Here is a 56,275-nt window from a genome sequence, read left to right as displayed (position 1 = left end):
CACGGCGTCGAAGCCGATCTCGTCGACCTTGGCCGTCGCGCAGATATCGCCGGGGCCGGCCTGCGTGACCTCCACGTGCTCCTTGCCTTGCAGCAGCATCAGATGGGCGACCTTGAACGGCTGGCGTCCATCGCCGATATAGAGTTGGCTGTCGCGCCTGACCGTGCCCTGATGGATGCGAAACACGGCCATCTTGCCGATGTAGGGGTCCATCACGATCTTGAAGGCGTGCGCCAGGACGTGCTTGTCGGCGACCGGTTCCGCGCGCACGACTTGCCGGCGTTCACCGGCGTCGCGGTAGAAGAGCGGCGGGTTGCCTTCCAGCGGATTGGGCAGCAGCCGGACGAACAGGTCGAGCAATTCCGCGACGCCCGCGCCGTTGGCCGCCGACGTGAAGCAGATCGGCACCAGATGTCCTTCGCGCAGCGCCCGCTCGAAGGGCTCGTGCAACTGTTCGGGGCTGATCGCCTCGCCTTGTTCGAGGTAAAGCTCCATCAGGGCGGGGTCGATCTCGATCACCTGATCGATCAGCGCATTGTGCGCGGCCGCAACCGACAGAAAATCGGCGTCGCCGGCCGGGTTGAAAAAGCAGTCCACCACCTGGCGACCGTTCTGCGCTGGCAGGTTGATGGGCAGGCAACCCGTGCCGAACGTCTGCTGGATTTGCGCGAGGAGCGCCGGAAGATCGACCTTTTCTCCGTCGATGCCGTTCACGATGAGCATCCGGCACAGCTTGCGTTCCTGCGCCCACGCCATCATGCGCAGGGTGGTCATTTCAATGCCGGTCTGCGCATTGACGACGACGGCGGCCGTTTCCACGGCGGGCAGCGCGCTGATCGACAGACCGCAGAAATCCGGATAGCCGGGGGTGTCCAGCAGATAGACGCGCGTATCGCGGTAGTCGAGGTGGACGACGGCGGAGTTCAGCGAGTGCTGATATTTGCGTTCGAGCGGGTCGAAATCGCAGACCGTGGTGCCGCGCTCCACGCTGCCGGGCGCATGGATCGCGCCGCCCTGGTGGAGCAGGGCTTCGACAAGCGAGGTCTTGCCGCATCCGGCATGCCCGACCAGGGCGATCGTGCGAATGGCGTCGGGGCTGTAACGCATGGCCGCCCTCGTCCGGTAGTGGATGTCGGGCCATTATTGGCGAAAACCGGCCCGCATGCCATACGGGATAATCGCGCACGATCGTTTCCGTCCGCATGTTTTTCACATGCGCGCGAAAGCGACCTATCCTTTAGAAGTCTCGCGCAATCATCTTCCGTTCCCTTCGTTTTCAAAGGAGGTGCGTCATGTCCATGTCCGCGACTCTCCAGGACTGTCTGCGCAACAAGGGTTCCCGGTACGAAATCGTGCACCATCCATACAGCCATTCCAGCGTTGAAACCGCGGCGGCGGCGCATATTCCCGGCGACCGTCTCGTCAAGACCGTGCTGCTCGAAGACGAGCACGGCTATGTGGCGGCGGTGCTGCCATCGACCTACGCCGTGCGGCTCTCCGAACTGTGGGCGCAGACCGGACGCCGTCTCGTGTTGGCGAAAGAGGTCGATCTGCGGGAGCTATTCAAGGATTGCGACGCGGGTGCGCTCCCGCCGGTATGCGCGGCCTATGGCATGCCGACCTTTCTCGACGAGAGCCTCGCGCGGCAGCCGGACGTCTATTTCGAAGCCGGCGATCATGAAGAGCTGATTCACATGGACACGGATCAGTTTCTGGATTTGATGGATCAGGCCGAACGGGCGCGTTTCGCGCGTCGCATGCAAGGCATGCCGATGTGACTAGTGAGTGGGTGCCGGATGCCGAGAGACTTACACAGTGCAGGCTTTGCGCTAGGTGCGCTACGTGCGTTGGCGGGGTGGAACTGCGCGCCAGCTCAGCAGCACTGCCAGCGCGAACACCACGTATAGGAGCGTCAGCATCCAGACCGGCACGTCGTAGTAGAGCAGGCGGCTCACCCAGCGCTGGATGAAGCCTTGCGTGTCAACCGAGCCGCCGCGCAGCCAGTCTTCCAGCGCGGTCAACGGACAGACCACACCGACTAGCGACAAGATCGCCACCAGGCCGATCGCGAACAGATGCGCGAGCCGGAACAGCCGGTGGCGCACCCATTCCCAATCGAGGAGCGAACCGACCCAGATCGCCGCGAGTCCGCCCACGATAAAAAGCGCAATTAGCGCATGCATCACGAGTACCGCATCGGCGAGCCAGATCATGATGTCCTCGCATCATCCACGGCCAACTGTAGACTGAAATTCGCACTGTATCGACGTTGCCGCATCGACCCGGCCGAGTTCGATGCACGGTGGCATCCCCCTTCCCACAAGCGCCTGCGCCGCACCTTCCGGCGACCCGGCGACGAGTCCATTGCGTCCCGCGCTATCGCTCCTGCCCCGTCTCGACCGGCGCGAAGTACCTGTGCCGGACATTGAGCCGATCCCACGAGCTTGCCTCTGGTTGCGAACTCACGCATGAGTTGCCGCTGCGCGTAAACCCCCAGCCCATTCACCTTGCATGTGTATTTTGGCAAACGTATATTTCTATACACCATCAACTATCTCTATGAGATAACAAATGAACGAAGACATTCTTGTTTCGAGCCACGGGCGCGTCGCCGTCATCACGTTGAACCGTCCCGCCAGCCTCAATGCCTGGACTACCGCGATGCGCGAAATGATCATCGACGCGTTGCAGCGCTTCGACGCGGACAGCGACGTGGCCGCGATCGTCATGACCGGCGCCGGCGACCGCGCGTTTTCGGCGGGACAGGATCTGTCGGAGGCGCACGACTTCGACGGCGAGCGCGCGGTGGTGTGGGTCAAGGAGTGGGAGCGCTACTACGCGGTGCTGCGCGGCTTGAAGAAGCCGCTCGTCATGGCGTTGAACGGTACGGCCGCCGGCTCGGCCTTCCAGGTTGCGTTGCTCGGCGATATTCGCGTCGGCCATCCGGGCGTGCGCATGGGGCAGCCCGAGATCAACGCGGGCATTGCGAGCACTACCGGGCCGTGGATCATGAGCGAAATGCTCGGCATGTCGCGCACGATCGAATTGACGCTGACGGGCCGCCTGATGGATGCCGACGAATGTCACCGCATCGGGCTGATTCATCACATCGTGCCGGCAGACCAGGTGTTCGCGAAGGCGCTTGAAATCGCCACTGAGCTCGCCGCGAAGCCGCCCGTCGCAATGCGTCTGGACAAGCAGCGTTTTCGCGAGATGACCGAGCCGGGCTTTCGCGACGCCATCGCAGCCGGCGCACGCATCCAGCGTGAAGCCTACGACTCCGGCGAGCCGGCGCGAATGATGGAAGCGTTCTTTCGCGAACGCGCGAAGTAGCCACGCAGCGGCCGTTCCTTTTCATCCTGTGCGGGAGACCCGAGCATGACGCAAGACCTCAACCTGAACCGGCGCCGCTTTCTGCAGGGCGTCGGCGGCGCAGCACTCGCGGGCGCCATGCCGGTGCTGGCCGGCGCGCAGTCCAAACAGATCGTCGTATCGGATCCCGGCGGTCCCTACACCACCGCCTATCGCGACGCGTTTTACGCTCCGTTCGAAAAAGCCACCGGCATCAAGGTGGTGAGTGTCGCGCGCGAATCGCAACCCGTCGCGCAACTCGCGGCGATGGTGCAGACGAAGAACTTCGTCTGGGACGTCACCACGCTCACGCTTTCCGCCGATATCCCGTACCTCGAATCAAAAGGCTTTCTCGAACCGATCGGTCTGAAGGCGAGCGATTTTCCCGATCTGATGACCGATGCCGTGACGCCGAACTGGCTCGGCGTCGATGTCTACGCCACCGTGCTCGCGTACCGCCAGGACAAGTTCGGCCAGAACGGTCCCAAGTCGTGGGCGGACTTCTGGGACGTCAAGCGCTTTCCGGGCCGCCGCTGCCTGCGCCGCAGTCCGCTGGACACGCTCGAACAGGCGCTGCTCGCCGACGGCGTGCCGCTCGACAAGCTGTATCCGCTCGACGTCGATCGCGCGTTCCGCAGTCTCGACCGGATCAAGCCGCACGTGAACATCTGGTGGACGTCCGGCGCGCAAGCCATGCAGGCGATCCAGAGCGGCGACGTCGACATGATCTCGACGTGGAACGGCCGTGCTCAGGCCGCCCGCGACGGCGGTGCGCCGGTCACGATCGTGTGGAATCAGGGCCTCTATTCAATCGAGGGATGGGGTATTCCGAAAGGCACGCCGCGTGCCGAATTCGCGAGGCAGTTCGTGCGCTTTTGCGCCGATGCGAAACGCCAGGCGACGCTGACGGCCACGCTTGCCTACGGTCCGACCAATCGCAAATCGTTCGAATCGATCCCGGCCGCCCGCGCGGCGATTCTGCCCACCGCGCCGGACAATCTGCGCGAAATGCGCCTGCCGAGTCCGCAATGGTGGGCGGACAACCGTCAGAAGGTGACCGAGCGCTTCAATACCTGGATCATTTCCTGAAGAGGTCGCGATGAGTGCCAAACTCGAAACCATCGGCATCGCTAAAAGCTACGGTGAAACGGTTGCGTTGCAGCCCACCGATCTGACCGTGCAGGCCGGCGAATTTCTCACGCTGCTCGGCCCGTCCGGCTCGGGCAAGACCACGCTGTTGCAGATGATTTCCGGACTGGTCGCGCCGAGCGCGGGGCGCATCGAAATCGCCGGCCGCGACGTCACGCATGTGGAACCCGGCAAGCGCGGCATCGGCATGGTGTTCCAGAGCTATGCGCTGTTTCCGCACATGAGCGTGTGGGACAACGTGGCGTACGGTTTGCGCATGCGCCGCCAGTCGCGCGAGGAAGTCAAACGCGCGGTGGACGATGCGCTGACGATGGTGCGCATGAACGACTACGCGAAGCGTTATCCGCGGGAACTGTCGGGCGGCCAGCAGCAGCGCATCGCGCTGGCGCGCTGCTTCGCTTACCGGCCTTCGGTGATTCTGCTCGACGAACCGCTCGGTGCGCTCGACAAGAAATTGCGCGAGCACATGCAGTCGGAGATTCGCCGCTTGCATAAGGAGCTCGGCGCGACCTTCGTGTACGTGACGCACGACCAGGACGAAGCGCTAACGCTGTCGGATCGCATCTGCCTGATGAATCAGGCGCGCATCGAACAGGTGGGCACGCCGGTCGATCTGTATGACCGGCCGGCCACGCGCTTCGCGGCGGGTTTCATCGGTCATTCGAATCTGCTCGAAGGCGCTGTCGATCACGAGCGCGGCCCGGCGGGCGAACCGATCCTGCTGACCGCGGGTGGCCGCGTCCCGCTGCCGCAACGTGGCGCCGCCATGCCCGGCTCGCCAGGCGCGAGGCACTGCCTGCTGCTGCGCCCTGAAGCGCCGCGTCTCGTCGAGCCGAAGAGCGGCTTCCTCGACGGCACGATCTCCGACATCGTGTTCTTCGGCAGCGATACGCGTGTTCAACTCACCCTGTCCGACGGCAGTCACCTGAGCGTGCGGTGCGAGCGCGGCCTGTCGCCGTGCATCGGCGATACGGTCGGGCTGGTGTGGGATCCGCATCGCACTACGCTGCTCTCCGCATGACGAGCGCCAAGGAACGACCATGACCATTGCCCTCCAGGCTCAGCCTCCACGCGACGCCGCGCGTGCGCGCCGTTTCCGCTGGGTTGCGCACTCGATGCGTCTGCTGCCGATCGTCCCGGCGCTGCTGTTCCTGCTGCTGTTTTTCATCGTGCCGGTCGGCGAGATTCTGCAGGGCGGTCTCTTCAGCGCGGACGGCACGTTCGGGCTCGCGCAATTCGAGCGGATCGCGCGCACGCCGGTCTACGCCAAAGTGCTGTGGATTACGTTTTCCATCTCGTTCCTGACCGCCGCGATTTCCGTGCTGCTCGGCTATCCCGTGGCGTATTTGCTGAGCCGTCTGTCGCCGCGCTCGCGCGAGCGGTGGCTGCTGTGGATCATGCTGCCGTTCTGGACCAGCTACCTCGTGAAAACCTATGCGTGGATGCTGCTGCTGTCGAAGACCGGAGTACTTTCGACGGTCGCGCTCGCCCTCGGTCTCGTTAGCCGGACCAACGGCACGATTCCGTCGCTGACGGGTGTGCTGATCGGCATGGTGCACGCGATGCTGCCGCTCGCCGTCATGACGATGTTGCCGGTCATGCGCGGCATCGACGATCGTCTCGCGCAGGCCGCCGAGACGCTGGGCGCCGAGCGCGGCACGAGTTTCTTCACGGTGTTTCTGCCGCTCTCCTCGCCCGGCGTCGCGGCGGCCGGCCTGCTCGTGTTCATTTCGAGCCTCGGTTTCTTCATCGTGCCCGCGCTGCTCGGTTCGCCGAAGGAAACGATGATCGCGCAACTGGTGATCTCATCGGTGCTCGAATTGTTCGATATGCGCTTCGCCGGTGCGTTGTCCACGGTCTTGCTGGTGTGCTCGATCGTGATCTTTCTCGTCTACGACCGGTTCGTGGGCCTCTCGTCGTTGACGGGCGAAGTGCGGGACAAGCGCCGCGGCTCGCGCGCGCACGGCGTGAAGCTGGCCTTGCTGATAGCGGCGGGCCGCTTGACGGCGCCGCTCGTCAAACGCCGCATGACGGGCGCGGCGCCTGCCGAGCGAGGCTTCGGGCCGCTGCGTCTCTACACGTTCGCGGTCCTTGCGGTGCTGGTGGCGCCGGTGTTGTCGGTCATTCCTTATGCCTTCACGCGCAGCGACTTCATTGCATTTCCGCCCAAGCTGTTCAGCTTCAAATGGTTCGGCACGTTTTTGCAATCGCCGGTATGGCAGAGCGCATTGATTCGCTCCTTTGAAGTCGGGCTTGGCACCGCGGTGCTGTCGCTGGCACTCGGTCTCGGCGCGACGCTTGCGCTGACCCGCATGTCGCAGCGCGCGAGCAAGCCGCTCTTCGCGTTGCTCGTCGCGCCGCTGATCGTGCCGCGCATCGTGATCGCGGTCGGCCTGCTGTATCTGTTCGCGCGCTTTGGGCTGACCGGCACCAACGCCGGCCTCGTGATCGGCCACACCGTGCTGGCGATTCCCTATGTGGTGGTCACGCTCGCGGCCGGCTTTCGCCAGTTCGACTGGCGCCTCGACGACGCGGCGCGGGTGATGGGCGCGTCGCCCGTCCGACGCATTGCGACGATCGTGCTGCCGTTGTTGATGGCGAGCGTCACCGCGGCTTTCCTGTTCGCCTTCATCGTTTCGTTCGACGATCTGACGATCGCGATCTTCGTGAGCGGCGGCATCAACACCACGCTGCCCAAGCAGATGTGGGACGACATCCAGCTTGCCGTTACGCCGACGCTCGCCGCGGTCTCGACGACGCTCGTCGTTCTGATCGCACTGGTCGTTTTCATTTCCTCACGGCTTCGGCGCACGACGCGCTAACGTACCGTTTCCACGCTATCGACCCATGCACAGCTATTCCCAGTATTTCGCCCAACGTCACCCGCAAGACGCGCTGGACTGCGCGCCGCTGATCGTCGCCGGACTGCGCGATGGTGCGTCGAACGCCGTACTGCATTTCGACGGGCACGCGGTCCCGCGTGCCGAATCCGCGCAACGCATCGCGCAATTGCAACGCTGGTTCGCGCAGCAGAAGCTGACGGCGGGCGACCGCGTCGCGGTAATGCTCGGCAACAGCGCCGAGCATATCCATCTCATCCATGCGCTGATCGTCAGTGGTCTCGTGTGGGTGCCGGTGAATACGAAGCTGCGCCGTGCCGGGCTCGAATATCTGCTCGAGCATGCGGAGCCGAAGCTCTTCGTCTCCGAGCCGATGTTCGACGAAGCGATCGACGGTGTGGCGTGCGGGCCGACCCGCATCGTTCGAATGCCGGCGTTCGACGCGGGCGATAGCGGCGCCGCGCTGTCCGCGCCGCGCATCGATCCGTTCGATCCGCTGTGCGTGATCTATACGTCGGGCACGACGGGCGCGCCCAAGGGCGTGGTGTTCACGCACCGGATGATGCGAATCGCGAGCGAGGCGGCGTTGCAGGTGGCGGACGTGCGCGCCGGCGACAGGCTGTTTCTTTGGGAGCCGCTTTGCCACATCGGCGGCGCGCAGATGCTGTTGCTGCCCTTTCTCGAAGCGGTCGAGTTGCACGTCGTGCCGCGCTTTTCGGCCACGCAGTTCTGGGCGCAGATTGCCCGCTCAAGGGCGACGCAACTGCATTACCTGGGCGGCGTGCTCGATATCCTGATGCAGCTTCCCGCCGACGCGCAACCGCACGCGCACACGCTTCGCGTCGCGTGGGGCGCGGGTGTGAGCGCGTCCGCGTGGGCGGCCATCGAGTCGCGTTTGCGGGTTCGACTGCGCGAGTGCTATGGCATGACCGAGTGTTCGAGCTTCGCGACACTGAATGCGAGCGGCAAGCCCGGTTCGATCGGCAAGGCGTTGCCGTGGATCGACGTCGAATTGCTCGACGAGAACGGCGAGCCGGTCGCGGACGGGGAGGCGGGCGAAATCGTCCTGTCGAGCCGCGTGGAAGGCACGTTCTTGCCGGCCTATCTGAACAATGACGACGCGACGCGGGCGGCGCTTCGCAATGGCAAACTGCACACCGGCGATAGCGCGCGCCGGGACGCCGATGGCGACCTGTACTTCGTCGGCAGGCGCACCGACAGCATGCGTGTGCGCGGCGAGAACGTCTCGGCGTGGGAGATCGAGCGCGTGTTCGCGCAGCATCCGGCGATCAGGGCGAGCGCCGCGATCGGGGTGGCCTCGGCGATCGGCGAGCAGGACATTCTGCTGAACGTGCAGTTCAAGGACGCCGCGCTCGACTGGGAATCGGTGCATGCGTGGGCGGCGGAGCGTCTCGCGAGCTTCCAGTTGCCGCGTTACTATCGCGCGGTGACACACTTCGAACTGACGCCCAGCGAGCGCATTAAAAAGCACCTGCTGGCACGCGATGTCAGCGATGCATGGGACCGATTGAACAGCGTGGCGGCGTGAGATGCTCTATCGCATATAGATAGTCAATATCTGTATGCGATAATTCAGGCTTGTTAGCACAACGGGTTTCCATCGTGACCACTGCGCCGCCCAAAACTCCGCGTAAGAAAAAGAGCGACCCCACTGCGCTTGTGGAAGCCGCGGCCGATCCAACGGCGTCTTCGTTGTACGTCCAATCGGTTGAGAAAGCGATGACCGTGCTCACCGCTTTTGACGGCAGCAAGCGGCAGTTGTCGCTCTCGGAGATCGCCGCGCTCACCGGCTTCGACATGAGTTCGACGCAGCGCTTCACGTTCACGCTTGCGGCACTCGGCTATCTGTTCAAAGATCCCGAAAGCCGCAAATATGAACTGTCGCCCAAGCTGCTCGATTTCACTTACCACTATCTGACCTCGAACGACCTGGTGAGCCGCGCCACGCCGTATTTGCAGCAACTCGGTTCGGAGACCGAGGAGGCCACGAATCTCACGGTTCTGGACGGCACGGACATTATCTTCGTGCTGCGCGTGGTGAGCCGCAACGTCTTCAATGCGCACGTGATCACGGGCTCGCGCCTGCCGGCCTATTGCACGGCGCCGGGGCTGGCGATTCTCGCGACTTTCGACGACGGTGAGATCGACGACATTCTTCAGCGCACGAATCTTGTCGCGTACACGTCGGCCACGGTCTATCAGCCTCGCAAGATCAAGGAGCGCATTGCGCAGATTCGCAAGCAGGGCTACGCGCACACGGAAGACGAGTACTTCGTCAGCGATATTTCCACGGCCGCGGCTGTGACGAATTCGCGCGGGCGCGGCATTGGCGCGGTCAATATCGCTGTTGCGCGGCCGCGCTGGCAAGCGGATCGCGACGAGCGTCGCTTTGCCGATCTGGTCATATCGACGGCGTCGGCGATTTCATCGCGGCGGCGGGCCGACTGAGCAGCGTAGGGCGATGGGCTCGCGGGTCAAGCCGTTGCGGCGGTCCGCGCCACTGTCTGAAAGCGCTTCAACGCCTCGCCGTTTTCGCGGAACAGGTGCACGTGACGAAGCCCGAAACCGGCCTCGATGGATTGGCCGTCGGTGGTGGTGGATTCGCCCGAGCCCTTTACCTGAATCAGTACGTCGCCTTCCAGATTGACGTGCAACAAGGTCTCGCCGCCGAGATGCTCGACGACGATGACCTTGCCGGACAGCTTGCCCTCCATGCCGCTCGCGGCGCTCTCCGTCAGATGCTCGGGACGAATGCCGAAGGTCAGGACGTCGCCCGCTTTTACGTCCTCCGCGATAAACGGCAGCGTGACCGGCGTGTCGCCGGGCAGCCCGACCGTCACGCCCGCTGCATCCGCGCGTAGTACCTTCACCGGCAGGAAATTCATCTTCGGCGAGCCGATAAACCCCGCGACAAAGCGGTTCACGGGCGTTCTGTACAGGTCGAGCGGCGAGCCGACCTGTTCGACCTTGCCATGATTCAACACGACGATACGGTCAGCCATGGTCATGGCTTCGGTTTGATCGTGCGTGACGTAGATCATCGTTGCCTCGAGCTGCTTGTGCAGCTTGATCAACTCGAGCCGCATCTGCACGCGCAATGCGGCGTCCAGATTCGACAAAGGTTCGTCGAACAGAAACACCTTGGGTTCGCGCACGATCGAGCGCCCAATGGCGACGCGCTGACGTTGCCCGCCCGAAAGCGCACGAGGTTTGCGCTCCAGCAATTGCTCGATCTGCAGGATCTGTGCCGCGCGCTGCACGCGTTGCCTGATTTGCGCTTCGGGGAGCTTGATCATCCGCAGCCCGAACGCAATGTTCTCGTAGACCGACATATGCGGATAGAGCGCATACGATTGGAACACCATCGCCACGCCGCGTTGCGACGGCTCCAGTTCAGTCACGTCTTCTCCGCCGATCAGAACCTGCCCCGAGTCGCAGCGCTCCAGTCCGGCAATCGTGCGAAGCAACGTGGATTTACCGCAGCCGGAAGGGCCGACAAACACCATGAACTCACGATCTGCGACGGCGATGTCGACGCTCTTCAACACTTCCGTTCCCGCAAACGTCTTGCGGATCTGATGCAATTGAACTGCGCTCATGCGTGTCTCCTGCTGATGCGCTCGCCGTGAATCGGCGTGCGCAAGGTAACGGACTCGTGCGCGCCTGTGCCGTGCAACGCAGCATGAACCCCTTATCGAATTTGTTCTTGACAACCGGATCGCGTCCAAATATACAATTGTAAAACTGAAATTACAAGTGAAACGAAGTCGGTGGGAACCTGTGAGACATGCTTCGAACGGCTCAGCCGGCCTTGACCGCTTTGGGCCCTTTTAAAAAGAACTACCCAGGAGACAGGCATGAAAAAGCACAGCACGCAGGCCGCGGCGTTCGCGCTCGCGGGCGTTACCGCATCCTTGCTGTCGGTATCCAACGCGTCCGCCTGGACGCTGAAGGAGGCAGCCGAGCCCTATTCGGGCACCACCATCAAAGCCATATTTCTCGACCGGCCGGGTTACAAGGCCGCGTCGAAACTGATTCCGCAGTTTGAGAAGGAAACCGGCATCAAGGTTCGTACCGAAGTGGTCCCTTATGAGAGCACCCGCGAAAAAGAGGTGCTCAACTTCGTGGGCGGCGGCGATCAGGACGTGGTGCTGGTGGACGTGGTGTGGATCGGCGAGTTCGCGAGCAACAAGTGGCTGGTTCCCATCAAGACGTTCACCGACAATCCCAAACTGGCCGACCCCAAACTCAATCTGCCGGGCTTCTTTCCGATCCTGCTCGACTCGTTCGGCACATGGGACAAGACCACCTACGGTCTGCCGTTCGATAATTACTCGGGCCTGATGTTCTACAACAAATGCATGTTGAAGGACGCGGGTTTCAACGAGCCGCCGAAAACCTGGGACGAGCTACTCAACGTCTATGCGCCCAAGCTCACGAAGCCCGAGAAAAACCAGTTTGCGTTCGCACTGCAATCGCGCCGTGGCGAAACACAATCGGCCGATAGCTTCATGCGCGTGCTGTGGCCGAACGGCGGCTCATTGCTCGATGCGAAGTTCAAATCGAATCTCATGTCGCCGCAATCGCAGGCGGGACTCGATTATCGGCAGAAGCTGATGAAATACATGCCGCCGGGCATTGTCGATTTCGACCATGCGGAAGCGGTGAACGCGCTCGCGCAAGGGCAGGTCGCCATGATCACCGAGTGGTCCGCGTTTTATCCGACGCTAACGGATCCGAGCAAGTCGAAGATCGGCAACTGTCTCGCGATCACGGCTGAGCCGAAGGGAGCCGCCGGACTCAAACCCGCGCTCGGCGGTTTCTCGCTCGCGGTGAATGCCAAGTCGAATGCAAAGAAACAGGCGGCGTCGTGGCTCTTCATTCAGTGGATCACCTCCGAGGAAATGGCGAAACCGTATCTCGATGCGGGCGGCGTCAGCGGCCGCACGGCGGTCTATAAAGACCCGGCGGTGCAAAGCAAGTATCCGTTCGTCAAACCGATGGTGGAGTCGTGGCAGGGCGGCGTGCCCGACTATCGGCCGCGCTTCCCGGAATGGCCGGCGGTGTCCGAGGTGATCGGCGAGTGGGGCAGCAAGATCATGCTCGGGCAGGTTTCGGTCAAGGACGGTGCGCAGACCATCGGCGCCAAGACGGAAGAAATCCTGAAGAAAGCGGGTTATTACGACGGCAAGAAGGCCTTGTTGAAGTAACACCGCGGCGAGCGAGGCCGCGTGTGCAATGCCTCGCTCGCTGACGCAAGCCAACTTGCGGAGACGATTCATGCTGAAGTCCACGGTTCCACCAGCGAGCGGCGCAGCGCGAGCGCCGCGGCGTGCGCGCTTTCGCTTCATGCCGCGCTCGCCTGCGTTCTGGTTTCTGTTCCCCGCGGTGGCGGCGCTGGCGATCATCGGCATCTATCCGCTACTGCTCGCGCTTTACAACTCGTTTCATCGGTACAAGCTCGCGGATCTCGCCGGGGGCACGCCCTTCGTCGGACTCGACAACTACACGGCCACGTTGGCCGATCCATCGTTCTGGGGCGCGCTCGGCCGTACCGTGCTGTTTCTCTGCATGACCTTGCCGATCGAGATCGCGCTCGGTCTGTTCGCGGCGTTGATGCTGCACCGCACGGCGTTGCCGTGGTTGCGCGTGGCGGCCCGCGTGGGCCTCGTGATTCCGATGGCAACCACGTATGCGGTAGTCGGACTGATCGGCCGGCTGATCTTCAATCGCCAGTTCGGCGTGGTCAATTATTTGCTGAGCTTCTTCGGTATTCCGCCGCTCGACTGGCTCGCCGATCCCACGCTCGCGGTGATCTCCGTGATGATCATGGACATCTGGCAATGGACGCCGTTTTGCGCACTGATCCTGCTAGCGGGCCTTGCAATGGTCCCGAAGGAAGCGGAAGAAGCGGCGCGGCTCGAAACCCCGAAGTGGAGCAAGATTTTGTGGCACCTGCAGCGTCCCTATCTGTTGCCGGGGCTCACCGCGATCCTGATTCTGCGCTCCGCCGACATGCTCAAGATGTTCGACGCCGTGTTCACCATGACGCGCGGCGGGCCGGGCACGGCCACCGAATTCATCAGCATCTACATTCAGCGCGTTGCGTTCCGGCTGTTCGATCAGGGCATGGCGTCGGCCCAGGCAATCTTGCTGTTGATCCTCACGATCATGCTATCGCGGCTTTATATTCGCTTTGTTTATCGGGAGGCTGTGTGAGCACATCGACGGATACCAGCACCAGTGCGTTGCCGTTGTCGCTGCGCGCCCGCCGCGCGAGAAATGCGCGTCGCCGTGCGACGCTCTGGCATGCGATCGGCTTGCTGATCGTATTCCTCTCGTCGGTATTCCCGTTCTACTGGATGGTCACGACCAGCTTGAAGAGCCAGGCCGATGCGCTCGCGGTGCCGCCCGTCTGGTTCTTCACGCCGACAATCGCGCACTACACCGACGCGCTCTTTGAACACGACGTGGCCCAGAGCCTGTTGAACTCGCTGATCGTGGCGAGCAGCGCGACGTTTCTCTCCATCCTGCTCGGCACGCCGGCAGCCTACGCGCTCGCCCGCTTCGAGTTTCGCGGCAAGGAAGATCTGTGGTTCTGGTTTATCTCGAACCGGATGGTGAGCCCCGTGGTGCTCGCGGTGCCGTTTTTCCTGATCGCGACCAAGCTCGACCTCGTCGATACGCACATCGTTCTGATCCTGCTGTACCTGACGTTCTCGCTGCCTATCGTCGTATGGATCTGCACCGACCAGTTCCGCAACATACCGGTCGAACTCGATGAAGCCGCGCGGCTGGACGGTGCGTCGCCGTGGCGTGTGTTCTGGCGCATCAACCTGCCTCTCGCGATGCCGGGCATCGTCGTGTCCGCGATTTTCGCGTTCATCTTTTCGTGGAACGACCTGCTCTATGCACTGGTGCTGACACGCACCGACGCGATCACGTCACCGGTTGCCGCCACCAGTTACATGAGCGGCTACGAGTTGCCGTGGGGCGAAATCATGGCGACAGGTACGCTGATTGTGTTGCCGATGGTCGTCTTTGCGCTGGCGGTATCGGGCCGGCTGGTGCAGGGGCTCACGATGGGCGCGGTGAAATGAACGCTGACGCGGTCGACGGTGAATTACCATCGCGCTATTTACATCGAAAGCATCGAAAGCGAACCTATCCATGACCAGATCCGCGCCATCCGCTGTTGCGTCGCTGCCCGAATTCCCTGTCGACACCGAGGAGGAATTGCAGGCGCGCGTCGCATGGCATTACTACGTGGGCAACCTCACGCAACAGGAGATTGCACACCTGATCGGCAGCAATCGCGTGCGCGTGAACCGGTTGCTCGCCGCGAGCCGCGAATCGGGAATGGTGCAGATCACCATCAACAGCCGGCTCGCTCCGTGCGTGGCGCTGGAAGAGTCGCTTGCCAAACGCTTCGGCCTGGAGGCCGCGGTGGTGGTGCCCAGCGGCGGCGATTCGGAAGGCAACATGGCCGCGATCGGCATTGGCGCGGCCAACTACCTCGCGCGGCAGATCGAGGCGGGGCAGACCATCGGGCTCGGTTGGGGCCGCACGATCCGCGCCGTATTGCGGGCGCTGCCGCATCGGGCTTATGGACCGTTATCCGCCGTGTCGTTGCAGGGTGGGTTGTCGCATTGTCCGAGCATCAATACGTTCGACATCGTGTCCGACTTCGCCGACTTATGTCAGGCCGATGGTTTCCTGTTCCCGGCGCCGATCTACGTGAGCAGCCAGGCGGTGCGTGACATGCTGCTGCGGGAAGATGCGGTTCGCGAGACCTATGAACGTGCCCGGAAATCGGATCTCGCGCTGCTGACATGCGGCGACCTGGCGGAGTCGCTGGTGGTGACATATGGCATCACCGATCCCGAGCAGGTTCGGGCACTGAAGAAAGCGGGTGCGGTGGGCGACATGCTCGGCCACTTCATGGACGCCGACGGCGAGGCCATCGACCATCCGCTGAATCGTCGCACGGTTGCCGTCACGCTCGACGATCTGCGCAAGATTCGCCGCGTGATTCTGGTGAGCGGCGGCGCGAAAAAGTTTGCCGTGACGCGGGCCGCGTTGCGCGGACGATATCCGTCGGTGCTGGTGACCGATGAAGACACGGCTCGCCGTCTCTGCGATGAACCTTGAAGCAATGATGAACCGGTCTTGATGCATTCAGCGCATGGATCGAATGCAAGAGAGCACGGCCTTCGACGCGGTTCTATTTCCTTTATCCCTTAGTAGAGGGCTTTAGCCATGGAAGCACTGGTTCTCGAAGAAGCGCATCGCATCAGCCTGCGCCCGTTCACGCTGCCGCAAGTCGTGGGTCCGCGCGACGTGCGCATCCGTATCAATACGGTGGGTATTTGCGGCAGCGACATTCATTACTATCAGCACGGGCGCATCGGACCGTTTGTCGTCAACGAACCCATGGTGCTCGGCCACGAAGCGGCCGGCACCGTGGTGCAGATCGGCGACGAGGTCACGCATCTAAAGGTGGGCGACCGCGTCTGCATGGAGCCCGGCGTGCCTGACATGGAATCGCGCGCGGCGCGCGAAGGCATGTATAACCTCGATCCGAGCGTGCGCTTCTGGGCGACACCGCCGGTGCATGGCTGCCTCACGCCCTTCGTCGTGCATCCCGCCGCATTCACGTTCAAGCTGCCGGACAACGTCAGCTTTGCCGAAGGCGCGATTGTCGAACCGTTGGCGATCGGCATGCAGGCGGCGACGAAGGCGAAGATAAAACCGGGGGACGTGGCCGTTATTCTGGGCGCGGGCACCATCGGCATCATGTGCGCGCTGGCCGCGCTCGCCGGGGGTTGCAGCCGCGCGATCGTGTGCGATCTGGTGCCCGAGAAACTCGAACTGATCGGCAAGGTCCAGGGCGTGACGGCGGTCGACATCCGCGACCGGAAGCCGAAGGATGTCGTCGCGGAACTCACCGATGGGTGGGGCGCGAACGTCGTTTTTGAAGCCAGCGGCAACGAAAGAGCATTTGATGGCATTGCCGATTTGCTGTGTCCCGGCGGTTGCCTCGTGCTCGTCGGAATGCCTCAGCGCGCGGTGGCCGTGGACATCGTGGCGGTGCAGGTCAAGGAATTGCGCATCGAATCGGTGTTCCGCTACGCCAATATGTTCCCGCGCGCGATCCAGTTGATCGCTTCTGGCCGGCTCGACGTCAAACCGTTCGTTTCGCGTTCGTTCGCTTTTGCGGATGGCGTGAAGGCATTCGAGGAAGCGGCAAGCGGCAACCCCAGCGACGTCAAGGTGCAGATCGTTCTGGAGTGAGCGGGTGAAAGGCGCGTTTCTCGGCGAAGTACTCCGTCGCCATCAGTTTGAAGGCGGTGACGGCGGGGTTGTCCTGATCGGAGCGCCAGGCCATGCTCATTTCGGCCTGAGTGGAGTTGTTGGCAATGGACCTGAATTCGACGTTGTCGTAGTGGAATCGTTGCGCGGAGGCTGGAAGAATTCCCACCCCCAGCCCCGCGCGAACCAGCGACAAGATCGTCGGCGTCTGATCAATGTACTGGGTAATGTTGAGTTGCACGTCCTCGGTGGCGAGCATGCTCATGATCCGGTCATGAAAGTACTTGCCGTGGAGGGGTGAGTGCATGATGAATGGCTGATTGTGCAATTGTTTGAGTTCAATCCGCTTATGCCGGCAGAGTGCGTGCCCTTTCGGTAAAGCGACAATCAGCGGTTCTTCCTCCACCAGCAGATACTCCAGTTTCTGCCGCGAAGTGATGGGCCGGAGAAATCCCAGATCGATGGTATTCGCGGAGAAGGCTTCGATCTGCGCGACGGAGATCAGTTCGAGCAGCACCACGTCGATGTCGGGCAAGACATTCTTTGCGGCGACCAATAACCCCGGTATCAATTCGTAGCCGGCCGCGCCGGTGAAGCCGATCCGCACGCGGCCCGTTTTTCCCTTGCTCGCGCGCCGGACCGTGCTCTCAGCTTGCTCGGAGAGGTTCAGCAGCCGTGTCGCATCCGCGAGGAACACGCGCCCTTCCGTGGTCAGCTTGACCGTGCGGCCAACCCGCTCAAACAGCTTGACGCCCAGATTGTCTTCCAGCAAGTGAATCTGCCTGCTTAACGGCGGCTGTGTCATGTTCAGCAGTGCCGCGGCGCGTCTGAAATTCAATTCAGTCGCCGCGGTGACGAAGCAACGTACCTGTGCGAGATCGAGCATTCTGTGTCGACGTGAAGGGATAAGTCGACGGTCATTATAGGTGCGGACGTTGGAATACGTGACGTGGCCTTCACCGGCGCGACGCGCTAGCCTGATCGGCGGTTACGTGGTCAGGCTGCCTTCGGGTCGTTGCCCGGCGAGCGCTTGCGATAAACTCGCCAGCACCATTTCGCCCATCGCCGTGCGCGATTCGACGGTTGCGCTCGCGCGGTGCGCCTGAAGCACCACGCGATCCATGCCGAAGAGCGCGGCAGGCACATTCGGTTCGTCGACGAACACGTCCAGGCCCGCGCCGGCAATGGCGCCTTTGGACAAGGCTTCCACCAGATCGCTTTCCACCACCAGTTTTCCGCGCGCTACATTCACCAGGTAGCCGTCTTTCCCGAGCGCGTCGAGCACTGCCGCATCGACGATGCCTTGCGCCTTGTCGGCGGCCGCGGCCAATACGAGGATGTCGCAACCGCGCGCGAGCGTCAGAAGATCAGGAACAAATTGATGGGGGACGTCCTCCATGCGGCGCAAATCCGTATATGCGATCGGGCAGCCGAAAGCGCAAGCGCGTTGCGCGATAGCGCGGCCGACTTTTCCCATGCCGACAATGCCGACGCGTTTTCCGCTGAAACGATGGGACAGCGGCAATGCGCCCGGATGCGGATTTTTCTTCCAGTTACCCGTTTTCACGAAATCATTGCCCGTGCAGATTTCGCGGCAAACCGCCAGCATCAATCCGATGGCGAGATCCGCTACATCCTCGGTCAATGCACCGAAGGTCGCGGTGACCGGAATGCCGCGGGCACGCGCAAACGCCAGATCGACTGCATCCGTGCCGACGCCGTTGACGGCAATCACTTCCAGTGCGGGAAGTCTTGCGATCAGATCGTTGGAAATGCCGGTATGTCCGCCGGTAATCACGCCCCTGATCGAGGCGCCGTGTTCACGAATGAACGCATCCTTGTCGTGCTGTTCGAACAGGCGATGCACGGTGTAGCGTTCGCCCAATGTGTCGTTGATTGCCGGAACCAGGATGGGATTCAGTTGCAGGATGTTCGGCTTCAATTCAGACGCTCCTTGTTGACGGACAACGTGTTTGAGTCAGTGTCGCCGCGGATGATGTGCCATTTGCGGAATCGCGTCCAATCCGAAAAGTCTATCAATTGATCCACGAATCGATGGGACCGTGCCGTGGTTCGCGATCGATTCAATCCGGGCATCAAGTAATAGCGAGAAAAGATTGGACGGTGGGCTCGCCGATCAACAGAATTGCTCTTGTCATCAGAGAAGATCATTAAAAAAGCCTTTTCAATTAGATCGGAGACAACGTCGTGACAATGCCTCTCGGTACATCCCTATCCCTATCGGTCGCCGTTCTCGAACACAGTGCCGGATTCCGGCCGGAGAATCGGAGGGAAGCAGAATGAACAATGCCGACAGCGTTGTCGCCAATCCCGAAGCAGGCTCCGTCGCCGAAAGACGCACAGGCCACCGTTGGATAGTCATGGGCCTGATCTTCTGCATCTGGGCGATCGCCTGTGCCGACCGGGCCAACTTCGGTATCGCCTTGCCCTACTTGAAAAAGGAGTACGGCATATCCAACACGCAAGCCGGCTTGATCGTCAGCCTTTTCTCGTTCGCATACGGCTTCGTGCAAATTCCCGTCGGCCTGCTTTATAAGCGGCTCAGTGAAAAGACGACTGGCTTTCTGTTCGCGGTCTTCATGATCTTCACTTCGATTTTCACGGGCCTGATGGGAACGACTTCGTCGGTCTTTCTGATGCAGGTGTACCGCGTCGGCCTCGGCTTATCCGAAGGTCCGCTTGGCATCGGCTGCACGAATGTGATCAATCGCTGGTTTCCCGCCAGGGAAAAAGGCACGGCCACGGGTCTTTGGATTGCCGCATCGAAATTGGGCCCATTGATCGTGCCTTCGGTGTGCATCGTCGTGATCCAGTTGTGGGGATGGCGAGAGATCTTTTATGTTTTCGCCGTACCGGGAATATTGTTTGCGATCGTCTGGATGCTGCTGGTCACGAACTCGCCCAGCGAGAACAGGTTTTGTTCTCCGGCGGAACGCCGCTATATCATGGACGGCGCGCCCGCTGAAAGCAGCGGCAGAGAGTCATTACGCCGTCATCAATGGGCAACCATTCCGTATCTGGACGCCTTCAATCGTACCAGGCGTGTACCGCAACTCGAGACGATTCGCCAGGTGTTCGGTTCATGGAATATCTTCGGCGTGGCTATCGGCTATGGCTGCATGATCGGCATCAGCAACATCTTCATGTCGTGGATGCCAACCTACCTTGTCACGGTCAAGGGTTTTGCCTCCGTGAAAATGGGCTTTCTTGCGTCGGCGCCCTTCATTGGCGCAGTGGCGGGGAACATGCTCGGCGGCGTCATTTCAGATCGCATCCTTGGCGGACGACGCAAGCCGATGATGATTCTCGGCGCGCTGGGAACACTGCTCATGATGTTGCTGCTCATCGACGCACCCGACAGCGTCGCCTTTCTTGGCGTGGTGCTGGTGATGTCGGGTCTCATGCTGGGTATCGGTTTCGCGGGATATTCCGCCTATCCGATGGGCCTTGCGACTAAATCGACGTACCCGACGGCATTCGGCATTGTGAATTGCGTCGGGCAAATCGGCGGCGCATGCGCACCGTTGGCCGTCGGCATGCTGCTGGATGCCTATAGCTGGACCAGTGTGTTTCTGTATATGGTCGGGACGGCGCTGTTGTGTGTGGTGCTGCTGCTCAGCGTCGTGGAGCCGGTGGCGGGGGAGACGGGTGCGAGTGGCGGAGTGCGGAAACCCAAATAGACCGCGTTACGGGACGATGTTCTGCACCGGCCAGCAATGCGGATCACTTCCACACTGTCCCATGAGCGCGCGGTATTGCGTCGGTGTTGTCGACAGATGCTTGCGAAACAGTTTCGCTAGTCGGCCGCCACCGCCGATCCCGCAGTGCCTTGCAATCTTCTCGACCGGCAGGCTCGTCTCAACCAGCAATCGCCGGCTCATGTCGAGACGTGCCTGAAGCAGATGATCGGACGGCGTTCTCCCCATCTCGCTCTTGAAACGCCGCAGGAAGTTCCGTTCGCTCATCATGGCGACGCGCGCCGCTTCGTCCATGGTCACGGCGCGGCCGATGTTCGCTTCCAGCCAGCGCGCGGACTCCATGATCTGAGCGCTGACGCGCGCCTCCGGCACCGTGTGACCACGTGTTACCGACTCGGCAACCCGTCGCGCGACGGCGGGCCCGAGGTCGTCTTCGACAATACATAGAGCCGCGCGTATTCGATGCGGCACGTTCGAGCACAGCCCCTCGGCAAATCGCGACCAGGTGACGTCGTCGTCGAAAAAGCCGGTTGTTCCGGCGCGGTCGATACCCGCCGCCTCGAGCAACAGGCGGCCCTCCGCAATGGGATGGATCGTCTCGCCGCGCCTCGACGCCTCGCGTAGCCAGGCGATCAGGCGAGCGTCGCGCAAAGCGCCGTCCGCGCCCGTCCCTCCCACGATGAAGAGGGCACGGGATTCGCCCGTGGGACCATGGGAAGCGAAACTTTCGGTCCACACGAACACCGACGACGAACTCGCGATCCGTCCGCCCGAAGCGGAGAGAAGCGTCGCTTCGTATTGCACGGAGCCGGCGTGCGCCTCACGATTCAGCGCATTCGCGGCCTGAAACAGTTCGACAATCGACGCCGCGTCCGGCAGCGAGAACCCGTTGAACACTGCGATTTCGATGCGCTTGACGGTGCTCGTTTGCGGCAAAACGACTGACTGCCGCGCATGGTGTGATTGCGCATATTGAATCAGTCCCATGAACTTCCCCGGTGACAAGGTTTACCCTGCTTGAGCCGCCTAACGCGTCGATTCAGCGCTTCGTCCACGACCGCGATTGCTACGGAATTGCTTTTGGGGCCGTGGGCGAGCACGCGCTGCGAGGCAAAAAAGGCGCTTGGAAAGCGGGCAGAAGATGTGGAGATTTTCACGCCGGCTTTAACGCATCCAAAGATATCGGCGTGCGCCTCGATTGCTAGCCTTATATTGCAATGGAATATGAAATATGCATTGAGAGCGCCGGTTGCGATTCGCAAACGTTTTACGCCGATAAATTGTTCGAAACACCCGAATTCAATGACACGGCGGGTTTGAGAATGCCCGATGCTTAAATTGACGCCGGCAATATCATGCATGGCAATTTGAAATGGCATTCCGGGTTTTGAATCGGACCAGGCCCGCGGCGGAAAGCGCTCGGATAGTACGCGAACGTTCGTTCGTCGCGCCATCGGGCATGCGGTGCTCGGGCTGCAGAGCAGCAAATCGTCCTCAGATTGCCATACCAGATTGCGCGAAGCAAGAGCGCTTTCACTTAGTAAGAAAAGGCTGGGCGCCGCGTAAATGCGACTATGTTGCATTGCCGCAGGTGTTTAGTGTTTCGGGCGTTTAGGCGCGTCGGTTCATGTGGCGGATTCCGCCATCCAGCGGTTTATCGCTGGCGTAAAAAGAACATAGAAATAACTTTGCAATGAATTGAATATCAGTTATGCGCGCTCTTCCTGAATTAATTGGGCAAAGATTTATCTCATGCATGGAGAGTGCCTCGCGAAGACGTTAATCTTGCCAATCGTCTGCATCGGCGGGATAACCGCGATTATCACGACCTGCTTCTCGTCTCCGCCAGGCGCGTTCAGGAAGTAACGACCAGACCGCGCTAAATGCCACGCCCGCACAAGAAGGGCGAATACGTATCGATCGCCTCCTGGATCGGCGCGTGGTGTCCATATGCGAGGGTCGAGATGCCGAGCAGCGACGCGATTGCGAGCGGCCGAAACCGCGCCGGCAGCACGGGAGCATTCTTCCAGCACACGAACAGCACGGTAACGAGCGAGCCGACCCCCCAGCCTGCGATGACCTCGGACACGGTATGCGCGTCGTCGAACACGCGCGCGGTGCCGATGCCGGCCGCCAGTGCGAGTCCGAGGGTAAGCGCGAGGCGGGGCTGCGCGTTATCGCGACGAGGCAGACACAGAATGAGCGCCATCGGCCACACAGCGGACGCGAGCATCGTGTGGCCGCTGATCACGCGAAAGTCGATAGCGCGTATCTGTATGCCGCAACCGGCATACAGGATCTTCGTCACGCCGACCATGAACGCGCCGGCCGCCAGCAGCGTCAGCCACGATGTCGCCGAGCGCCAGCCGGCCAGCGACATGGCCAGCCATGCCGCGCAGGCAATGGCGAGCGGCAGCGTGAGCGCCGCGTCGCCGAGGTTGCTGAGAGCAGACCACATTCGGATTCCTTTTGGTTGGGCGGCGCTGCAAGCGCCCGCCGTTTTCGGTCAAATATGCATCGTCGCCATGCAGGCAGCGAAGTGGTGTTCGAAATCCGCCGCCACTTCGGGGTGCTGCAGCAGTCGAAACGAGCGCCATCATACCGGTAAGCGAATAGCCGCTCGTTCTCGTCCGTCGGCAACGACTGGATTGCATCTGTCAGTTGCAAGGCATCGCCGCTAGCGGGCCGCAACGCAAGGCACTCGCGGAAAGACCGGAACGGGTGTGCCAGCTACGCATCGACGCTGCGCCAGGACGCGCGTGACTTTACCGGCATGGCATGGAAGAAAAAAAGCCTGTCGGACGGGAGTGTCGACAGGCTAAGCGTCCAAGCGGGGTAACTTCCAATCAGAGAAGCTTCTTGGACGGACCAAGGCGGACTATAGGCGAGTTGCCGATGGAAAACGACGTGACGGCGGCACAGAACACGTTCTTGGCGGAAGCGGTCAAAACCTGGCAGTACCGGCGCGACTAGCCGAGCCGGACAATGAGCGCCTCGCCGCCGGCAAGACAATCGACGCCTTCGGTAATCGGTCCGCTATCGCGGCCCGGTATCGTCGACAACAACACGATGCCCGGCGGCAAATGCACGGCTGCGTCGGCGGCACTCATGTTCAGCGCAATCAGAAGCCGTTGAGTTCCCGAACGCCGCTCATAAGTCAGCACGTTGCCGTTCGCGTTGACGTGCTCGATCGAGCCGTCCACGAGCGCCGTATAGCTGCGTCGAATCGACAAGAGCCGGCGATGCAGCGACAGCATGCTCGACGCATCATCGCGTTGGCTGGCGACGCTGGTCGTCGAGTTCACCGGCAACCACGGCCGGCCGCTCGTGAAACCCGCATTGGGCAGCGACGAATCCCATTGCATCGGCGTGCGCTCAGGGTCGCGGCCCTGGCCGATGCCGGGCTGCCGAAGTTCGGCCGGGTCCCGCACCTGTTCGGGCGCAATGGCGCTGTCGGTCATGCCGATCTCGTCGCCGTAATAGAGCGTTGGCGTGCCGCGCAGCGTCAGCAACAGCACCGCGGCCACGCGTGCTTGCGCGGCGCCGAGGCGCGACGCCACGCGCGGGTTGTCGTGATTGCCGAGCACCCAGTTGGGCCAGGCGTGTTCCGGCAATGCGCGATCGTAATCGCAGATTATTCTGCCGATGTCGGCCGCATTCCACGCCGCGTTCAGTAGCTGAAAATTGAACGGCATATTCGCGCCATCGCCGCTCGCGCCGTAGTACCGCATCAACTGCGGCACGGGCAGATAGATTTCGCCGATCAACACGCGTTCGCCGTATTCATCGAGCGTGGCGCGCATCGAGCGCACGATCTCGTGTACCTCCGGTTGATCCTCGGTATAGGTCTGCAATAGCCGATGATGCTCCGGCTCGCCCGGCGCGAAAGCGGGGTTCGGCGGGTTATCGCGGAACTGGGCGTCCTTGATCAGCAGCCACAACACGTCCACGCGGAACCCGTCGACGCCGCGGGCCAGCCAGAAGCGCAGCACTTCGTCCATCGCCCGGCGCACTTCGGGATTGCGCCAGTTCAGGTCGGGTTGCTCGCGCAGGAACGCATGGTAGTAATACTGGCCCGTATGCGCGTCCCACTGCCACGCCGACCCTCCCATGCGGCTCAACCAGTTGTTCGGCGGCCCGCCGTCGGGCGCGGGATCGCGCCACAGATACCAGTCGCGCTTCGGGTTATCGCGGGAGGATCGGCTTTCCTCGAACCACGCATGACGCTCCGACGAGTGATTCGGCACGAAGTCGAGCAGCACTTTCAGCCCGAGTGCGTGGGCGCGGTCCAAAAGTTGCTGGAAGTCGTCGAGCGTGCCGAAGATCGGGTCGATATTGCAATAGTCGGCGACGTCGTAGCCGAAATCCGCCATCGGCGAAGGGTAGATCGGGGAGATCCAGACTGCATCGACGCCAAGCGCCGCGAAATACTCGAGACGCGCGCCAACGCCCGCCAGGTCGCCGATGCCGTCGCCGTTGCTGTCCTGAAACGAGCGCGGATACACCTGATAGATCACGCCGCGTTGCCACCACGTCAGTTCGGGCATTGCCGTTCCTTTCACTGATCGATCGTTTAGACCTATGCTAAATGACCTCTGGTACAAGAATGCAATCGTCTATTGCCTCAGCGTCGGCACTTTCATGGACTCGAACGGAGATGGTGTCGGCGACTTTCAGGGCTTGGTGCGCCGCCTGGCTTATCTTCAGGGACTCGGCGTCACGACGATCTGGCTAATGCCGTTCCAGCCGTCGCCCGGTCGCGACAACGGCTACGACATCTCCGATTACTACAACGTCGATTCGAAGTACGGCACGCTGGGCGACTTCGCCGAGTTCACGCATGCGTGCCACGAGCGAGGCATGCGCGTCATGGTCGACCTCGTGATCAATCACACGTCCGACCAGCACCCGTGGTTCAGGGAAGCACGCAGCGATCCCGCCTCGAAGTATCACGACTGGTACGTATGGGCCGACAGGCAGCCGCCTCATGCCAGGGACGGGGTCGTGTTTCCCGGCGTTCAGAAGTCGACCTGGACCTTCGACAAGCAGGCGAAGCGCTGGTTTTTCCATCGCTTCTACGATTTCCAGCCGGATCTGAATACCGCGAACCCGCAAGTGCACGCCGAACTGCTCAAGATAATGGGCTTCTGGCTCCAGCTAGGCGTGTCGGGATTCCGCATGGACGCCGTGCCTTTCGTGATTGGCACGAAGGGCGCGAAGGTACGCCAACCCGTCGAGCAATACGACATGCTGCGCTCGTTCCGCGAGTTTCTGCAATGGCGCACGGGCGACGCGATCATCCTTGCGGAAGCAAACGTCCTGCCCGATACCGACCTCGATTACTTCGGCGACGAAGGCGAGCGCCTGCAAATGATGTTCAACTTTCAGGTCAACCAGAACACGTTTTACACGCTCGCGACCGGCGATACGGGTCCGTTGAAGAAAGCGCTGACAGCGACGAAAGCGCGTCCCGCGACCGCGCAATGGGGCGTATTCCTGCGCAATCACGATGAACTCGATCTCGGCCGCCTCGCGCCCGAACAACGCGCGGCCGTGTTCGCCGCGTTCGGCCCGGACCCCGACATGCAGCTCTACGGGCGCGGCATTCGCCGCAGGCTTGCGCCGATGCTCTCGGGCGACAGGCGCCGCGTCGAACTCGCTTACAGCCTGATGCTGACCTTGCCGGGCACGCCGGTATTTCGTTACGGCGATGAAATCGGCATGGGCGAGGACCTGAGCTTGCCGGAGCGCGAATGCGCGCGCACGCCGATGCAATGGTCGACTGAACCCCACGGCGGCTTCACGAAGCACCCCAATCCTTCGTCGCGCGTCATATCGGGCGGCGCATACGGGTTCGAGCGCGTGAACGTCGCGAGTCAGCGGCGCGATCCGAATTCGTTTCTGAACTGGACCGAGCGCATGATCCGCATGCGCCGCGAAGTGCCGGAAATCAGTTGGGGCGATTTCGCGATATTGCGTGCGTCGCGCAACGATGTTCTCGCCTTACGCTACGACTGGCGCAACAACTCGGTGGTGTGCGTGCATAACTTCGCAGCCGAGGCCTGCACGGTGAAATTCCGCTCGGGCTGCAACGGGCCAGGCGAGAACCGCCTCGTCAATCTTCTCTCCGACGACCACAGCGAGGAGGGCGATGATGGCCGGCATACGGTGGTGCTGGAGCCGTATGGGTATCGCTGGTATCGGGTGGGCGGCCTCGATTATCTGTTGAAGCGAAGCGAGCTTTAGGCGCACACGTTGCGGGCGCGCAGGATGCCTCACGGCGCGCTTTGCAGCGTCGTTTTCGTTTGCGTGTCCGTAGTGCCGCCGCCTAGCGACTGAAACAACGCCGCCGTATCCGTCAAGCGGCCCGCGTGCGCGCGCGTTCTATCCAATGCGGTTTCCAGCGCCTCGCGTTCGGCATCGAGCAGGTTAATGTGACTGATGCCGCCAGCGGAATAGCGCCGGCGCGCGACGTCGAGGCTGGCCCGCGCCGCGTCGGCGGCTTCGTCGCGTGCCTGGAGTTCGTGCGCGTCGTTTTGCAACGCCGTCAACGAATCAGCTACTTGCTGCAATGCCTGCAACACCGTCTGCTGGTATCCGGCCAACGCGGCGTCGTAAGCCGCCTGCGCCGCGCGTCGTTCGGCGCGCAGTTGTCCGCCACGAAAGACGGGCTGCGTCAGGTTAAGTCCCACGTTCCAGATGTTCAGGCCGTTCACGATGTCCTGAATGCGGGTTCGCTCGGAGCCGATACCCGCCGACAACGAAAACCGCGGATACAGATTCGCGGTCGCCACGCCGACGTTGGCGCTCGCCTGACGCAGCAGCGCTTCGGCGGCTCGAATGTCGGGGCGCTCGCGGGCGAGTGTCGACGGCAGAGTAACGGGCACGTCGTCGGGCAGATGCAGCGCGTCCAGCGTGAGGTCGCTGAAATCCGCCTTCGACGGCGCGACGCCCACCAGGATCGCGAGTTGATGATCGGCCTGGGCGAGTTGCGTCGCGAGCGGCGGCAACGTTGCCCGTGTCTGTGCAAGCAGCGTGCGCTGACTGTGAACGTCGAGTTGCGAAACGCCGCCGGCCGCCAAACGTGCCTCGATGATTTCAAGTTGCAGCGCCTGTGCGTCGGCGAGGCGCTGGGTCAGCGTAATCTGCTCCTGCAATGAAGCACGCCGTACCGCCGTGGAGACGATATTGCCGGCGATGGACAAGCGCGCCGCGTCGAGTTCGAACGACTCGTAATCCACTTGCGCGAGACTCGCTTCGAGTGCGCGACGATTGCCGCCAAACAGATCGAATACATAAGACACGCTTACCGACGCATTGAACAACGAAAACGGCCCCGGATTTTGCACATTCGGAATGCCGAAGGCAGCGGGGTCGACTTTTTGCCTGGCGGCGGAGAAGCTAGCATCGATCGCCGGAAACTGCGTCGCGCCCGCTTGCGCGGTGTAGTTTTCGCGGGCCTGGATCAGTTTCGCGCGAGCTTGCGCGAGTGTCGGGCTTTGATGCAGCGCCTGATCGACCAGGCGATCGAGCGCATCCGAACGGAACTGTCGCCACCACATCGGTAGCGCATTGCCGGCGGTGCTGAATGTTTGCGCCGGCTCCGCCGCGCTGCTCTTCAATGTGGGAGAGCCGGGCGCCGTGTCATGCAGATAGCCTTGCGTGTCCGGGGCCGCCGGCGCCTGAAAATCCGGGCCGACCGCGCAGCCGCACAGCGCCAATGCGTAAAAGATAGCGAGCGGTTTCATGGGCGTATTTCCCTAATCGAGCGTGCGGCGATAAAAGCGCAGCGCGATTGCCATCACGATGACCGTAAACAGCATCATGGGCCATACCGAAGGCCACAGATCCGTCCAGCCATTGCCCTTGAGCAGAATGCCGCGAATCAGCCGGTTGAAATACGTTAGCGGCAACAGGTTGCCGATCCAGCGCGCCCATTGCGGCATGCCCGCGAAAGGAAACATGAAGCCCGACAGCAGGATGTTCGGCAGAAAGTAGAAGATGGTGAGCTGCACCGCCTGCAACTGATTTTTCGCGAGCGACGACAGCGTGATGCCGACCGTCAGGTTCGCGGCAATAAAGAGCAACGCCGCGAGGTAGATCGCCACCGTGCTGCCGACAAAGGGCACATGAAATACGAAGCGCGTCGCGACCAGAATGATCGATACCTGAATCAGGCCGATCGCCACGTAGGGAACGATCTTGCCCGTCATCACCTCGACCGGCAGCACGGGCGTGGCGAGCAGGTTCTCCATCGTGCCGCGCTCGCGTTCGCGCGTGACGGCGAGGCCCGTCATCATCACGAGCGTCATCGTGAGAATCACGCCCATCAAGCCGGGAACCACGTTGTATTGCGTAATGCCTTCCGGGTTGTACAGGTTGTGAACCTGCACGCCGAACGCGCTTTGACCGCCGCGCAGCGGCGCGAGCGGACCGGTGATGTCTCGTTGCGCGACGGTCTGGGCCAGATTCGGCAACGCGGCGACCGCCGCGTTGGTCGCGGTCGGATCGGTGGCATCGGCTTCGACCAGCAATGACGGATGCTCGCCGCGCAGCAGTCTCTTCGAGAAATCGACGGGTACGTTCAGCACGAATTGCACGCGGCCCTGCGCGAGCGCGCGGCGCCCGGCCTGCTCGTCGGGCAGGGTTTCGACGATGTCGAAATAGGCCGAATTTTTCATCGCGGCGACGAAGCTGCGCGAGAATTCGCTCTGGTCGTGAACGATCACGGCCGTCGGCAGATGCCGCGGGTCGGTGTTGATCGCGAAGCCGAACAGCGCCAGTTGAACGATCGGCAAGCCGACGATCATGCCGAAGGTGACGCGATCGCGCCGTAATTGAAGAAACTCCTTGAGCACGATGCTCCACCAGCGGCTCAGCGAGAACACGACGCGCTCGCTCACGATGCCGCTCCGAAATTGTCTTTCGCGTGGCTCATCAAATAGATGAATACGTCTTCGAGACCGGTGGCGATCGGCTCGATGCGCAGCGGCATGTTTTCGGTGGCTTGCCTCACCGCGCGTTCCAATGCCGCGTGGTCTCGTCCGCTCGCGTGCAGTTCCGCACCGAATACGACGGTCTGGTCGACGCCGGGCGTTGCGCGAAGCCGCTCCGACAGCGCGCTCAGGCGCTCGCCGTGAATCGCCCAGGTGGCGAGATTCTGCGATTCGATTACCTCGCTCGACGTGCCTTGCGCCAGCAGCTTGCCATAGGCGATATACGCGAGCTTGTGGCAACGTTCCGCTTCGTCCATGTAATGCGTGCTGACGAGCACCGAAATGCCGCGCGCCGCGAGCCGATGCAGTTCCTCCCAGAAGTCGCGCCGCGCGGTGGGATCGACACCGGCAGTCGGTTCATCCAGTAGCAGCAGTTTGGGCTCGTGCAGCATGCACGCGGCGAGCGCGAGACGTTGTTTCCAGCCGCCGGACAACGAGCCCGTCAACTGATGCGCGCGGCTTTGCAATCCAAGCGATTCGAGCGAGCGGTCGACGGCTTCGCGCCGGTTGCGCATCTGATAGAGGCGTGCAACGAAGTCGAGGTTCTCGCGGATGGTCAGATCTTCCCAATACGAGAAACGCTGCGTCATGTAGCCCACATTGCGTTTGATCTGCCCGCTCTCGCGCTGGATGTCGTAACCGAGGCAGGTGCCGGTGCCCGAGTCGGGGGTGAGCAGGCCGCACATCAGCCGGATGCAGGTTGTCTTGCCGCTGCCGTTCGGCCCGAGAAAGCCGAAGATCTCGCCACGCGCGACGCGCATGGATACGTCGTTGACCACATGCTTGTCGCCGAAACGCTTGTTCAGGTCATGAACGTCGATGGCGTAGTCGTACTTTTTTTCTGTCATTTCAACACCACCGTCACGGGTTGCCCCGGATGAAGCCTGGCGGCGTCCGCAACCTGCGGGTGCGCTTCGATCAGAAAGACCAGTTTGCTGCGGCTCTCGTTGCTGTAGATGACGGGCGGCGTATATTCCGCCTGATTCGATAGGTAGGTGATTGTCGCGGATATGTCGGCTGCGCAGCCGTCGCAATGTATCGCCACCGCACGCCCCGGCGCGAGGCCGCCGACGATGTTCTCGGGAACGAAGAAACGCACCTTGATGTTCCGCGGCGGCAACATCTGCACGACGGGGCTGCCGGCGGGCACCCACTCACCGACGCGATAAAGGGTGTCGTAAATCCGTCCCTCGGCCGGCGCGCGTACGTGTTTTTGATCGAGCTTCCACTGGGCTTGCGCGAGAGCGGCTTCGGCGGCGGCGACTTGCGCTCGCTGGGCGGCGATCTGCTGAGCGCGGCCCGGCAAACGCGCCACTTCCACCTGGTTGGTCATTTCCCGCACTTGCGCGGCGGTGGCTTCCGCGTTCGCGCGCGAATCGTCGAGCTGGGCTTTCGCAATGCCGCCTGCCTTGAACTGCGCCTCGTCGCGTACGAGCTGCAATGACGCTTTGCGCGCGTTGGCGACGGCCTCGGCGAGCTGCGCCCGCGTGACGTTCACTTCGGGCGCACGCTTGCCCGTCTCGATGTCCGCGAGTTGCGCGCGCGCCGACGCGAGCTGCTGCCGGGCTTGTTCGAGCGCGGCTGTTTCGTCCACGGATTCCAGCGCAAACAGCGGCGCGTCCGCTCTCACCATGTCCCCGCGTGCGACCGGCAACTGTGTCAGCCTGCCCGCTTGCGACGACCCGAGATAAACGTATTCGCCCTCGACGTAGCCCTGATACGCAGGTGTCTCGTGACGCGAGCAACCCGCAAGCATGCCGCCGACCAGCAGCGGCAATACGATGAAGAGAACACGGGTCATGCCATCCTCCACGAAGCGGGGCATGGGTTCTATTCCCACACAGACGTTGTCGTCCGAAGTAGAATCGATCATATGCGAATTTGAATTCGTATTCAAAGTGTTTGCAGCCTGACGCTCTGACCATGCCGACGTCCCCGAGAAAAACCGCAGCGAAACCGCCACGGCGCGCCACGCGGCCCGACGGCGCGGCCACGCGTCAACATCTGCTCCACACCGCTGGGCAAGTGTTCGCCGAACGCGGTTTCGCGGACGCGACGAGCAAGGAAATCTGCGAGCGCGCCGGCACGCCGATGGCCTCGGTCAACTATCACTTCGGCAGTCGCGAGGCGCTTTATGAAGCGGCGCTGGTCGAGGCGCACCGGCAGGTGGTCGGCCTCGAGGAACTCGCGGCGCTGGTTGAGGGATTGGACGACCCGAGAGACAGGCTTCGCGCGGTGATTTCGCGGTTTGTCGGTCTTTCAACCAACGCGGCCACGCCGTGGGGTTTCATGCTGATGCTGCGCGAGGCGTTTTCCCCGTCGCCCGCCATGCCCGCGTTGATCGAGAAAGCCGTGCGGCCCAAGGCCGTATTCCTGTTGGGCTTGCTCAGCGAGGTCTTGGGATTGAATCCGCTGGCGCCGGTCGTGCAGCGCGCAATGATGTTCACGATCCTGCCGTGCATTGCAATGATGATCGCGCCGAAGCCGATGAAAGAGGCCTTGCTGCCGGCCGTGGCACAAGACGCGAAAGCGCTCGAGCAGGATCTCGTGTGCTTCGTGATGGCCGGGCTCGACGCGATTGCCGCCGCTCATCGTTAGCGCCGCGCCAACGCATGAGATTGCCCCGCCGGCTAGATCAGCCCGGTTGTGATGGCCTTGACGACGGCTTGCACCTTGTTGGTGGCAGCCAGTTTCGATAGCACGTTGTTGACGTGAAAATTGACCGTGCGCTCGGAGATGCTGAGGATTTTCCCTATCTCATAGGACGTCTTGCCGTCGCCGGTCCAGCGCAGCACCTCGCGCTCCCGGGCGGTCAGCATGATGCTCGCCTCGGCTGCGAGCTTGCTTTGAAGGAACTGACTCATCAGCATGTGACAAACATTCGACAGCCAGTTAGCCGGCATTTGCAACTGCTCGATCTCCGCGGGCGTCAACGGGTCTGCGTGGCGCGACATTGTCAGCAACCCGAAGGCGCCATGCGTCGTCCAGCTCGGGTGGGCGACGCCGACCTTGATGCCGAAGTCGCGCGCATCGGACCACAAACGTTGAGCCTCGTCATGCGTCGATTGAGGCCAGACGATCAGATCGGCGCTGCGCATGCCCGCGCGTACGGTCGGATCGATGTCGAGAAAACGATTGACGTGGTAGTGCGTCATCCAGCCCGGCGGATAAGTATCGAAAATCGCGACCGTGGGTTTCGATACCGGCAACGGCATGCGAATACCGTAGCAACAATATTCGAATCCAAGACGCTCCGCGAATGACGCAATCTTCTCGAACAGCTCGTATTCGTCTTTTGCCGAGCGGAATAGCTGGTAAGCATCATCAAAGTACGATTCCATTGCGTCCCCGAACTAACCGTTTTTATGAGCAAGCCCGTTCAGGGGCTACATAGAATGGCAACGCGCAATCCCTCCATTGACCGGGCGGGCGTCAGTTGGGCGGGATGGGTATATCGACGGTACGTGAGGCACTTTCCTGATCGCCTGGGGCGACGTGCGAAACAAAGTGCGAAGCAACGTGCGAAGCAAGCTCATGGGCGTTGATCGCATGGGCGCCGATCTGGAAATGGGCGGTTCCGCATAAGCGCCTGCACACCGGCTCATGCGCTTGAACTGGCCGCATACGGTGGCGGCCACGATTCCGCTTACCGTCAAGGAGCCGCAGTCCATTGTCTCCTCCGTTTGCCGACACTGAGCGTTGCATCTGAAATGCATGGATCTCGAACGTCGCCGCACTCATTTATAAGCAAAAGCGGATCGCTTTTCAATCATGGGTAGTTACTAGCCGAGCATTTCAGGCGATGGCGATTTTTTGCCGTCATGCCCTGTCAACTCTATCAGTTACCCCACGCCAATCCCCGCGCTTTAATGCGCTCGATAAAAAGAAACGGGGATGCATGATGGAGACTTTCGTTCACGACAATGGACGGCTGCCTGAGGCCGTGGGCGACGCGCTTGCGCAGTATCGGCATGCGGTATTCGTCAAGCAGTTGGGATGGCGCCTGCCCATGGCACACGACGGCTTCGAACGCGATCAATATGATCGTGACGACACGGTGTACGTCGTCGCCAATGACGAGGCCGGGTCGATTTGCGGCTGCGCCAGGCTTTTGCCGACGACACTGCCGTATCTTCTCAAAGACCTGTTTCCGTTTCTGCTTGCCGAAAGAATGTCGGCGCCGGAATCGCCCGACGTGTGGGAGCTGTCGCGCTTCGCTGCGAGCACGCTTAGCGCCGGCCATGTGGCGGCCGGCAATCTTGCGTGGGTGTTTCGCCCGATGCTCGCTGCCGTCGTGCGATGCGCGGCGCAGTTGGGCGCGCGGCGCCTGATCGGCGTGACTTACCTCAGCATGGAGCGGCTATTTCGGCGGATCGGCGTGCAGGCGCACCGTGCCGGGCCCGCGCAATGCATCGATGGAAGAATGGTCGTTGCATGCTGGATAGATATCGACAATCAAACGCTATCGGCGCTCGGTGTCGAAGTCGCGCATGGCGGAATTCGCCAACTGATCGGGCCCGTTTGATGCGAATTCAACGTGCGCTGGAACCTGTTGGATCCGTCCTCGTGAATCCAACAGGTACATGCGGATTGTTATGAAGCTCCGCTAGTTCAGCACATTACGCGACGGTAATGTACGGGTCCCACCAGAAGTAGCCGTACAGTTCCTGGTCCTGTCCATTGTCGGCCAGTTTATAAAGTCCGAAGGCGATGCCGAATCCTTCCCTGCCGCTCGAGCGGACTTTCGAATCGAACACCGAGAAGTTCGTCTGCTTCCGAATGGGTGGGAGTCCATTCCGGCTGGGTGAATCGGCGTTGGGTTGTACCGCGCCGTTTCGCACGACCATGTCCGCATTGAACTGATTGAAGACCTGATCGCCCGAGAAATGCTTGACGTCGTACACGATCACGGCGTCGTCGGAGTTGTTGTAAATCGAAACGCCGGTGAAGGCCACGTTGTCCCCCACGTTCGCCCTGAATTCCAGATCGCCCGTGCCCTGGCCGGAGATGATGCCTCGCGAACCCGTGCACAGCATGAACTGATGATCGTGAGCGATACCGGTCGGCGTGTTCTGGTCCTTGCTCGGGTTCGGATACGCTTGCTTGATATATTCGGTGTCAACGACGACGAGCACGTTGATGTCCACACCGCTTGCTTTCAACACTGTTTCAGCCATGATGTTCCTCTCCAGTTTCCTTTGTTTGTCCGAGACTGCCTGGCGACACCTGGTCTAAGTGTCACGTGCAATGTCCTCTTATTTCCGGGTTCACACAGCTCGCAAAGTAAACAGGAGAGGGAGTAGATCGACAGCCGTCAAACCAACTTTTTTCATATCGAGGCGATGACAAAGTGACAGGCGTAATAGCCGAAAGTCCTCTGGCTCTGTCCATCGTCAGCCAGCGTATAGAGCGCGAAGGCGAGCTCCAGCGTCTCAACGCCGCGTTCGAGAACGGTCGATGAGATGCGCGAGAAACTGGCTTCCCTGTGGGTGGGCGGCAAACCGTCGCGATCCTGCGAGTCCGGGTTAGGTTCGACTGCCCCCGATCTCGTGAGAACGACGAGTTGTGGCGGCGCGACAATGCTTCCGTCGACGGAAGATCGCAAAGAATAGAGCAGCACGGCATCTTGCGAATTGGCGGAACTGGAGGTGCCCGCAATCGAGACGATGTCGCCAATATTTGCGTTGAGCCTCGGCTTTCCTGTTGCCTGAAAGCGGATTGCGTCTCGCGCGTCCGTGCAGATCGAAACCGGGCAATGGTGGCCCAAAACCTTCGGGTGCGATGCGTCGCGATTGGGTCGATAGGCGCTGGTGATTTCGTCGGTGTCGACGACGACAAGCACATTGATGCGCCGCGGGGCCGGTCGTATCGGATATTCGGATTCCATATGCGCTCGATAGGTTCGCCACTCGCCGTGGCGTGAACAACACTGTTGGGACGTGTCGAGCCAATTTTGCGCTTAGGCCCTCGCTTGTGAACCTGTCAGTATCGTCAGGGCGAACGCGGTCCGCGCGCCATTCGCCGCGCCATTCATGGCTGGCCGCGCGCGCCAGCCGGTGCGACACGCCAGATGGTATTGCCGACGTCGTCCGCGACCAGCAATGCACCCTTTGCATCGATCGCCACGCCTACGGGTCTGCCTTGTGCATGCCCGTCGGGTGTGAGAAAGCCGGTCAGGAAATCTTCGGGTCCGGCGCCCGGCCGTCCGCCCGAAAACGGCACGAACACGACTTTGTAGCCGCTATGCGGCTTGCGATTCCACGAGCCATGCTGGCCGATGAATGCGCCGTTCCAGTAATGTTTCGGGAATAGCCGCGCGGTATAGAAAACCAGTCCGAGCGACGCGGTGTGATTGCCCAGCGCGTAATCGGGCACAACCGCCTTCGCGACCAGATCCGGGCGTTGCGGTTTGACCCGCGTATCGACATGCTGGCCGTAGTAGCTATAAGGGAAGCCGTAAAACGCGCCGTCGTGCACGGCGGTCATGTAGTCGGGAACGAGTTCATTGCCGAGGTCGTCGCGTTCATTCACGACGGTCCATAGCGCGCCGCTTTCGGGTTGCCACGACAGGCCATTGGGATTGCGCAAGCCGGTCGCGAACGGCCGCAGGGTCTGCGTGGCGATATCGAATTGCAGAATCCGTGCGCGGTCCGCTTCGGCCTCCATGCCGTTTTCGGCGACATTGCTGTTCGATCCGATCGTCACGTACAGATGCTTGCCGTCGCGGTCCGCGACAATGTTCTTGGTCCAGTGATGATTGATCGGCCCGGCCGGCAGATCCGCCACTTTTACGCCGGGCGAGGTGATCGTCGTTTCGCCGGTTCGATAGGGGAAGCGAAGCAATGCGTCCGTATTGGCGACATAAAGCTGATCGCCGACGAGCGCCATGCCGAAGGGCGAGTGAAGGTCCTTGAGAAAAACCGCTTGCGTTGTCGCAGCGGCCCCGCCGCTTCTAGCACGCAGAAGAATGATCCGGTCGGGGCTCGGCACGCCGGCTCCGGCGCGTTTCATCACCTGCCGTGTGATCCAGCCGAATACGCCGCTTCCCTGGTCGTGCGCCTTCGGCGCATTGCTTTCGGCAACCAGAACGTCGCCATTCGGCAAGGTGTACAGCCAGCGTGGATGATCGAGGCCCTCGGCGAATGCCGTGACGGTGAAGCCCGGCGGCGCAGCCGGCGCGGTGCCGGGTGTGCGCTGTTGGGCGGGCGCGATGTTGAGGGTCGGCAGCAAGGACGACTGCGGGGCCGGCAGGACAGGATTCGGGCCGAAGCCCGTTTCGACCGACGCCGAGGGACCGATTGCGCACGCCAGCAGGGGCAGTGCCAACAAGGCGATGAGATGAGCAGGCACCCGCATGGCATCTCCGGGAATGATTCGTTGAGTTCACATCCTCGGTAGCAAGATATCTGCCCGGCGGTTCGGGCCATCAGGCATGCCGGCGTGCAAGTCGCACAAGCTGTTTCGGATCGTGAGAGTCGGGATGTGGAGATTAGCGAAAAAAACAGGAACTTCCGCGGAACACGTCTTGTCCACGAAGCTCGCGGCCCCTGACCGGGCGGCACGAACCGCGAGGAGGATGTATCGATGGAAAAAGGACGCGTTGCCGCGCTCGACGTCGGCCGGGCGCTCGCGATCGTCGGTGTGGTTGCAGTACACCTGTCGTTTCAGTTTCCGAATCTGCCGCATAGCGTCACGTTATTGGCGCGCATGGGTCAATACGGCGTGCAGTTGTTCTTCGTGATCAGCGCCATCACGATCTTCATGACGCTCGAGGCGGACCATGAGCGTTGCGCGGGCGCGCGGCACGTCACATTGCGTTTCTATATCAAGCGTTTCTTTCGCATTGCCCCGATGTATTACGCGGCGATCGCCGTCTATGGACTGATCAGCTACGGCGCGACGCAGTCGGGCTACGAGCGCGCGTGGGTGCTCGGCGCGCACGGCGCAACGGACATCCTGCTGAACGTACTGTTTCTGCACGCGCTGTCGCCTACCGCGATCAACAACGTGGTGCCGGGAGGGTGGTCGATCGGCGTCGAAATGCTGTTCTATCTGATCGCGCCGCTGCTGTTTTTTGTCGCGATGAACCGTCTGCGCTTATTGATCGCCACGGTGTTGCTACTGGCGCTTTCTCTCTTCGCGTTGTCGATCGGCGATTGTCGCGGCACGTTTGTTTGTCATGTGAGCAATAACTCGTTCAGCTATTTCTGGCCGCCGGTGCAAGGGCCGTGCTTCATCATCGGCATGTGGGCGTGGTACGCGTTCCGCTCGCATCTGACGGGCGCATCGAGCGTGACGCGGCGCACGGCGTGGTTATTTTTCTCGCTCGCGTCGGTCTTCGCGCTCGCGACCGCGGCGCTCGGCGTGTGGCTTGCGAAAGCCCATGAACTCGCGCCGATTTTCGCCGCATGCAGCGCGGTCGCGTTTCTGCTGTTCGTCTGCTCGCGCCGCCATGATGCGCGTGGCGGCGAACCGCGCGGCGCGTTGATTCGCCGCTGTGCGGACGCGCTTGGCCGCGAAAGCTACGGCATCTATCTGTGGCACTTCGTCTGCGTTTATGCGACGTTGCATTTCTTCGAGGGCGTGTTCGGGCAGAGCGACCGCAAGACGTCGCTCGTGCTCTTCATCACGACGGTGCTGGCGGTGCTCGCCGCGTCGTATGCGTTCTCGCGCGTCTCCGACCGGATGATTCAGGGACGCGCGACGCGTCTGTCACGCAGCATCCTCGCGCATGTGGACCGGCGCTTTCATGGCAGTGGACGGGCGTGATGGTTGATGCGGCAAGGCCTTCGAGGCCGTCTGCGAGGCCGCCGGCTAGGCCGACAAAATGTCCTTCGATTGAATCCGCTTCACGCCCGCGCGGTCCATGTTCTTCCACGCGGCCGCTAGCGAGCCGTTCAGGTCGATGGCGCGCGTCGCATCTTCGATCACATAGGCCTTGAACCCCGCCTTGCGGGCGTCCAGTGCCGTCCATGCAACGCAAAAGTCCGTTGCCAGGCCCGTCACGAACACGGTGTCGATATGCCGCTGCTTGAGGTATCCCGACAGGCCGGTTTTCGTCTTGTGATCGGCTTCCTCAAACGCGGAGTAGCTGTCGATGTTCTTGTGAAAGCCCTTGCGGATGATCAATTGTGCCGTGGGCAGCTTGAGATTCTTTTCGAGCGCGGCGTCTTCGGTGCCTTGCACGCAGTGGTCCGGCCACAAGACCTGCGTGCCGTACGACAACTGCGCCGTCTCGAACGGCTTCTTGCCGGAATGGGAGCTGGCGAACGACGCGTGCCCCGCCGTGTGCCAGTCTTGCGTGATGACAATGTTCTCGAACTTCTCGGCCAACTGGTTGATGAGCGGCACGACCTCGGCGCCGCCCTTCACCGGCAAGGAGCCGCCTTCGATAAAGCAATTCTGGACGTCCACGACGATCAACACGGACTTGCTGTCGGGCTTGATCAGCGTTCCCGATGACGCCGACGCCGCAAGAGCGCTCAGACCTCCCAGGCCGAAAAGATGAGTCAGACCAAGCGCGGTGGTCGATTTGATGAGCGCCCTGCGATGGTTTGCTATCACGGCGAATCTCCATTCTGATCGAAACCTTAATCATAGCGGCGCCAAATTCATGCCGCGCGTTGCCGTCATTCCGAGCATGGCGTCAGGATATCCCTAGCGGCCATTCCGGATACCTGTCGTTTTTTTCCGTGCTTCCTGACTGCGTGAGATTCGCGCTGCAATTAGCATCGGGTATCGATACACCCCTGCGGTTGCCTTTCGGCGATTTCCCATCTTTCCTGGCGCGAGAACAAAGCGGAGCCGGCGACGCACGTCTGCGTGCGCCCGTTCCGCACGTGCCGTGAAGAAAGCGAGCGCGCCGCTCTTGGCTTATCTGCCGCATTGCTGTCCGTTCGTGGAATGTTCATGCGAGCGGATGACGATACATCTAAACACCGGCTTCACCATCAATAGAGCGCAGTCAGCGCGCCCTCTGGTTTTACTTCTCTACTCGATAACGCCAAAGCGGGACGACTTTGATCGATCCGGCTGAATCCTTGGGGCTAACCGGCTTTTTAGCGAATACATACAGGCGATGATGAGACATCCAAGATTACTGCAGGTCGCCGCGGCGACAGCGTTGGTGTGGTTTGGCGCGGAAAACGCATTGGCTCAAACCAGCACGATTACCGTTTCGGGACTGCAATACGCGCTGTGCGGACAGGAGAATGGCAATTGCACATTCTCGGGAACCGGTTCGGTGGTATTCGGGGCCGTTCCGCCCAATTCGCCGTCGGTCATGCTGACGGCGCCGCGTACCTTCAGCAATGGGGTGGGCTGTTACGTCGGCGCGGTTTCGCAGACAGATCCCGCATTCGGCTACGGCAAATCATGCTGGGTGAGGCTGGCTACCACCGCCACGCCGACACCGGCACCGGCACCGGCACCGGCACCGGCACCAACGCCAACGCCAACGCCAACGCCATCACCAACTCCATCACCGACTCCATCACCAACTCCATCACCAACTCCATCACCAACTCCATCACCAACTCCCGCACCAACAACAACCTCGACACTCTCCTGCGGCACGCCGATCCAAACAGCGGGTGGCAGCACGAACGGATTGATCAGCGCGGACACCCCCACCACCGATGGCCTGCGCATCTTCCAGAACAACGCACCGTTCAAGCTCGCGATCACGACGAATTCGCAGAGCGCGGATACGGTGATCTGGTCCGTCGCCGACACGAATGGCGCGATCAAGGCGCAGGGAAGTTTCGCGGTGAGCGCCGGCGCGCAGACCAATACGATTCCCTGTACGTCGACATGGTCCGGCTACGGCGCGCTTACCGCGACGCTGCGCGCGAATGGCGGCACGCTGCCGAGAAGCGGAACGCGCCCGATGGGTATCGCGACATTCGGCGTATTGCCCAATCTCAAGCCGGTATTGGGCACCGTGACGTATGCGCACCAGGATCAACACCGTTTCGGCATGCAGGGTTTCAACGGCAATATCGCCGCGCTGCGCGCTCTGGGGATCTCGTGGACGATCGACGATCGTCAGCAGTCGGTCATGGAGCCCAATGGCCCGAACACCTACACGCCGAGCGTGAACGATCTCGATCCGTTCTATAAAGCCAATCCCGATCAGATGCGCATCGTGCGTCTCGATGGACTGCCCGCCTGGAATTCGAAGACCGGCCAGTACACCGACAGCTACTATGCGCCGCTGAACATGCCCGAGTTCCAGAACTTCATGGCGAGAGTCGGTAGCGATACGAGCCTGATCCGCGCGGCAAACTATCCGAACCAGCAGAAGAACTACTATCAGGTGACGTGGGAGCCGAGCCTCGGCTGGTCGGATAGCGACGCGAATTTCGTCGCCATGTACAAGGCTGCTTACGAAGGCATTCACTCCACCGATCCGAATGCAGTCGTGATGGGCACGGCCAATCCGTTCGCCGCGAATTGCGACACCTGCACCACCGGCTATCTGAAGAAGTTCGGCGCGCTGGGTCTGTGGAATTACATCGATGCCGTATCGACGCATGGCTACTGGAATGCCGGCACCTATCCGGCTCATCCGCCCGAGTTGCAGGATTCCGATCCCGATCCGGCGAACCAGGCCAACGCGCTCGACAAACAGATGGCGCAGTTGCGCTCGGTGATGCAGGCGGGCAAGCCGAACATGAAGCTCTTCTTCACCGAAGCAGGCGCGAGCTACGATCCCGGCCTCAGCTACAGCCCCACGGTGCCGTCGCAGAACCAGTTGTTCGCGCATGCCGCGGTTGGCGTGCGGGCGCACATCATCGTGCTTGGCGGCGGCGCGCAGCTCACCACGTTTTTCTATGGGGCTGACTATCCGGGCGAAGTGGGATACGGCACGTTCTTCGACCTGAATAACGCACAGGGCGCATTCGGCGCAACGAATCTTTCGCCGAAGCCCGAAGCGATGGCCTTCGCCACGATGACTCGCGTTCTGGACGGCACCAACACCTTGGGCCGGGTCACGGGCGCGCCGTCGGGAACCTTCGTGTATGCGTTCCAGCAACTCGGCAACGGCAAGGTCGTGACCGCCGCATGGGCGCACAGCAACGCGCAGTGGCCCACCAGCGGCGGCGTGTATAGCCAGACGTACTCGACCGGTTATTCGCTTCAGGTCGACAGTCCGGGGACGTCGGGTAACGTGACGAAGATCGACGGTTACGGGAACACGAGCACGCTCCCCTATACCGACGGCCGGGTCGCGCTGACACTCACGGAGGTGCCGCAGTACATCGTGTCGAATAACGCGACGATTGCGAAAAGCAATGCGACGGTGCCGCTCGGCTATACCGGTCAATAAACGCCGACGATAAACGCCGACGAGAAACGCCAATAAGAGAGCGTTCAGAACCATTGACGCGCCGCTCGCGAACGGCGGCGCGTCGATAACCTCGGTTGGATTTCCCGTTCGTCTCAACGGTTGCTGGCACGCGTGATGCTGATATCACTGTGCCTATACGGCGACGAGACAGCTTCGAATGGGAGACGACCATGAACATGATCAGAATAGCGAGCGGCGCGATAGCGATCGCCGCCAGCGTCTGCGCGTTTGCGCAAGGCGGAACCGATAAATCGACCACGCAGGCCCAGCCACGCGAGGAACCGGGAAAGGCCGGACAGCAGATGCAGGAAGAAGCCGGCAAGGGCGTTCATGGCAACGCGTCGGGCACCCTGATGGACAAGCGCGCGAAAGCGATGTCGCCCGAGGGAGCGTCGGCGTCGAGCGAGACAGCACCGATCAAGCAATGAGTTTCCTTATCGCTCAGCGCTGCTCCAACTCCAGATAAACCCGTTGCACGTTTTGCGGGTGCGCCACCGAATACAGTTTCCATGTACGAAAGCGCGGTGTTTGTGTGCGCTCCTTCGCGCTCACGAGTCCGTCGCCGGAAGCGTACGCGTGACGCACCGCCGCATCGAGTGCGCGCAGGTACTCGCCGGCCTCGCCGATGCGCGCAGGCGCGACCACCGGACCGAAGGCGGGCACCACCTTGGCGACGCCAGGCGTATTGTCGATCTGCTTGAGCGCAGCGAGCCAGCCGGGGATCGACTCGTTGCGAAGCTCGGGAATACGTCCGATGTTCACGAGCGCGCCGGCGAACAGCACGCCGGTTTGCACGTCGCGCACCGCAAGGTCGCCCGGCGTCGCGGCGGTGCCGAAGTAGAGCAGTTCGAGTTCGCGCCCGCCCACCTGGAGGCGCGTCGAATCGTCGACGGTGCGGTCCGGCACCGTCACGCGCGAGCCGGCCATTTCGTCCTCGCCCAGTGTGCGGCGCAGATTCTTCAAACAGATCGCGCAGCGTGCGGCGATCAATTCGGCGGTGCGGCGGTGCGCCAGAATCGGCACGCCCGCATCGCGAAACGCGGCCGCGCCGAACACGAATTCGGGCGCTTGATGGGTGAGGATCACCAACTCGATCGGCAAGGGCGTGACGCGATGAATCGCTTCGATCATCGCGCGGCCATAGCGGTACGACGAGCCGGTGTCGATCACCACCACGCCGCTCGGGCCCACCAGAAAGCCGTTATTCGCGACGATGCCATGATTGCGCGGCGCGACCGCGTCGCCGTTGCCGAGCATCGCGTAGACGCCCGGCGCGAGTTCGACCGGCTTCGGAATGTCACGCCCCGTCGCGACCGCGGGCAGGACAGCGCTGCCCGATGCCGCCATCGCGGGCGACGCTTGCGTGGACGCTGCGTCGGCCTCGGCCGGCTGCGCGTGCGCGGTGCGCAACGGCAGGACCAGCATCAGCAACGCGAGCCATGTACCGGCGAGCGCTGCCGCCATGCACCGCGAGATGCGCTGGGTCGAAGCGGCGCGCGCGTGACGTGCCTCGCTCATCCGCTTCTTCGTCACATGTGCGCCGGCGCGGGCTGGGCCGCGACGCCTTGCGCCGGCACGCTGATCGCGCTTTCGAAGACGTGTTTTTGCGTGTCCTGTACGGCCGCCTTCAGTTCGCCGCTGCCGCGCGGCATGAAATAAAAGCGGAAGTTCGGATTCTCGCTGATCGAGAAATTCACGTTCGCGGTCATCACCGGCTTGCCCGCGTAGGTCACGTCGATCTTGCGAACGTAATAGGCGGACGCATACATGCGGGTGATCTGGTTCATCGCCATGCCGGTACGATTGGGATGGCTGATCATCAGCTGCGCGAGTTGCGGTTGGCCGGCGGGCGCGGCGCCCTCGGTGCGCAGACGCATCTTGCCGACATTCACCGCGGCGGCTTCGTCGTCCTTGCCGGCCGGCGCCGAACAGCCGCCCGACGCCTTGACGAAACGCACCGCGCTATACAGGCGGCCGTCGTTGGTCTCCGCAATGGCGCGCATGAACGTGTAATCCTCCACACGTACACGCGTTTCGATGCTGGCGCGTCCCGACTCGGGCGTGAACTCGAACCATCCCGCGTAGGGTTCGGGGTTCTGGTCAATGAACAGATAAATCTTGCGGATGTAGCGCGTGGGCGTTTGCGGGAATTGCGCGGTGATCGAGATCGGCACGATCGCGGCGTCGGCGGCGCGCTTCGGCGCGTCGAGCTTGATGACCGCATCGCCGTGGGCGTCGATCGGCCGGTCCTGGAAGGTGCCCGCGCGGAAATCCAGCCAACTGGCCACCTTGTTGGGGTCGTCGTCGGGCGAGGACTGCGCCGCCTGGGTCACGTGGCCCATCGTCAGCATGCTGACGAGCGCGAATCCTGCGGCCCATGTCACCGCGTGAGGTTTCATGGCTTGCATCTGTCGTCTCCTTCATTCGCGGCGCGGGCACGGCATGCGCGCGGCGCTCATGGGTCCTGCTACTGCTACTGCTCCCACTCGAGTTCGGCATACGCCGCCGTCACATTGCGGCGGTGATAGACATCGACCAGCCGCCACCGGCCGCGCTGATCGACGCCGATCGTATCGACGGCCTGCTGCATGGTCTGGCCGGCACGGATTGCCGCGCGGACATCGCGCGCGAGGCGAGCCAGATAGTCGCGTTCGGCATCCAGCGCCTGGGGCCATTGAACGCGCAGGGGACCGTGCCCCGGCACCACACGCCGCACGCCCGGCAGTGCGCGGATTGTCGCGAGGTCGTCGAGCCAGCCGAGCACGCTGCCGTCGATCACCGGCAGACAGCCCGCAAACAGCAGATCGGCGAGCCACAGCGTGCCTGTTCTTTTATCGTAGACGGTCAGATCGTTGTTCGTATGGGCAGTTTTCCACGTGCGCAACGTCAGGACGCGCGAGCCGAGGTCGAGATCGAGCGTGTCGTGAACCGGCAGCGTGGGCGGAATCACGCGGCTGCCGGCGGCGACGTCGCCCAGTTCGCGCGTCAGCACGCGCAGATAGTTTGCCGCGTGCGACATCTCCGCTTCCGCCAGTTTGTCGCTGCCGACGAATTGCGGATGATCGTCGACGAACGCGGCGTTGCCGAGAATGTGGTCGGGATGCATGTGGGTATTGATCACATAACACACCGGCAGCGGCGTGACGGCGCGAATCGCGGCGCGCAGCGCGCGGCCCTCGGCGGCGGTGCCGCCGGTATCGATTACCGCGACGCAGCGTGTGCCGATCACGAAGCCGACGTTGGCGATGTCGCCGCCGTTCTGACGCGTCGCAACATCGTCGTGGCCGCGGTGGGCGTAGAGCCCCGGCGCCAGTTGCGTGACGCTCAACACGGCCGGCTGGGATACGGCCTTGGCCGTGGATGGCGCCGCATCCGCTGACGGCGTTGCTGCGGCGCACAGCAACGCGGCGCATAACCCTGCGATGAGCGCGCGGATCTCCGGGCGGATCAAGCCGTTTATTTCCGCGACCATAAGGAACCGGAGATGGGATGCACTGCGGTCTTCACCGTAAGTTGATAAAGAAGTGAGGCTCGGCGAAATCATAGCGCGGGCTTCCGCGAATAACCTAGCGACTTCCCGTGGCTTGCTGTAACGAAAGGCTGACACTTTGCTCACTGTCACCTTCCACGGCCGCCCGTCATGCGTATCCGTGCGTCGTGCCGCCAGAAACAAAAACGCCGTAACGCCACGACTTCGCGCCGATATAGCGGCATATGTGCCGGTCGCGCACTCGATCGCGCGCCCTGGGCATTGTCCTTGCATTCAGCCGTCTTTTCGACCAGCGATTTATCCCTGCAACCAGCCAAGGAGCTTACCCATGAGTACCGATCTGACATTCCGCGCGGGCGAAGCGACCGTGTTCGCCGCCGACGGCCAGGCGACCGACGCCATGCCGGAGATCCTGATCGGCCGCGTCGACGGCCCGGTCGGTCACGCGTTCGCCGGCATGATGGCGCAAAGCAAGGGGCACACGGCGATGTTCGCGATTCGCGCGTGCAATCAGATGGTGCGGCCCGCGACCATCATCGTCCCGAAGGTCACGCTGAAGGACATGGCGACCATCGATCTGTTCGGCGGAGTCGTGCAGTCCGCCACTGCCGACGCGGTGGTCGATTGTTTGATCGAGGGCATTCTGCCCAAGGACCAGGCCAACGACCTGTGCATCATCAGCCTCGTATGGATCGACCCGCGTTGCGTGACGGACCCCAACCTCGACAAGAAGGACATGTACCGCACCAACTACGAGGCGACGAAGCTCGCGATCCAGCGCGCGATGAACAACGAGCCGAGCGTCGAGACGCTGATCGCCAATCGCCACAGCATCAAACACGATATGGATGACTGGAGTTGAGCGGCGGCGAGCCGGCTTGTGAATGCTCGATGAAAGCCGCCATTCGATAACGCAAACGCTATCGGCCCATCCGGTTTCGACATTGAAGCCGGAGCGTTTCCATTCGTACACTTTCCGTTCAGTCACCCACGACCAAAAATGGCCGCGCGAGGCCATCTGAACGGAGACGCGATTTGGACAAGGACATCATCACCGCATCGGCCGCCGCAACGCGGCCCGCTCGCCTCAATTACCGCTGGCATGTGCTGATCTGGCTGCTGCTCGGCGGGATCATCAACTATCTGGACCGCGCGAGCCTGTCGATCGCCGCGCCCGGAATGATTCAGGAACTCGGGCTCACGCGCACGCAGATCGGCTTGCTCGGCAGCGTGTTCGCATGGACTTACGCGGTGATGCAGTTGCCGGCCGGATGGGTGATCGACCGCTTCGGCGCGAAGCGTGCGTACGCGCTCGGCATGATCTGGTGGAGCGTGGCGACCTGGTTGACGGGCGTGGTCGGGTCGATCTCGGGGTTAGTGGTGATGCGTGCGTTGCTCGCGGTGGGCGAGGCGCCGTGCTGGCCGACCTCGGCGAAAATCACCGCTGCATGGTTCCCGGCCAAGGAGCGCGGCTTCGCGACCGGCGTGTGGGACTCGTCGTCGAAATGGGGACCGGCGCTCGCGCCGGCCATGCTTGTCGCATTGATGATCGCGTTCGGCTGGCGCTCGCTGTTTCATGTGACGGGTGCGTTTGGCATCGGCTTCGCGCTGCTGTTTCTGCTGCTTTATCGCAACCCGGTCGACAGCCAACGCTTGTCGAAGGAAGAACTCGACTATATCGAGGCGGGCGGCGGCGGCCGTGAACGATCGCTCGCGACGTCGTCGCTCAAGTGGCGCTCGCTGTTCACTCGCCGTAGCGTGTGGGGGATGATTCTCGGCTACTTCTGCACGATCTGGCTGTGGAATATTTTCCTCGTATTTTTACCGTTGTATTTGCTCGACCGCTTTCATATCTCGTTCGCGCAACTCGGCATGTATGCGGGTATTCCTTGGGTCGGCGGCGCGTTGGGTGAAATCGCGGTGGGCTATCTGGCGAAGAAGATCGTCGATCGGGAACTCGCGTCGCCCATCGGCGCGAAGCGGCTGTTGATCGCGTGCTGCGCGGCGGGCGCCGCCGTTTGCGCGATTGCCATACCGTTTACGCATGCGCTGAGTGTGACGCTCGTGTTGTTTACCATCGGCCTTGCTTTCATTGCCGCGGTGATTGGTTCGGCCTGGGCGCTCGCGGCGGATATTGCGCCTTCGTCGATGATTGCGTCGGTGAGCGCGATTCAGAACTTCGGCGGTTATTTCGGCGGGGCCTTCTCGCCTGTTGTCGCGGGTTTTATTGTCGACCGGACGGGATCGTATGCGCTCGCGTTTATTTCAGGCGGCGCTATCGCGGGGTGTGCGGCGCTGTTCTACTGGTTCATGGCTCGGCAACCGATCAGGGACGATGCCGCTGCGTAGAGCGGCAAATCGCGGCTGCGTTATTATCGAATGCCTTAGGAGACAGGCTCAACTTTCGATCGCCGGCGTGCGATAACCGCGATGAAGCAACGAGACAATGTTCTGAAACGCGCTGATTGGGTGCATCGGGCTGAACCGATGGAAGGGATCGAACGCATCGAAGCCTTCTTCGAAGGCAAGGCTTATGCGCTGCATCGGCACGATACCTACGCGATCGGCCGCACGCTGGCCGGCGTGCAAACGTTCAACTACCGGCGCGGCATGCGCCACAGCTTGCCCGGCCATACGATGGTGCTTCATCCCGACGAACCGCACGACGGCCAGGCCGGCACGGGTGAAGGCTTTCATTACCGGATGGTTTATATCGAGCCGGCGCTGTTTCAGGAAGTCCTGGGCGGCCGGGCGCTGCCGTTCATCGAGGGCGGCGTGACGACGGACGTCCGTTTGTCGATGGCGACCGAGACCTTGCTGCAGCAACCGTCCCATCGCATCGAGCCGCTCGAACGACACGACGCGCTCGCTGAACTGGCGCTTGCGCTCGCGGCGGTGTCCCGCACGCCGTCGCCGCGCGCCGGCGGAGATTTCGCCAGTGCTCGACTCGCGCGCGACTATCTGCATGCGCACTCGCAACGGGTCGTCACGCTGGAGGAAATCGAAACAGCAACCGGACGGGACCGCTGGAGCCTGTCGCGCGATTTTCGAACGTTCTATGGCACGAGCCCTTACCGCTACCTGACCATGCGCCGGCTCGATGCCGCGCGAGCGATGATGCTGCGTGGCGTCACGCTAGCCGACGTGGCCGCGGCCGTCGGCTTCGCCGACCAGAGCCACATGACGCGGCACTTCACGAAGACATACGGCATGCCTCCGGCTCGCTGGCTGCAAATCGCGAAAGGCGTGCGTTAGCGCCGAGCCGGTACGCACGATCGTTCAAGACGGGCTTCGCTGCGAGTCGTATTCTCTGCTTCATGTTCAACAGCAGACGGAGCAGATCATGACGCAGATAATCGGACCCGCGCCCGCGTCGCGTGGTCAGGGCGAGGCAATCAATCTGATCGGGAAGATCGGCCTGATCGACGGTCATTGGCAGCCACGCGTGGTTGCCGAAATGAACGACTATCAGTTCAAGGTGGTGAAGATCGAAGGCGATTTCCTCTGGCATCGGCACGCTGAAACCGATGAAACTTTTATCGTGCTCGCGGGCGAATTGCGGATCGACTTTCGCGACGGTTCCATCCTGCTGCGCGCGGGCGAACTGGCGGTGGTGCCGAAGGGCGTCGAACATAAGCCGTATGCGGAGTCGGAGGTCAAGCTTTTGCTTATCGAGCCGCGGGGTGTTGTCAATACTGGGGATGCGGCGAGCGATCGGACGGTGATGAATGATGTGTGGGTTTGATGTGGTGCCGGCGAGGGGGGGGTAGCGGGCGAGTTTCGTAGGGCGCGGCGGCGGCTCGCGCTCAGGAATGTGGGGCTCGCGGGGCAAGCATCTAAAGACGGTGGGCGAACGATCGGGGTTGGCCGGACCAGGGCTGAAGCGAGTCCGATTGTTTGTTGATCGTGGCGAATAGGGCGATTGGGGGAAACGATCCACAAGGAACGGTCGAGGCAGAGGGAAGCGGACGTTCCTCTCTTCACCAACAATGTCTCAATCGCGATATGAGGCTTCTTCCATCCTTGGCGTGTCGGTATCAGCGATAGCAGCCCGAATGTGCGGTATTTCTTATTTGATACAATGTACCCTTGTTGACATCATGATGTCAACAAGGGTACATTGCTCAGAATGGCATTTACCTCGGAGGCCCTTTGATCGCAGTTACCGGCGCTACTGGCCAACTGGGCAAACTCGTTATCGACGCTCTTCTGAAGACCGTTCCCGCAGCGGAAATCGTTGCCGTCGTTCGCAGTCCCGCCAGGGCCGATGTCTTGAAAGCCAACGGTGTAACGGTCCGTCAGGGAGACTATGACAACGCGCAGTGCCTCGAGCGGGCCTTTGCCGGCGTGGACAAGCTGCTTCTGATCTCATCCGCCGACACCGGCGAGCGTGTGCATCAGCACCGCAACGTGATTGATGCCACAAATAAGGACAAGGTCGGCCTGATCGCCTATACAAGCTTGCTGCATGCCGACAGTTCGCCGCTCGGCCTTGCCGCTGCGCACAGGGAAACAGAGGCGATGCTCAAGGCAAGCGGTTTGCCATATGTGCTGCTCCGCAACGGCTGGTACACGGAAAACTACCTGGCGTCGCTCTCGTCGGCCCTTCAGCGCAATGCCTTCATCGGCTGCGCCGGCAACGGCCGGATCGCCTCGGCGACCCGTCGCGATTATGCCGAGGCCGCGGCCGCGGTTCTCACATCGGCGGGACAGGCTGGAAAGGTCTACGAACTGGCGGGGGACGAGCCCTACACGCTAGCTGAGCTTGCTGCCGAAGTGGCGCGCCAGACCGGCGGATCCATCGGCTATACGAATTTGCCCGAAGGGGAGTTTCGCGCGGCCCTGATCAGGGCCGGTCTGGCCGAACCGGTAGCCAATAAGCTCGTGGAATACGATGTCGCCGCCTCAAAAGGCGCCCTGCATGATGACAGCCACAGCTTGAGCCGTCTGATCGGCCGCTCCACCACATCGCTATACGATGCCGTAGCTCAAGCCCTGAAAGGCTGAAGGCGGTTTTTATGAAATTGAGATGCTTTTCGTAAAAGGATAGGCAAATGCGGGCTGCAGTCGTTCATGCATTTGGATCGCCACCCGTCTTCGGCCATTACGACGAACCAGAGGCGGGTGAGGGTGAGACGGTCGTCAATGTGAGTGTCGCACCGCTTAGCCCGATCGTGAAAAGTCTCGCCGCCGGCAAGCACTACGCCAGTGGTGCCGCGGCCGGTTTTGTGCCGGGGATCGATGGCGTCGGGACCGACGCTGCCGGTCGGCGGGTGTACTTCCTGTTTCCAAAGCCGCCGTTCGGATCCATGGCGGAGAAAACGCTCGTTGCGACGAGTTCCGTCGTTCCCGTGCCCGAGGGCGTCGCCGACGAGCGCGCGGCGGCCGTCGTGACCGCAGGGCTCTCCTCCTGGGTTGCGCTCAGAAGCCGCGCCGAATTTCAAGCAGGCGAAACTGTGCTGATCAATGGGGCAACGGGTTCCGCCGGCGCACTCGCCGTCCAGATCGCGACAAATCTCGGGGCGAGCCGGATTATTGCCACTGGTCGCAACGAGACCAAGCTGGCCTCACTGCCCGAGGCAGTCGATAAGATCCCTCTGGACCAGAATGCGGATGAGGCGCTGCGTCGCGCCTTTTTGGAGGGGGTCGATGTGGTGCTGGACTACCTTTGGGGTGAACCGGCCACTCGCATAATCGCTGCTGCGACGGCCAATCGCGGCTCAAGTGCCGGAGAGCCACGGCTTCGCTACGTCCAGATTGGTTCGATCGCGGGAGAGTCGATTGCGATCAGCGCTCACAGCCTGCGTAGTTCAGGACTGGAGATTCTCGGATGTGGCATCGGAAGCCTCTCGATGAACGAGCTGGTTGCAGGCGCTGGCGAGTTGCTTGCCGCGATACCGGAGGCTGGTTTTGACACGCCGGTTAGAACGTTGCCGCTTTCGGCTGTCGCTGAAGCGTGGGAAGACGGCGCGGACGATTACCGGCTCGTACTGCGTGCCTGAAACCGCCAACCGCGCCCCATTCTTCGGGACGCGATGGCGGTCACCACCGCGCGCGCCAGCGTTGTCGTCAAGGCAGCGAACTGGCCAGTCGCGCCGGTCTAGCGCCTGCCTACATCCGCTTCGCGGCCGTACGCGCCGCTGGGCTCAGCTTTCTCCTCCCGCACCTTCATCTCCTTCGAGTCTCTTCCGCAAGGCCGTCATGACACGGCCGGCGATTTCGATGTCTTCGAAGGTGAATTCGTCCGCGAGTGCGTTCACCTGAGGGTCGTACAGGCTGATGGCGGCGTCGTATGTCCGCTGTCCCTTGTCGGTTAGCACGACGAGTTGCGCGCGGCGGTGATGCGGATTGGGCTCGAAGCTGATAAGCCCTTCCTTACCCAGATCGTTGACGATGCGCTGCACGTTCTGGCGATTGGCGCCGAGATCGCGTGCGAGCCAAGCCACCGGCTGGGGGCGATCCGCCGCCACAATGGCGCCGAGAATCTGCCAGCGGGCGCTTGTTAGTCCAAGAGGAGCGACAAGGCGGTCGCCCCACGCCAATGTAAGATTATTGGCCCGAAACATGCCGAGGATGAGGTCAGTCAGAGCCGTTCCCGCCCGGGTTCGCTTGGTTTTTTTCATTTGGTTACCAGAAATCCAATATGAATCAAAGTTTACCAATTGACAACATAGTGTCAACATAGGAAGCTTCGTATCGTTATCCACTCATCTTCCGGGTCCAATCATGCCATCCATCCGCCCTCTGGATGCTGCCTTTCCGCTTGAGCGTCAGATCGCCCTCGACGTCTCCCCCGTCATCCTGGTGAATGTGTTCACGTTGGACAGAAGCGACGAGCAGGTATTCCTCCAGGCTTGGCGAGACGACGCGGGGTTCATGAAGCAGCAACCGGGTTTCATTTCGACCCAGCTTCACCGGGCGATCGGCGATAGCCCGGCCTATCTCAACTATGCCGTCTGGGAGACGACCTCCCATTTCCGGGCAGCGTTTACACATCCGGAGTTTCGGGCAAAGCTCTCGACGTATCCGTCCTCGACCGTTGCCAGTCCGCATCTGTTCCAGAAAGTTGCAGTGTCGGGCATCTGCGTCGCATAGCGAAAACAGGTTTGCGGAAAAGGAAGGACACCATGCTCAAAATGATTCATCCAGTTGCCGGCATGCTCGCGATTCTCACGATTGCGGCGTTCTGGATGTCAACGGTTCTTGCGGAACTGTTCGCGTCTCACGCGACCGTTGCTGTAGTCAAGGCGGCCATATGCTGGGGCTTCACGCTACTTGTTCCGGCGCTCGCAGCAACGGGAGGCTCAGGGTTCGCTTCCGCCAGGGGACGGCGACCGATGCTGGTCGACGCGAAGATCAGGCGCACACAGCTGATCGCCGCCAACGGCATTCTGGTGCTCATGCCCGCGGCCTTTTTCCTCGCGGCCAAGGCGAAGGGGGGCGAGTTCGATGCTGTCTTCTATAGCGTTCAGGCTCTCGAGCTTTTTGCGGGAGCTGCAAATATCGCATTGCTCGGCTTGAACATGCGCGATGGTCTGCGAATGAAAGGTCGGTTTCGCCGACGACCAGCGTAAACACGCAAACAGCGATGGAGCGACTTTGGTTGTCAGCGATCCGCGCAGGCGTGTGGAATCGGTGAGATTGGGCGGTCACCGCTCTGTCGCCGATTCGCGGCACGCGACCGACCCGTTGCTGCCTCTCAATTAAAAGTGGCGGGCGTCCGCTTGCCGGCTCGAATGAATCGGTCAGCGATAAAGTAATGTCCTGCTCAATTCTCACGGTCACACACAAACCGCAAGTCGCGATCTTTGCAGACCCTCGACCCCGATACGAAATTCGACGAGACGATAGTCGAACACGTCTTCAACGCCTTAAAGGCCGGACGGCACCGCAAACTGTACGAGAAAGAATTCGACATGCTGCGATGCCGCCGACGCCTACTTGACTTCGAACGTGTAATCGCCGTGGCTGCGATGCCCGTCCGAAGCGACTGCCACCCAGTGCACGATATAGCGCCCGGTCTGCAGAGGAGGCAGTGCAACGGTGATCGCTTCTGGCTGATGCGGGTCGACCAGGGACTTATCGGCGTTGACCTGCTTTCCTGCGGCATTGGTGATCGTGAGCGATGAAAATGCCGGCTCCAGCGGCCCGTCGAAGATGATTTTCACCCCCGACGGTGCAGCAACGCTCGCGCCGGCTCCCGGTTCCTGTTTCTGCGGAAATACGTGTGCAAACGCGGTGTCGGCGAAAACAAGGCCGGCGAAGAAGCCGGCCATGCCCACGATGGCCTGTCTCCGGGTGCTTCGATTCCGGTTCATCGTGGACTCCTTCATCACTGGAACAGCGGTTTGCCGAGTGTTCTCGGCGCGACATCATCGAGGAAGATGTGGGCCTGTACGAGAATGCCCACGTGCGAGCCGCTCGCGCGGTTCACTGGGATCTGCGCTTCGACGCCGAATTGACCGTAGCGGTTGACCCAGATGAAACCAGGGTTGACCGTGCCAGTTGTCTGCCCCTGGCTTCTCGACAACGGAACCTCGACTATCGGAATGATATTCGCAAGCGGTTGCGGCAAACCCAGGTCACGTACATGCTGCTGCAGGTACGGCAGGCTGTACTGGAACGTGAAGCCGTAGTTGAAGGCGTTAGGCTGTCCCGCGCCCGTGGTGAGGGCGGGTGCGGCTTCGGCGGTAAGCGCGATAGGACGCAGGTAGGCCAGCGAATCAGGCAGGTCTCCCATGCCCTTGCCGACATAAACGGTCGGCGAAATGGTCGAGAAGTTGTCGGCAATCGCGCGGCTTCCCGTGCCGCCAAATTCGGCATTGACGCCGACAGACGTCATGAACTCGTGCGCCTCGTTGACGTACAACAGGTACTTCAGGCCGAGACCGAAGTTGTTGAAACCACGGGCGGTCGGGTTGTTTTGCATCTCATAGGAGCCGGTGACCGAGAGGGCCAGCCTTGGTGTGATCAGCTTGTCGTACTCGAAATCAAAGGTATTGATACTCTGATCGCCATCGTCACCGGGCACGCGCTGGTGGCCGTATACAAGGTTGGCTTCGTCGCCTACGCCGGGATCATCCACCGCCATGGTGGCCGGAAAGACGCGGTCGCCCGCAATCGCATGAGCAGATGCGAGCGAGGGGAATAGCAGAAGTGAACTGATGGCAGCCGAAAGGATGGCCGCCGCGAACAGCGGTTTACCGCCGCGCCTTGAAATGGTGTGCATATTCATTCCTGTTTGAAGTCGTCGTCAGGCCGCCGCCTGTCTGGTGACAGGCGCGCGACACACTGCGATGCGGCTAATGCATCGCGTCGCTAAGACTTGATTCAGAATGACGCTGGCGGGGCGCGGGGCTGGGCAGCGACGAATGGCAGGACGCGCCGGATGCTATCGAACCGGGTTGCAATGCGATGCTGGATTGCCCAGACCACAACGGCAAACGCGACTTGAACGCCTGGCAACGCTGGCATGTGCGCAAGCAGGTTGCAGTATCCGCAGGCCTGCAAGTGGGACGCCAGCGAGTGGGAAGCACCATGGCTATCCGGCGCGTCGTCTGGCGACGATTGCGCGGAGCAAAGCGTGGCGGAAAAAAGAGCCGTCCCATCGCGGCTCGCGGCGCGCGTCTGGGACACGGTCGGCGCGAATGTCGCCATCAGGATCGCCAGCAATCCCAGAAGGCTGCCAATCTTCAGGTGGAAACGCGCGAGCATGGGTCGGGCCGGTTGGGGCGACGCTGTCGTCATGGTGCGCGATTATGGCACCCAGCGTATAAGGCGCGTATGGGGTACATCACATTTGTTAATGGGACGATTCCGCGAGATCAATATCCTGGCGACATGCCGTCGAGACGTACGTCAGCGTTGCCACGCAATGCTCACCGATATCGCCTGCCGGCTACCTCGTCTGATTTTCTCGCATCTGGGAAAGCAATCGGCCGCACCGATCGAGGTCCGGCCCGGGCATTGGCCGTTCGACATCGACCGGACCGACCAGTAGTTCCGCGCAAAGGATCGCGCTCGCCGGCATCGCGAGTGACTGGGGATGTCACAGATCCGCTTCTGTTTGGTTTACCACTGTCGCGCGGAGCCAGACGTTCGACAATGGCCACGGTGCGTTGACGTCCCGCCCGACGAGGCGAAGGCTCTTCTCGATCATTGCCGCTGCATTTCCGATCCGCTTCGTGAGCAGAAGCCAGTCTGGACCACTGCAGCGGTTTGCGCCGGTTCGCTGCCGACGTGCGGCGCCGCAAGTACGCCCGCGGCCGTGCCGTCAGAGAAGCGCGCGTTGTGCGTTTGAGCGTAGCGGTGGTCGCAGCCGGGGCCGACCTCCTGACAACCCTCCCACGGGTCGAACGTGTGGTCAATCCATGCGATTTTGCTGTTCTCGCTCATGACAGGGTTGCCCCTCAACAAGGGCCGCGAGACCTGGGTCGCCCTTTTCGCTGCTGTCGTGGCCACCTGACGGAGGTGTCTGCAGAATGAATCGACTTATTGGTCATCTCGTAGTCGCCGCAAGCTTCTGGTTTTTACCCGACCAGATAGCCACCTGGATGCCCTTCGAAAATGAAGTTACTGTTTACATGTTGTCTTGTGATGGAGAACAGGTAAACGGCATTTGCCGCGGCAACGAAAAAAAAGACCGACATCCCGATGACTTACAAGGTTCTGATTGATCAGAATGAGATAAGGTCAAGTCTGGTGTATGGGCGGTTGATGGCCGGCGACGTCAAGCGGCGAGTTTCTGCTGAACCGGTTGGTCGCCTTGCACCGGCTCGCCGTCCCTGAAGGCAATGCCCTCCAGCAACAGCTTGATCTGCTCAGGGCCGTTGATGCGGCGCCAGGTTTTCTCGGCTTCCTCGATCAGCTTGAATGCCAGACCGAGGAAGGTCGGTCGCGACACGCAGTTGCGCGTGCGCGTGGTGCGATGACGCACGGTCGCGAACGTCGACTCAATCGCATTCGTCGTGCGCAGGTGCTGCCAGTGTTCGGCCGGAAAGTCGTAAAAGGCCAGCAGACTCTCCCGGTCCTTCTTCAGCGTCTCA

At 61.7% G+C, this 56,275-nt stretch carries 55 protein-coding genes and 1 pseudogene (1 of these 56 cut by a window edge); 28 read left to right on the top strand and 28 right to left on the bottom strand.

What is annotated here, in order from left to right; genetic code table 11:
* A protein-coding gene (gene fusA / locus BUE39_RS19900) for an elongation factor G (protein WP_073430442.1) crosses the window boundary here: on the bottom strand, positions 1-1,107 show its 5' portion. It extends 945 nt beyond the left edge of the window; 1,107 of the gene's 2,052 nt are visible here — the first part of the coding sequence; its start codon is at positions 1,105-1,107; its stop codon lies off the left edge, out of view.
* Positions 1,108-1,292: 185 nt separating this feature from the next.
* Here fusA and BUE39_RS19895 point away from each other — a divergent pair, with 185 nt between their 5' ends.
* On the top strand, positions 1,293-1,778 hold the full coding sequence (locus BUE39_RS19895) for an aminoacyl-tRNA deacylase (protein WP_073430441.1): 486 nt from the start codon (positions 1,293-1,295) through the stop codon (positions 1,776-1,778).
* A gap of 60 nt (positions 1,779-1,838) precedes the next feature.
* On the opposite strand, the gene BUE39_RS19890 is transcribed toward BUE39_RS19895, so the two are convergent.
* Positions 1,839-2,213 (bottom strand): DUF2784 domain-containing protein, encoded by a 375-nt coding sequence (locus BUE39_RS19890; RefSeq protein ID WP_073430440.1) that lies wholly within the window; start codon positions 2,211-2,213, stop codon positions 1,839-1,841.
* A 358-nt stretch (positions 2,214-2,571) separates the two neighbouring features.
* Here BUE39_RS19890 and BUE39_RS19885 point away from each other — a divergent pair, with 358 nt between their 5' ends.
* The 6 genes from BUE39_RS19885 (at position 2,572) to BUE39_RS19860 (ending at position 9,809) form a co-directional block, all read left to right on the top strand.
* A complete protein-coding gene (locus tag BUE39_RS19885) occupies positions 2,572-3,333 on the top strand; it encodes an enoyl-CoA hydratase/isomerase family protein (RefSeq protein WP_073430439.1) in 762 nt (253 codons plus the stop codon).
* Positions 3,334-3,378: 45 nt separating this feature from the next.
* A complete protein-coding gene (locus BUE39_RS19880) occupies positions 3,379-4,440 on the top strand; it encodes an ABC transporter substrate-binding protein (protein ID WP_073430438.1) in 1,062 nt (353 codons plus the stop codon).
* Positions 4,441-4,450: 10 nt separating this feature from the next.
* Entirely contained in the window at positions 4,451-5,521 is a 1,071-nt protein-coding gene (locus BUE39_RS19875) for an ABC transporter ATP-binding protein (protein WP_073430437.1), read from the top strand.
* Positions 5,522-5,540: 19 nt separating this feature from the next.
* On the top strand, positions 5,541-7,322 hold the full coding sequence (locus BUE39_RS19870; RefSeq protein WP_073430436.1) for an ABC transporter permease subunit: 1,782 nt from the start codon (positions 5,541-5,543) through the stop codon (positions 7,320-7,322).
* Between the two features lie 25 nt (positions 7,323-7,347).
* Positions 7,348-8,889, top strand: coding sequence for an AMP-binding protein (locus BUE39_RS19865; protein WP_073430435.1), 1,542 nt, complete (start codon positions 7,348-7,350; stop codon positions 8,887-8,889).
* A gap of 131 nt (positions 8,890-9,020) precedes the next feature.
* Positions 9,021-9,809: an IclR family transcriptional regulator gene (locus BUE39_RS19860; protein WP_227470627.1), complete on the top strand. Its 789-nt coding sequence runs from the start codon at positions 9,021-9,023 to the stop codon at positions 9,807-9,809.
* A gap of 26 nt (positions 9,810-9,835) precedes the next feature.
* Here the strand turns inward: BUE39_RS19860 and BUE39_RS19855 are convergent, their stop codons facing one another.
* Entirely contained in the window at positions 9,836-10,960 is a 1,125-nt protein-coding gene (locus tag BUE39_RS19855; protein ID WP_073430433.1) for an ABC transporter ATP-binding protein, read from the bottom strand.
* A gap of 258 nt (positions 10,961-11,218) precedes the next feature.
* On the opposite strand from BUE39_RS19855, the gene BUE39_RS19850 reads away from it, so the two are divergent.
* The 5 genes from BUE39_RS19850 (at position 11,219) to BUE39_RS19830 (ending at position 16,655) form a co-directional block, all read left to right on the top strand.
* Positions 11,219-12,571, top strand: a complete 1,353-nt coding sequence (locus tag BUE39_RS19850; protein ID WP_073430432.1) for an ABC transporter substrate-binding protein — start codon at positions 11,219-11,221, stop codon at positions 12,569-12,571.
* Between the two features lie 70 nt (positions 12,572-12,641).
* Positions 12,642-13,580, top strand: a complete 939-nt coding sequence (locus BUE39_RS19845; RefSeq protein ID WP_073430431.1) for a carbohydrate ABC transporter permease — start codon at positions 12,642-12,644, stop codon at positions 13,578-13,580.
* The gene (locus BUE39_RS19840) at positions 13,577-14,461 is read left to right on the top strand and encodes a carbohydrate ABC transporter permease (protein WP_084561447.1); all 885 of its coding nucleotides are present in this window, start codon (positions 13,577-13,579) and stop codon (positions 14,459-14,461) included. The genes BUE39_RS19845 and BUE39_RS19840 overlap by 4 nt, the downstream gene beginning before the upstream one ends.
* 70 nt (positions 14,462-14,531) lie before the next feature.
* Entirely contained in the window at positions 14,532-15,512 is a 981-nt protein-coding gene (locus BUE39_RS19835; RefSeq protein WP_073430430.1) for a sugar-binding transcriptional regulator, read from the top strand.
* 108 nt (positions 15,513-15,620) lie between these two features.
* Positions 15,621-16,655: an NAD(P)-dependent alcohol dehydrogenase gene (locus BUE39_RS19830; RefSeq protein WP_073430429.1), complete on the top strand. Its 1,035-nt coding sequence runs from the start codon at positions 15,621-15,623 to the stop codon at positions 16,653-16,655.
* Here BUE39_RS19830 and BUE39_RS19825 read toward each other — a convergent pair.
* Together BUE39_RS19825 and BUE39_RS19820 are read right to left on the bottom strand one after the other, a co-directional pair.
* Positions 16,630-17,559 (bottom strand): LysR family transcriptional regulator, encoded by a 930-nt coding sequence (locus tag BUE39_RS19825; protein WP_073430428.1) that lies wholly within the window; start codon positions 17,557-17,559, stop codon positions 16,630-16,632. The genes BUE39_RS19830 and BUE39_RS19825 overlap by 26 nt on opposite strands.
* 102 nt (positions 17,560-17,661) lie before the next feature.
* Positions 17,662-18,615 (bottom strand): 2-hydroxyacid dehydrogenase, encoded by a 954-nt coding sequence (locus tag BUE39_RS19820; RefSeq protein WP_073430427.1) that lies wholly within the window; start codon positions 18,613-18,615, stop codon positions 17,662-17,664.
* 358 nt (positions 18,616-18,973) lie between these two features.
* Here BUE39_RS19820 and BUE39_RS19815 point away from each other — a divergent pair, with 358 nt between their 5' ends.
* Positions 18,974-20,374 carry an MFS transporter gene (locus BUE39_RS19815; RefSeq protein ID WP_073430426.1) on the top strand — a complete coding sequence of 467 codons (1,401 nt, stop codon included), beginning with the start codon at positions 18,974-18,976 and terminating at the stop codon, positions 20,372-20,374.
* A 6-nt stretch (positions 20,375-20,380) separates the two neighbouring features.
* Here BUE39_RS19815 and BUE39_RS19810 read toward each other — a convergent pair whose 3' ends face one another.
* The 4 genes from BUE39_RS19810 to BUE39_RS19800 form a co-directional block, all read right to left on the bottom strand.
* Positions 20,381-21,379 carry a GlxA family transcriptional regulator gene (locus tag BUE39_RS19810; protein ID WP_073430425.1) on the bottom strand — a complete coding sequence of 333 codons (999 nt, stop codon included), beginning with the start codon at positions 21,377-21,379 and terminating at the stop codon, positions 20,381-20,383.
* Positions 21,370-21,975 (bottom strand): hypothetical protein, encoded by a 606-nt coding sequence (locus tag BUE39_RS34320; RefSeq protein ID WP_143031956.1) that lies wholly within the window; start codon positions 21,973-21,975, stop codon positions 21,370-21,372. The genes BUE39_RS19810 and BUE39_RS34320 overlap by 10 nt, the downstream gene beginning before the upstream one ends.
* Positions 21,976-22,271: 296 nt before the next feature.
* The gene (locus BUE39_RS19805) at positions 22,272-22,850 is read right to left on the bottom strand and encodes a phosphatase PAP2 family protein (RefSeq protein ID WP_073430424.1); all 579 of its coding nucleotides are present in this window, start codon (positions 22,848-22,850) and stop codon (positions 22,272-22,274) included.
* Between the two features lie 511 nt (positions 22,851-23,361).
* Positions 23,362-24,939: an alpha-amylase family glycosyl hydrolase gene (locus BUE39_RS19800; RefSeq protein WP_073430423.1), complete on the bottom strand. Its 1,578-nt coding sequence runs from the start codon at positions 24,937-24,939 to the stop codon at positions 23,362-23,364.
* Positions 24,940-24,973: 34 nt separating this feature from the next.
* Between BUE39_RS19800 and BUE39_RS19795 the strand changes: the two genes are divergently transcribed.
* A complete protein-coding gene (locus BUE39_RS19795) occupies positions 24,974-26,638 on the top strand; it encodes an alpha-amylase family protein (RefSeq protein WP_073430422.1) in 1,665 nt (554 codons plus the stop codon).
* A 29-nt stretch (positions 26,639-26,667) separates the two neighbouring features.
* Here BUE39_RS19795 and BUE39_RS19790 read toward each other — a convergent pair whose 3' ends face one another.
* The 4 genes from BUE39_RS19790 to BUE39_RS19775 are packed head-to-tail and all read right to left on the bottom strand — an operon-like array spanning position 26,668 to position 31,189.
* Positions 26,668-28,140 (bottom strand): efflux transporter outer membrane subunit, encoded by a 1,473-nt coding sequence (locus tag BUE39_RS19790; protein WP_073430421.1) that lies wholly within the window; start codon positions 28,138-28,140, stop codon positions 26,668-26,670.
* Positions 28,141-28,152: 12 nt separating this feature from the next.
* Positions 28,153-29,295: an ABC transporter permease gene (locus tag BUE39_RS19785; RefSeq protein WP_073430420.1), complete on the bottom strand. Its 1,143-nt coding sequence runs from the start codon at positions 29,293-29,295 to the stop codon at positions 28,153-28,155.
* Entirely contained in the window at positions 29,292-30,236 is a 945-nt protein-coding gene (locus tag BUE39_RS19780; RefSeq protein WP_073430419.1) for an ABC transporter ATP-binding protein, read from the bottom strand. The genes BUE39_RS19785 and BUE39_RS19780 overlap by 4 nt, the downstream gene beginning before the upstream one ends.
* On the bottom strand, positions 30,233-31,189 hold the full coding sequence (locus BUE39_RS19775) for an HlyD family secretion protein (protein ID WP_073430418.1): 957 nt from the start codon (positions 31,187-31,189) through the stop codon (positions 30,233-30,235). Before BUE39_RS19775 ends, BUE39_RS19780 begins: the two co-directional genes overlap by 4 nt.
* Before the next feature lie 122 nt (positions 31,190-31,311).
* Here BUE39_RS19775 and BUE39_RS19770 point away from each other — a divergent pair, with 122 nt between their 5' ends.
* Entirely contained in the window at positions 31,312-31,986 is a 675-nt protein-coding gene (locus tag BUE39_RS19770; protein ID WP_073430417.1) for a TetR/AcrR family transcriptional regulator, read from the top strand.
* 32 nt (positions 31,987-32,018) lie between these two features.
* Here the strand turns inward: BUE39_RS19770 and BUE39_RS19765 are convergent, their stop codons facing one another.
* On the bottom strand, positions 32,019-32,729 hold the full coding sequence (locus BUE39_RS19765) for an autoinducer binding domain-containing protein (RefSeq protein WP_073430416.1): 711 nt from the start codon (positions 32,727-32,729) through the stop codon (positions 32,019-32,021).
* A gap of 560 nt (positions 32,730-33,289) precedes the next feature.
* Between BUE39_RS19765 and BUE39_RS19760 the strand changes: the two genes are divergently transcribed.
* Entirely contained in the window at positions 33,290-33,913 is a 624-nt protein-coding gene (locus BUE39_RS19760; RefSeq protein WP_073430484.1) for an acyl-homoserine-lactone synthase, read from the top strand.
* Positions 33,914-34,007: 94 nt separating this feature from the next.
* On the opposite strand, the gene BUE39_RS19755 is transcribed toward BUE39_RS19760, so the two are convergent.
* The 3 genes from BUE39_RS19755 to BUE39_RS19745 form a co-directional block, all read right to left on the bottom strand.
* Entirely contained in the window at positions 34,008-34,565 is a 558-nt protein-coding gene (locus BUE39_RS19755) for an inclusion body family protein (protein WP_073430415.1), read from the bottom strand.
* A gap of 152 nt (positions 34,566-34,717) precedes the next feature.
* Positions 34,718-35,275 (bottom strand): AidA/PixA family protein, encoded by a 558-nt coding sequence (locus BUE39_RS19750; RefSeq protein ID WP_073430414.1) that lies wholly within the window; start codon positions 35,273-35,275, stop codon positions 34,718-34,720.
* A 143-nt stretch (positions 35,276-35,418) separates the two neighbouring features.
* On the bottom strand, positions 35,419-36,744 hold the full coding sequence (locus tag BUE39_RS19745) for a PQQ-dependent sugar dehydrogenase (RefSeq protein ID WP_073430413.1): 1,326 nt from the start codon (positions 36,742-36,744) through the stop codon (positions 35,419-35,421).
* 228 nt (positions 36,745-36,972) lie between these two features.
* Between BUE39_RS19745 and BUE39_RS19740 the strand changes: the two genes are divergently transcribed.
* Positions 36,973-38,157 (top strand): acyltransferase family protein, encoded by a 1,185-nt coding sequence (locus BUE39_RS19740; protein ID WP_073430412.1) that lies wholly within the window; start codon positions 36,973-36,975, stop codon positions 38,155-38,157.
* Between the two features lie 45 nt (positions 38,158-38,202).
* Here the strand turns inward: BUE39_RS19740 and pncA are convergent, their stop codons facing one another.
* Both pncA and BUE39_RS35550 read right to left on the bottom strand, forming a co-directional pair.
* Positions 38,203-38,952, bottom strand: coding sequence for a bifunctional nicotinamidase/pyrazinamidase (pncA, locus tag BUE39_RS19735; RefSeq protein WP_073430411.1), 750 nt, complete (start codon positions 38,950-38,952; stop codon positions 38,203-38,205).
* 827 nt (positions 38,953-39,779) lie between these two features.
* Positions 39,780-39,917 carry a hypothetical protein gene (locus BUE39_RS35550; RefSeq protein WP_235004904.1) on the bottom strand — a complete coding sequence of 46 codons (138 nt, stop codon included), beginning with the start codon at positions 39,915-39,917 and terminating at the stop codon, positions 39,780-39,782.
* Between the two features lie 80 nt (positions 39,918-39,997).
* Here BUE39_RS35550 and BUE39_RS19730 point away from each other — a divergent pair, with 80 nt between their 5' ends.
* Both BUE39_RS19730 and BUE39_RS19725 read left to right on the top strand, forming a co-directional pair.
* Positions 39,998-41,719: a glycoside hydrolase family protein gene (locus tag BUE39_RS19730; RefSeq protein ID WP_235004903.1), complete on the top strand. Its 1,722-nt coding sequence runs from the start codon at positions 39,998-40,000 to the stop codon at positions 41,717-41,719.
* A gap of 191 nt (positions 41,720-41,910) precedes the next feature.
* Positions 41,911-42,168, top strand: coding sequence for a hypothetical protein (locus BUE39_RS19725; RefSeq protein ID WP_073430409.1), 258 nt, complete (start codon positions 41,911-41,913; stop codon positions 42,166-42,168).
* Positions 42,169-42,181: 13 nt separating this feature from the next.
* Here the strand turns inward: BUE39_RS19725 and BUE39_RS19720 are convergent, their stop codons facing one another.
* From BUE39_RS19720 to BUE39_RS19710, 3 genes are all read right to left on the bottom strand, one after another.
* Positions 42,182-43,258, bottom strand: a complete 1,077-nt coding sequence (locus BUE39_RS19720) for an MBL fold metallo-hydrolase (protein WP_084561446.1) — start codon at positions 43,256-43,258, stop codon at positions 42,182-42,184.
* Positions 43,259-43,269: 11 nt separating this feature from the next.
* Positions 43,270-44,148: a quinoprotein dehydrogenase-associated SoxYZ-like carrier gene (locus BUE39_RS19715; RefSeq protein ID WP_235004902.1), complete on the bottom strand. Its 879-nt coding sequence runs from the start codon at positions 44,146-44,148 to the stop codon at positions 43,270-43,272.
* A gap of 65 nt (positions 44,149-44,213) precedes the next feature.
* Positions 44,214-45,212, bottom strand: a complete 999-nt coding sequence (locus tag BUE39_RS19710; RefSeq protein WP_084561445.1) for a quinoprotein relay system zinc metallohydrolase 2 — start codon at positions 45,210-45,212, stop codon at positions 44,214-44,216.
* A 346-nt stretch (positions 45,213-45,558) separates the two neighbouring features.
* Here BUE39_RS19710 and fae point away from each other — a divergent pair, with 346 nt between their 5' ends.
* From fae to BUE39_RS19680, 6 genes are all read left to right on the top strand, one after another.
* The gene (fae, locus tag BUE39_RS19705; protein WP_073430408.1) at positions 45,559-46,092 is read left to right on the top strand and encodes a formaldehyde-activating enzyme; all 534 of its coding nucleotides are present in this window, start codon (positions 45,559-45,561) and stop codon (positions 46,090-46,092) included.
* 173 nt (positions 46,093-46,265) lie between these two features.
* Positions 46,266-47,579 carry an MFS transporter gene (locus tag BUE39_RS19700; RefSeq protein WP_073430407.1) on the top strand — a complete coding sequence of 438 codons (1,314 nt, stop codon included), beginning with the start codon at positions 46,266-46,268 and terminating at the stop codon, positions 47,577-47,579.
* A gap of 81 nt (positions 47,580-47,660) precedes the next feature.
* A complete protein-coding gene (locus tag BUE39_RS19695) occupies positions 47,661-48,485 on the top strand; it encodes an AraC family transcriptional regulator (protein WP_073430406.1) in 825 nt (274 codons plus the stop codon).
* A gap of 88 nt (positions 48,486-48,573) precedes the next feature.
* Positions 48,574-48,975 carry a cupin domain-containing protein gene (locus BUE39_RS19690; protein WP_073430405.1) on the top strand — a complete coding sequence of 134 codons (402 nt, stop codon included), beginning with the start codon at positions 48,574-48,576 and terminating at the stop codon, positions 48,973-48,975.
* Between the two features lie 407 nt (positions 48,976-49,382).
* Positions 49,383-50,237: an SDR family oxidoreductase gene (locus BUE39_RS19685; protein WP_073430404.1), complete on the top strand. Its 855-nt coding sequence runs from the start codon at positions 49,383-49,385 to the stop codon at positions 50,235-50,237.
* Between the two features lie 47 nt (positions 50,238-50,284).
* A complete protein-coding gene (locus BUE39_RS19680; protein WP_073430403.1) occupies positions 50,285-51,232 on the top strand; it encodes a quinone oxidoreductase family protein in 948 nt (315 codons plus the stop codon).
* 144 nt (positions 51,233-51,376) lie between these two features.
* Here the strand turns inward: BUE39_RS19680 and BUE39_RS19675 are convergent, their stop codons facing one another.
* Positions 51,377-51,853: a MarR family winged helix-turn-helix transcriptional regulator gene (locus BUE39_RS19675; RefSeq protein WP_073430402.1), complete on the bottom strand. Its 477-nt coding sequence runs from the start codon at positions 51,851-51,853 to the stop codon at positions 51,377-51,379.
* A 103-nt stretch (positions 51,854-51,956) separates the two neighbouring features.
* On the opposite strand from BUE39_RS19675, the gene BUE39_RS19670 reads away from it, so the two are divergent.
* Together BUE39_RS19670 and BUE39_RS19665 are read left to right on the top strand one after the other, a co-directional pair.
* Positions 51,957-52,325, top strand: coding sequence for an antibiotic biosynthesis monooxygenase family protein (locus BUE39_RS19670; RefSeq protein ID WP_073430401.1), 369 nt, complete (start codon positions 51,957-51,959; stop codon positions 52,323-52,325).
* Positions 52,326-52,357: 32 nt separating this feature from the next.
* Positions 52,358-52,804 carry a hypothetical protein gene (locus BUE39_RS19665; RefSeq protein WP_073430400.1) on the top strand — a complete coding sequence of 149 codons (447 nt, stop codon included), beginning with the start codon at positions 52,358-52,360 and terminating at the stop codon, positions 52,802-52,804.
* 363 nt (positions 52,805-53,167) lie between these two features.
* Here the strand turns inward: BUE39_RS19665 and BUE39_RS19660 are convergent, their stop codons facing one another.
* From BUE39_RS19660 to BUE39_RS33800, 4 genes and pseudogenes are all read right to left on the bottom strand, one after another.
* Positions 53,168-53,506 (bottom strand): copper resistance CopC family protein, encoded by a 339-nt coding sequence (locus BUE39_RS19660; RefSeq protein WP_227470623.1) that lies wholly within the window; start codon positions 53,504-53,506, stop codon positions 53,168-53,170.
* A gap of 56 nt (positions 53,507-53,562) precedes the next feature.
* A complete protein-coding gene (locus BUE39_RS19655; protein ID WP_073430398.1) occupies positions 53,563-54,459 on the bottom strand; it encodes a hypothetical protein in 897 nt (298 codons plus the stop codon).
* A 101-nt stretch (positions 54,460-54,560) separates the two neighbouring features.
* Positions 54,561-54,944 (bottom strand): DUF2946 domain-containing protein, encoded by a 384-nt coding sequence (locus BUE39_RS19650; RefSeq protein WP_073430397.1) that lies wholly within the window; start codon positions 54,942-54,944, stop codon positions 54,561-54,563.
* A gap of 262 nt (positions 54,945-55,206) precedes the next feature.
* Positions 55,207-55,625: pseudogene (locus BUE39_RS33800) on the bottom strand (DUF5131 family protein); the annotation flags it as partial.
* 86 nt (positions 55,626-55,711) lie between these two features.
* Here BUE39_RS33800 and BUE39_RS34315 point away from each other — a divergent pair.
* Positions 55,712-55,906, top strand: a complete 195-nt coding sequence (locus BUE39_RS34315; RefSeq protein ID WP_143031957.1) for a hypothetical protein — start codon at positions 55,712-55,714, stop codon at positions 55,904-55,906.
* Between the two features lie 53 nt (positions 55,907-55,959).
* Here the strand turns inward: BUE39_RS34315 and BUE39_RS19640 are convergent.
* A partial coding sequence (locus tag BUE39_RS19640; protein WP_200799515.1) for a transposase occupies positions 55,960-56,275 on the bottom strand: 316 nt, incomplete at its 5' end.

The sequence above is a fragment of the Paraburkholderia terricola genome (assembly GCF_900142195.1).
Classification (GTDB): Bacteria; Pseudomonadota; Gammaproteobacteria; order Burkholderiales; family Burkholderiaceae; genus Paraburkholderia; species Paraburkholderia terricola.
The sequence above is the reverse complement of the archived record's forward strand: the minus strand, read 5'-3'. Positions and strand labels throughout refer to the sequence as shown.

Excerpts from the sequence above, each read along its gene's own strand:
- BUE39_RS19885 (WP_073430439.1), top strand. The coding sequence starts at position 2,572 with ATGAACGAAGACATTCTTGTTTCGAGCCACGGGCGCGTCGCCGTCATC.
- BUE39_RS19695 (WP_073430406.1), top strand. The coding sequence starts at position 47,661 with ATGAAGCAACGAGACAATGTTCTGAAACGCGCTGATTGGGTGCATCGG.
- BUE39_RS19790 (WP_073430421.1), bottom strand. The coding sequence starts at position 28,140 with ATGAAACCGCTCGCTATCTTTTACGCATTGGCGCTGTGCGGCTGCGCG.
- BUE39_RS19675 (WP_073430402.1), bottom strand. The coding sequence starts at position 51,853 with ATGAAAAAAACCAAGCGAACCCGGGCGGGAACGGCTCTGACTGACCTC.
- BUE39_RS19825 (WP_073430428.1), bottom strand. The coding sequence starts at position 17,559 with ATGCTCGATCTCGCACAGGTACGTTGCTTCGTCACCGCGGCGACTGAA.
- BUE39_RS19845 (WP_073430431.1), top strand. The coding sequence starts at position 12,642 with ATGCTGAAGTCCACGGTTCCACCAGCGAGCGGCGCAGCGCGAGCGCCG.
- BUE39_RS35550 (WP_235004904.1), bottom strand. The coding sequence starts at position 39,917 with ATGGAGTTGGTGATGGAGTTGGTGATGGAGTTGGTGATGGAGTCGGTG.
- BUE39_RS19795 (WP_073430422.1), top strand. The coding sequence starts at position 24,974 with ATGCTAAATGACCTCTGGTACAAGAATGCAATCGTCTATTGCCTCAGC.
- BUE39_RS19775 (WP_073430418.1), bottom strand. The coding sequence starts at position 31,189 with ATGACCCGTGTTCTCTTCATCGTATTGCCGCTGCTGGTCGGCGGCATG.
- BUE39_RS19870 (WP_073430436.1), top strand. The coding sequence starts at position 5,541 with ATGACCATTGCCCTCCAGGCTCAGCCTCCACGCGACGCCGCGCGTGCG.
- BUE39_RS19655 (WP_073430398.1), bottom strand. The coding sequence starts at position 54,459 with ATGCACACCATTTCAAGGCGCGGCGGTAAACCGCTGTTCGCGGCGGCC.
- BUE39_RS19895 (WP_073430441.1), top strand. The coding sequence starts at position 1,293 with ATGTCCATGTCCGCGACTCTCCAGGACTGTCTGCGCAACAAGGGTTCC.
- BUE39_RS19670 (WP_073430401.1), top strand. The coding sequence starts at position 51,957 with ATGCCATCCATCCGCCCTCTGGATGCTGCCTTTCCGCTTGAGCGTCAG.
- BUE39_RS19650 (WP_073430397.1), bottom strand. The coding sequence starts at position 54,944 with ATGCTCGCGCGTTTCCACCTGAAGATTGGCAGCCTTCTGGGATTGCTG.
- BUE39_RS34320 (WP_143031956.1), bottom strand. The coding sequence starts at position 21,975 with ATGCAACATAGTCGCATTTACGCGGCGCCCAGCCTTTTCTTACTAAGT.
- BUE39_RS19850 (WP_073430432.1), top strand. The coding sequence starts at position 11,219 with ATGAAAAAGCACAGCACGCAGGCCGCGGCGTTCGCGCTCGCGGGCGTT.
- BUE39_RS19755 (WP_073430415.1), bottom strand. The coding sequence starts at position 34,565 with ATGGCTGAAACAGTGTTGAAAGCAAGCGGTGTGGACATCAACGTGCTC.
- BUE39_RS19810 (WP_073430425.1), bottom strand. The coding sequence starts at position 21,379 with ATGGGACTGATTCAATATGCGCAATCACACCATGCGCGGCAGTCAGTC.
- BUE39_RS19800 (WP_073430423.1), bottom strand. The coding sequence starts at position 24,939 with ATGCCCGAACTGACGTGGTGGCAACGCGGCGTGATCTATCAGGTGTAT.
- BUE39_RS19880 (WP_073430438.1), top strand. The coding sequence starts at position 3,379 with ATGACGCAAGACCTCAACCTGAACCGGCGCCGCTTTCTGCAGGGCGTC.
- BUE39_RS19750 (WP_073430414.1), bottom strand. The coding sequence starts at position 35,275 with ATGGAATCCGAATATCCGATACGACCGGCCCCGCGGCGCATCAATGTG.
- BUE39_RS19760 (WP_073430484.1), top strand. The coding sequence starts at position 33,290 with ATGGAGACTTTCGTTCACGACAATGGACGGCTGCCTGAGGCCGTGGGC.
- BUE39_RS34315 (WP_143031957.1), top strand. The coding sequence starts at position 55,712 with ATGAATCGACTTATTGGTCATCTCGTAGTCGCCGCAAGCTTCTGGTTT.
- BUE39_RS19715 (WP_235004902.1), bottom strand. The coding sequence starts at position 44,148 with ATGCAAGCCATGAAACCTCACGCGGTGACATGGGCCGCAGGATTCGCG.
- BUE39_RS19720 (WP_084561446.1), bottom strand. The coding sequence starts at position 43,258 with ATGAGCGAGGCACGTCACGCGCGCGCCGCTTCGACCCAGCGCATCTCG.
- BUE39_RS19830 (WP_073430429.1), top strand. The coding sequence starts at position 15,621 with ATGGAAGCACTGGTTCTCGAAGAAGCGCATCGCATCAGCCTGCGCCCG.
- BUE39_RS19765 (WP_073430416.1), bottom strand. The coding sequence starts at position 32,729 with ATGGAATCGTACTTTGATGATGCTTACCAGCTATTCCGCTCGGCAAAA.
- BUE39_RS19780 (WP_073430419.1), bottom strand. The coding sequence starts at position 30,236 with ATGACAGAAAAAAAGTACGACTACGCCATCGACGTTCATGACCTGAAC.
- BUE39_RS19725 (WP_073430409.1), top strand. The coding sequence starts at position 41,911 with ATGAACATGATCAGAATAGCGAGCGGCGCGATAGCGATCGCCGCCAGC.
- BUE39_RS19665 (WP_073430400.1), top strand. The coding sequence starts at position 52,358 with ATGCTCAAAATGATTCATCCAGTTGCCGGCATGCTCGCGATTCTCACG.
- BUE39_RS19660 (WP_227470623.1), bottom strand. The coding sequence starts at position 53,506 with ATGGCCGGCTTCTTCGCCGGCCTTGTTTTCGCCGACACCGCGTTTGCA.
- BUE39_RS19690 (WP_073430405.1), top strand. The coding sequence starts at position 48,574 with ATGACGCAGATAATCGGACCCGCGCCCGCGTCGCGTGGTCAGGGCGAG.
- BUE39_RS19835 (WP_073430430.1), top strand. The coding sequence starts at position 14,532 with ATGACCAGATCCGCGCCATCCGCTGTTGCGTCGCTGCCCGAATTCCCT.
- BUE39_RS19740 (WP_073430412.1), top strand. The coding sequence starts at position 36,973 with ATGGAAAAAGGACGCGTTGCCGCGCTCGACGTCGGCCGGGCGCTCGCG.
- BUE39_RS19770 (WP_073430417.1), top strand. The coding sequence starts at position 31,312 with ATGCCGACGTCCCCGAGAAAAACCGCAGCGAAACCGCCACGGCGCGCC.
- BUE39_RS19865 (WP_073430435.1), top strand. The coding sequence starts at position 7,348 with ATGCACAGCTATTCCCAGTATTTCGCCCAACGTCACCCGCAAGACGCG.
- BUE39_RS19710 (WP_084561445.1), bottom strand. The coding sequence starts at position 45,212 with ATGGTCGCGGAAATAAACGGCTTGATCCGCCCGGAGATCCGCGCGCTC.
- BUE39_RS19815 (WP_073430426.1), top strand. The coding sequence starts at position 18,974 with ATGAACAATGCCGACAGCGTTGTCGCCAATCCCGAAGCAGGCTCCGTC.
- BUE39_RS19875 (WP_073430437.1), top strand. The coding sequence starts at position 4,451 with ATGAGTGCCAAACTCGAAACCATCGGCATCGCTAAAAGCTACGGTGAA.
- BUE39_RS19680 (WP_073430403.1), top strand. The coding sequence starts at position 50,285 with ATGCGGGCTGCAGTCGTTCATGCATTTGGATCGCCACCCGTCTTCGGC.
- BUE39_RS19855 (WP_073430433.1), bottom strand. The coding sequence starts at position 10,960 with ATGAGCGCAGTTCAATTGCATCAGATCCGCAAGACGTTTGCGGGAACG.
- BUE39_RS19890 (WP_073430440.1), bottom strand. The coding sequence starts at position 2,213 with ATGATCTGGCTCGCCGATGCGGTACTCGTGATGCATGCGCTAATTGCG.
- BUE39_RS19745 (WP_073430413.1), bottom strand. The coding sequence starts at position 36,744 with ATGCGGGTGCCTGCTCATCTCATCGCCTTGTTGGCACTGCCCCTGCTG.
- BUE39_RS19805 (WP_073430424.1), bottom strand. The coding sequence starts at position 22,850 with ATGTGGTCTGCTCTCAGCAACCTCGGCGACGCGGCGCTCACGCTGCCG.
- fae (WP_073430408.1), top strand. The coding sequence starts at position 45,559 with ATGAGTACCGATCTGACATTCCGCGCGGGCGAAGCGACCGTGTTCGCC.